Consider the following 56255-nt stretch of genomic DNA (forward strand, 5'->3'; position numbering starts at 1 on the left):
CGTCTGGCGCAGCTCGACGGCATCAAGGCCGACAAGACCGGCGCCTCGCTCGACGCCGTGCAGGAGGCCAGCCGCAAGACCATCCCCGCCGGCCGCTACGGCGCGCCGGAGGAGTTCGGCGCCATGGTCACATTCCTGTGCTCGACCCAGGCCGCCTATGTCACCGGCTCGATGATCCGCGTCGACGGCGGGATGATCCGGGGGCTGTGACCCTCCCAAAGGCAGGACGCCCGGGCCGGTGATGGCCCGGGGGATCCGCCACCGCCCCCTCCAATCCTTCGGCCGGGGGTGTACGGCCACCCGTTCCACCGCACGGAAGGGATTGCAACCGGGCCGCCCCGCGTCGTACCCCGTGCCGACGTCGGATCGCAGAGGGAAACGCCGGTGCTGCAGCTCAGGAATGTCTCGGTGACGCTAGGCGGCGCGCAGGCGCTGCGGCAGATCTCGCTGAGCGCGGGGGAGCGGCGCATCGGCATCGTCGGGCGCAACGGCTCGGGCAAGACCACGCTGGCGCGCGTGATCGCCGGGCTGCAGGCGCCCGACGCGGGCAGCGCCGAGATCGATGGCCGCGACATGGCGCGCGACCGCAAGGCGGCGCTGCGCTCGGTCGGCATCCTGTTCCAGAACCCCGACCACCAGATCATCTTCCCCACCGTCGAGGAGGAGATCGCCTTCGGCCTGCTGCAGCTCGGCCGGAGCCGCGCCGAAGCGGCAGGCGAGGTGCAGACCATCCTGGCGCATTTCGGCAAGACGCATTGGGCGTCGGCCCCGACCCACGGGCTCTCGCAGGGGCAGAAGCAGCTTGTCTGCCTGATGGCGGTGCTGGCGATGCAGCCCGCGCTGATCGTGCTCGACGAGCCCTATTCCGGACTCGACATCCCCACCCGCATGCAGCTGATGCGCTACGTCGACCAGGTCGAGGCGCGCATCCTGCACATCACCCACGACCCCGAGAGTGTGCGCCACTACGACCGGGTGATCTGGATCGACGAGGGCACGCTGCGCGCCGACGGTTCGCCGGGCGAGGTGCTGCCGCAGTTCGAGGCGCAGATGCGCCTCTGGGGAGGGCGCGATGATCTCTCTGACCTCGCCGGTTGAGACCTGGGCGCACCGGCTGCCGGCGGGTCTCAAGCTCGCGGCGCTGTCGCTGGCCACGGTCGGGCTCTTCGCGCTGCACGATCCCTGGCATCTTGCGCTCGCACTCGCGGCGGTGGTGGCGCTGGTCCTCTCCGGGGGGCTGCGTTTCGCCGCCGGGGCCGCTCGCAGCCTGCGCATCCTGCTGCCCTTCCTCGGGCTGATCGCGGTCTGGCACCTGGTCACCGGGCAGCTGGCCGAGGGCCTCGCGGTCGCCCTGCGCCTGCTGGCCGCGCTGAGCCTCGCGAATTTCGTCACCATGACCACGCGGCTGACCGACATGGTCGCCGTCGCCGCATGGCTGCTGGCCCCCTTTCGCCGCTTCGGCCTCTCGACCCGCGCGCTGGAGCTTTCGGTGGCGCTGGTGGTGCGCTTCACCCCGTCGATCGCCCGCAAGGGCGGGCTGCTGACCGAGGCCTGGCGCGCCCGCTCGGCCCGCCGCGCCGGCTGGCAGGTCGTGATGCCCCTTGCGGCGCTGGCCATTGATGATGCAGAACATGTCGCCGAGGCGCTGCGCGCCCGGGGCGGTCTCGAGCCGCCCGACACGACCGGATAGGAGGATCCGCCCTTGGAACGCAATCTCACCCATGTCGCGCTTTTTGCCGCGCTCATCGCCGGGCTCGGGCTGATCCCGAAGTTCACCCTCGCCTTCGGCGTGCCGATCACCGCGCAGACGCTGGGCGTGATGCTCGCCGGCACGGTGCTGGGCGCGAAACGTGGCGCGCTGGCCTGCCTGCTGTTCATCGCGCTGGTGGCGCTCGGCCTGCCGCTGCTGGCCGGCGGCCGCGGCGGTCTCGGCGTCTTCGCCTCGCCCACCGTGGGCTTCCTCGTCGGCTGGCCCGTCGCTGCCTTCGTCACCGGCTTCATCGTCGAGCGCTGGCGCGGCAACCTGGCGCTGGTCTCTTTCATCGCCTCGGTGATCGGCGGCATCCTGGTGCTCTACGTCTTCGGCGTGGTCGGCATGTCGGTCACCCTCGGCAAGTCCCTCCCCGAGGCGACGCTGCTGGTCACCGCCTTCATCCCCGGCGACGTGATCAAGGCGGTTCTGGCGGGGCTCATCACCTCGGCGCTGGCCCGTTCGCGCCCCGCGAGCGTGCTGTCGCGCGGCTGAGCCCGGCATGAGCCTCACGCCGGCGGAGTCGCAGCTCTTCGCGCGCCGCTCCGCCCGCGCCTTCCTGAAGGACCCCGTGCCGCGCGCCGATCTCGAGCGGATCCTGCGCGCGGCGCGCTCGGCGCCGAGCGGCGCCAACCTGCAGCCCGGCCGGTTCCATGCGCTGACGGGCGCGCCGCTGGCCGAGCTGAGCGCGGCGCTGGTCGGCGCGGTCGAGGACGGCCGCCCGCAGGTCGCAGAGTACTCCTACTTCCCGCAGCCCCTGCCTCCAGAGCTGAAGGCCAAACAGCGCGCCGCGGGCTATGCGCTCTACGCCGCGCTGGGGATCGAACGCCGCGACCTCGAGGGCCGCCGCGCCCAGTTCACCCGCAACTACGGCTTCTTTGGCGCCCCGGTCGGCATCGTCGTGACCATCCACCCGGAGATGGGCAAGGGCTGCTTCATGGACCTTGGCATGGCGCTGATGGCGCTGATGGTCGCGGCGCAGGGCATGGGCTACGCCACCTGCGGCATTGGCGCGCTGGCGAACCATGCAGACGTCGCCCATGCGCATCTCGGGCTCGGCCCCGACGAGCTGGTGGTCTGCGGCATGGCGCTGGGACGGGCCGATCCCGAGGACCCGGCGAACAAGGTGGAGACCGCCCGCGATCCGCTCGAGTCTTACGCCAGCCTGCGCGGCTTCAGCTAGAGAGCAGCACCGCCGTCCCGAGCCCACCCGCCGCCGCGATGGTCGCGAGCCCCGTGCCGCCGCGCGTCTGCACCTCGTGGAACAGCCGCACCGCGTTGATCGCACCGGAGGCCCCCACGGGATGCCCGCGCGCCAGCCCGCCGCCGCCGGGGTTGACGATCTCCGGGTCGACCCCCGCGCCCTGCACGCAGGCGATGGCCTGCACGGCGTAGGCCTCCATCACCTCGGCGACGCTGAGATCCGCCGCGCGCAGCCGCTGCCGTTCGAGCACCGCTTGGATCGCCGCGACCGGTGCCAGGCCGGGACGCTCGGGACGCCCGCCCAGCGTCAGCCCGCCACGGTAGCGGACGCCCGGGCGCCCGAGCCGCGCCGCCACCCGCTCCGAGACCAGCACGCAGAGCGCCGCCCCATCCGCCGCCACGGCGGCATTGGCAGCGGTGATCGCGCCCGAGAGCACCGGCGCCCGCGCGACGAGCCGGGGCGAGAGCGCCCGGGAGAAGGCGTCCCGCGACAGCCCCGCCAGCGGCACGATCTCGCCCGAGAGATCCGCCGCGAGCGCCTTGCGGTGGCTCGCGATGGCCCAGTCGTCCTGCGCGGCGCGCGAGAGGTCACCCTCCTGCCCCAGCGCGTCGGCGGCCGCGTCCATCTCGGGGTCGCGCTCGGGCCAGGGCGTGAAGGGCGGGCGGTCGTAGGCCGTGGGCGCGCCGCCATCGGGATCGGTGCGCAGCCGCAGGGGCCGCCGAGAGTAGGTTTCCGCCCCGCCCGCCACCACCACCTCGGCCTGCCCCGAGGCGATCATCGCCGCCGCGACCACCAGCGCGTCGAGCCCGCCGCAGCACTGCCGGTCAAGGGTCAGCCCGGCCACCCGCTCGGGCAGCCCCGCCGCCAGCGCCACCAGCCGCGCCGGGTTGCCGCCCGCACCGAGCGCATTGCCCAGCACCAGCTCGTCCACCTCGTCAGGCGCGAGCCCTGCCTCCGCCAGCGCCGCCTGCAGCACCGGCGCGGCCAGCTCATGGACCTCCAGCCTCGACAGCGCACCGCCGCGCGGCGCCACCGGGGTCCGCAGGGCCGCGATAATCCGCACGCCGCTCACAGCCCGGCCTCCAGCCGCCGGGAGATCTCGCGCAGGTCGGGCTTGCCCGAGACGGTGAGCGGGAAGTCCTCGAGGCCGATCAGCCGCCGCGGCGCCGCCAGCGCGCCGAAGGCCGCGCGGCAGAGCGCCAGCAGCCGCCCGGAGGTCGCCGCGTCATCGGCCCCAGCGATCACCGCCACCAAATGCACACCCCGCCGCGGGTCCGGGCGCGGCACCACCGCGCAATGGCGCACCGAGGCATCGCCGAGCAGCAGCGCCTCGATGTCCTCGGGAAAGACGTTGCGGTCGGCGATGGTCACCATGCGGCTGCGCCGTCCGGCCACGGTCAGATGGCCGCCCGCATCGAGGCGCCCGATCTCGCCGACGCTCAGGAAACCGTCCCGCCAGCCGGTGTCTGTGCTTGTCCCCTCGGCGTAGCCATCGAAGAGATAGGGGCTGCGCACCCAGATCTCGCCGAAGTCGCCCTCGGGCGCGTCGATGCGGATCTCCACACCGGGATAGGCCCGGCCCACCGCGCCCTCGGGCGTCTGCGCATCGCTCCAGGCGATGAAGCTGGTCTCCGCCGCGCCGTAGAACTCCCGCAGCTCGGCCCTTGGGCAGAGCGCCGCGAGAGAGGCCCGCAGCCCCCCGGGCATTCGCCCGCCGCCGCAGAGGATGTGGCGCAGCGTGGGAAGCGCCTGCCCCGCCGCCACCAGCAGCCGAAGCTGCGTCGGCGTCGCGTAGAGGATCGTCGCCCCCGCCGCGCGCAGCGCCGCCGCCTGCCGGGCGGGGCGCAGTTCACCGAGGCACAGCAGGTCCGCCCCCAGCCAGGCCGCCTCGGCGATGGCGTAGAGCGCCAGCGAATGCACGGGCGCGCCGAGCACGCCGTAGACATCCTCCGCCGCGATACCGAGCGCCGCGGCGTTCACCCGGAAGCTGGCGATCCACGAGCCATGCGTGCGGCGGATCGCCTTGGCCGCACCCGTGGTGCCCGAGGAACGGCTCTGCAGGATCCCGCGCGCCGCCTCCGGCAGCCGCTCTATCCCCTCCGGCCCGATGGTGAAGCCCGCGCCCTGCGCCAGCGCCTCCCGCAGGTCGCGCAGCACCGGACCCGGCGCTTCGGGCGCGCGCAGGTGGCACTCGGGATGCCAATGGAAGAGGGTATCGCTCACGGGGAAGACCTCGGGCCGGCGTCGAACCCGGCCCTTTTCGCCCATGCCGCGCCGGGACGCAAAGCGCAACTTCGCGCGGCGTATGTGCCTGTAGTGGCGCGGGCGGATGCGACGGGACCGCCTCCGGCGGGCGTATTTGGAAAAGAGAAGAACAAGGGACGCGCCCTCCCCCGCTTCGTCTAGACCCAAATATCCCGGGGGCGCCGCGCAGCGGCGGGGGCGGAGCCCCCACTTCGCGCGCCGTGCCGCCGCCGCGCCGCAGCGTCTCCCCGAGATCCAAGTTCCCATTATGTTCCCGATCCGCTATGCTCGCCGCGATCAGACCAAGCCGCAGGGCAGCGCAGGATCGGGCAGCAGATGACACAGGTAGAGATCACGGCCGACAGGGCCGCGGGGCAGGCCGACCCGCTCGCGGCGCTGAACGAGAACCAGCGCGCCGCCGCCACCTTCGGCGTGGGGCCGGGCGATGCCGCGCCGGCGGGGCCGCTGCTGGTCATCGCCGGGGCGGGCTCGGGCAAGACCTCCACGCTGGCGCACCGCGTGGCGCACCTTTTGATGAACGGCGCCGATCCGCAGCGCATCCTGCTGATGACCTTCTCGCGCCGCGCCGCCACCGAGCTGACCCGCCGGGTCGAGGCGATCACCAGCCGCGCCATGGGCACCGGCATCGTCGCCGAGGCGCTCACATGGGCCGGCACCTTCCACGCCATCGGTGCGCGGCTGCTGCGCGAGCACGCGCCCGCCATCGGGCTGAACCCCGAGTTCTCGATCCACGACCGCGAGGACAGCGCCGACCTGATGAACCTGTGCCGCAACGGGCTGGGGTTCTCGGCCAGCGAGAAGCGCTTCCCGGCCAAGGGCACCTGCCTGTCGATCTACTCGCGCGCGGTGAACGCGGGCGAGCCGCTGGCCGAGGTGCTGCGCGACCATTTCCCCTGGTGCGCCATGTGGGAGGCGGAGCTGAAACAGCTCTTCGGCGCCTACGTGCGCGCCAAGCAGGAGCAGAACGTGCTCGACTACGACGACCTGCTGCTGGCCTGGGCGCAGGTCATGTCGGATGCCGAGTTCGCCGCCCACATCGGCGGCGCCTGGGACCACGTGCTGATCGACGAGTACCAGGACACCAACCGGCTGCAGGCGCGCATCCTGATGGCGCTGAAGCCGGACGGCCGCGGGCTGACCGTGGTGGGCGACGACGCGCAGTCGATCTACGCCTTCCGGGCCGCCACGGTGCGCAATATCCTCGACTTCCCCGCCGCCTTCACCCCGCCCGCCGATGTCATCACGCTCGACCGCAACTACCGCTCGACCGTGCCGATCCTCGAGGCCGCCAACGCGGTGATCGGCCAGGCCCGCGAGCGCTTTACCAAGAACCTCTGGACCACCCGCGCCTCGGCCGAGAAGCCGCGGCTGGTGACCGTCAACACCGAGGCCGACCAGGCGCGCTACATGGTGGACCGCATCCTGCAGGAGCGCGAAACCGGCACCGCGCTGAAGCAGCAGGCGGTGCTGTTCCGCACCTCCAGCCACTCGGTGCAGCTCGAGGCCGAGCTGACCCGGCGCAACGTGCCCTACGTGAAATTCGGCGGGCTGAAGTTCCTCGACAGCGCGCATGTGAAGGACCTGCTGTCGGTGCTGCGGCTGGCGCGCAACCCGCGCGACCGGGTGGCGGGCTTCCGGGTGCTGCAGCTCATTCCCGGCATCGGGCCGAAATCGGCGGCGAATATCCTCGAGGCGCTCGATCTCTCCCCGGAGCCCATCGCGGCGCTGCAGGACGTGGCGCCCCCGGCGAAGGCCGAGGCCGACTGGCCCGGCTTTGTCGCCGCGATGACCACGCGCGCCCCCTGGCCCGCCGCCATCGGCCTTGCCCGCGCTTGGTACGAGCCGCATCTGACCCGCATCCACGAGGATGCCGACACCCGCCGCGACGACCTGCTGCAGCTCGAGCAGATCGCCATGGGCTACCCCTCGGCCGAGGCTTTCCTGACCGAGCTGACGCTCGATCCGCCCGACGCCACCTCGGACCGCTCGGGGGTGCCGTTGAAGGACGAGGACTATCTCATCCTGTCGACCATCCATTCCGCCAAGGGCCAGGAGTGGAAATCGGTCTACCTGCTGAACGCCGTCGACGGCTGCATCCCCTCGGATCTCGGCACCGGCTCGACGCCGGAGCTCGAGGAGGAGCGGCGCCTGCTCTACGTCGCCATGACCCGCGCCAAGGACCGGCTGACGCTGGGCTTGCCGCTGCGCTTCTACGTGACCCAGCAGAGCCGTGGCGGCGACCGCCATGTCTATGCCACGCGCACCCGCTTCATCCCGCGCGAGTTGCTGGACCATTTCGAGAGCGAGCACTGGTCGCCCACGCCGCAGGGCAGCACCCCCGCCCCGGCGCCGGGGCGGATCGATATCGCCGCGCAGATGCGCGACATGTGGGGCTGAGCGGGCCGGCAGTGCCGGAAGGCGGCGACGGGAACGGCGGCGCGCCCGTGAATCAGCCGCCCCAGAGCGCGCGACGGAAGAGGTTTGCCGCCCGAATGCCCCGCTTGCGCCCTACCGGCCTGCCGCCGGTTTCGCCCGCCGCGGCCGGAAGACTGCACAAACAACAGGCAAAGCAGGCATGCACGCATAGCGGGAACCCCGGTACGGCGCGGCCTGCAAGCTGCCTCAGGGGCAAGCTGCGCCGGGAGAGGATTTTCAGATTAATCTCATAAAAACCGCAGGTTGATCTCCGGACCGCCGAAATCTGGGTTGGTCAGGTGTCTGCAGCGCCCGACACATATATAATCCAGACTTATAATTATACTCTAATTATAATCCTGATTTGTATTGTTCCGCGCCGCGCCGGGCGGCTTTTAGAAGCCACGTCTCGCATCCGCCGATGCCAAGAAAACAGACCCAACAACACGGAGCCCACCATGACATCCAAGAGCCTCTTCCTCTCTGCCGCGCTCACCGCGCTCGCCGCCATTCCCGCCCAGGCCGAAGGCTACAAGGTCGCGCTCGACGGCACCTTCGCCCCCCACGCCATGCCCAGCCTCTCCGGCGGCATCGAGGGCTTCAACGTCGATCTCGCCGCCGCCATCGGCGAGAAGCTCGGCGTCGAGATGGAGGTGATCGCCGCGCAGTTCTCCGGCCTCATCCCGGCGCTGCAGGCGGGCACCTACGACTTCCTCGTCGCCCCCACCACCGTCACCGAGGAGCGCTCCGCCAACCTGCTCTTCTCCGAGGGCTTCATGGACACCAACTTCGCCTTCACCGTCCCGACCGGCACCGAGGCGATGGAGGGGCTCGACGCCTTCAAGGGCAAGACCATCGCGGTCAACAAGGGCTCGGTCTACGAGGCCTTCCTGACCGAAAAGGCCGAGGAATACGGCTGGGAAGTGGTCGCCTACGGCACCAACACCGACGCCGTCGAGGCGGTGGTGACCGGCCGCGCCGATGCCAACCTCGCCGGCGCCACGGCCTCGGCCTGGGCCGCCAAGCAGAACCCGCGCATCGACCTGAGCTACGAATACCCCACCGGCCTCGTCTGGGCCTTCCCCTTCCGCAAGGACGACGTCGAGACCCGCAACAAGATCGACACCGTGCTGGAATGCCTGAAGACCGACGGCACGATGGCCGCCCTGTCCGAGAAGTGGTTCGCCGTGACCCCGACCGAGGGCACCACCATCGTCACCCCGACCCCCGGCTACGGCACCCCCGGTTTCGATGGCTACGACGAGACCGAACACGAGGTTTCCTGCGACTTCTGATCGCTGAACCTGCTCCCTGATACCCATGGGCGGGGCGCGCGACGCCCCGTCCTCCCAGCCGAAAGACACCCCATGCCCGCTCCCTCTCCCGCGTCCACCGCAAAGGTCCATCAAAGACCGATGCTCGAGATCAACCAGCTCGAGAAGAGTTTCGGCGACACCCAGGTGCTGACCTCGATCGACCTCAGCGTGAAGCCGGGCGAGCTGGTCTTCGTCATCGGGCCCTCGGGCTCGGGCAAGTCGACCATGCTGCGCTGCTGCAACCGGCTCGAGGAGCCGACCTCGGGCAGCATCCTGCTCGACGGCGAACATGTCACCGCCTGCCACGGCGCCGCGCTCGACAAGATGCGGCTGAAGATCGGCATGGTGTTCCAAGGCTTCCACCTCTACCCGCACAAGTCGGTGCTGGCCAACGTCATGCTGGCGCAGGTCAAGGCGCTGAAACGCTCCAAGCCCGAGGCCAAGGCCCGCGCCATGGAGATGCTCGAACACGTCGGGCTGGCGCATAAGGCGGATGCCATGCCCTCCGAGCTGTCGGGCGGCCAGCAGCAGCGCGTCGCCATCGCCCGCGCGCTGGCGCTCGATCCCAAGGTCATGCTCTTCGACGAACCGACCTCGGCGCTCGATCCCGAGCTCGTCGGCTCGGTGCTCAAGGTGATGAAACAGCTCCGCGACGAGGGCATGACCATGGTCGTGGTCAGCCACGAGATGGACTTCGCCCGCGAGGCCGCCGACCGCGTCGTCTTCATGGACGGCGGCGTGGTGGTCGAGGCCGGCACCCCCGAAGAGATCTTCGGCAGCCCCAAGTCCGAGCGCCTGCGCGCCTTCCTCTCCCGCCTGCACCCGAGCGACGCATGAGATTCCTCGACACATTCTTCGACGGCGCGGTGATGGCGAAATACCTGCCGGACCTGCTGTCGGCCATCGTCACCACGCTCTGGCTCAGCGCGATCATCGTCGTCGGCGGGCTCGCCCTCGGTCTCGTTCTGGCTTGCCTCCGCACGCTCGGACGCTGGTACCTGACCCTGCCCATCGTCGCCTTCGCCGACATCGGCCGCGCCCTGCCGCCGCTGGTGGTCATCCTGATCTTCTACTTCGGCCTGCCCGGGCTCGGCATCAGCCTTTCGGGGCCGATGGTGCTGATCCTCGTGCTCGGCGGCGTGCTTGCCGCTTTCGCCGAGGAGATCTTCTGGGCCGGTCTCACCTCCGTCTCCAAGGGCCAATGGGAGGCGGGCCGCGCCACCGGCCTCAGCTTCGCGCAGACGCTCTTCGAGATCGCCCTGCCGCAGGCCATCCGCATGGGCATCCCGCCGCTGGTCAACCGCGCGCTGGCGATCACCAAGATGACCGCGCTCGGCTCGGTGATCGGGGTGAAGGAAATCCTTGCCGTCTCCTCCTCGGCGCAGAGCTTCTCGGGCTCCGCCACCCCGCTGACCATGGCGGCGCTCGCCTATCTGGCGATCTTCCTGCCGGTGGTCATCCTCTCGCGCCTGCTCGAGCGGCGCTACGCCTGGGCCGTGTAAGGAGCTGACCCCATGAGCAACTTCATCGACCTCTTCTTCAACGTGGGCATCATGGCGCAGGCCTGGCCGCTGCTGCTCAAGGGGCTGATCGTCACCCTCGAGCTCTGCGCGGTGGTCATCGGTCTCGGCCTGATCGGCGGCCTGTTCCTGGCGCTCGGCGCGCTGTCGCCAAGTAAGTGGCTGAAATGGCCGTCGGTCGGCTTCATCGACCTCTTCCGGGCGCTGCCGCCGCTGGTGCTGCTGGTCTTCGTCTTCTCGGGCCTGCCCTTCGCCGGGCTGGAGCTGAGCCCCTTCATGGCCGTGGTCATCGCCTTCTTCCTCAACAACTCGGCCTATTTCGCCGAGGTCTTCCGGGCCGGCATCCAGTCGGTGCCGAATGGCCAGACCGAGGCCGCCCGCGCCACCGGGCTGAGCAAGGCGCAGACCCTGACGCACGTGGTCCTGCCGCAGGCGGTGCGCAACGTGCTGCCCGACCTGCTGTCGAACACCGTCGAGGTGGTCAAGCTGACCTCGCTCGCCTCGGTCGTCTCCCTCTCCGAGCTGCTCTACTCCGCCAACATGGCCCGCTCGGTGACCTACAACTCCTCGCCGCTGATCCTCGCGGCGCTGATCTACCTCGCGATCCTCTGGCCGCTCGTCCGTCTTATCTCGCGGTACCAGCGCGGGCTCGCGGTGCACTGAACGTCCCTGAAAGGAAACTCCCATGACGAAGATGATTATCGGCGGTGCCCAGATCGGCGGCATCCAGAAGGACGAGACCCGCGAAGAGGTCGTCGCCCGGATGATCGCGCTGATGGACCAGGCGCACGCCAAGGGCGTGAAGTTCCTGGTCTACCCCGAGATGACGCTGACCACCTTCTTCCCGCGCTTCTACGTCGAGGACCGCGCCGAGTTCGACCACTGGTTCGAGACCCAGATGCCGAACCCCGCCGTGCAGCCGCTCTTCGACAAGGCGAAGGACTACGGCATGGGCTTCACCTTCGGCTATTGCGAGCTGACGCCGGAGGGGGACCATTTCAACACCTCGATCATCGTCTCGCCGGAGGGCGAGATCGTGCTGAAGTACCGCAAGACCCACCTGCCCGGCCACGCCGAGTTCGAGCCCGAGCGCACCCACCAGCACCTCGAGAAGCGCTACTTCCTGCCCGGCGACACCGGCTTCAACGTCGTGAAGAACCAGGACGTCATCATGGGCATGGCGATCTGCAACGACCGCCGCTGGCCGGAAAGCTGGCGCATGATGGGCCTGCAGGGCGTGCAACTGGTGACCATCGGCTATAACACCCCGTCGCAGAACAACCTGTCGGCGGAAGAGGGTCTCGAGCGCCGCATGTACCACCACGAGCTGTCGGTCTGCGCCGGCGCCTACCAGAACTCGACCTATGCCGTGGCCGTGGCCAAATGCGGCATGGAGGACGGCAACCACATGTTCGCCGGCTCGATCATCGTCGACCCCGACGGCTTCGTCGTGGCAAAAGCCGAGGGCGAGGGCGACGAGCTGATCGTGCACGAGGCGGATTTCGCCAAGTGCGACTTCGGCAAATCCACCGTGTTCAACTTCGCGGCGCACCGCCGCATCGAGCACTACGGGCTGATCGCCAGCCAGACCGGCGTGAAGGTGCCGGAATAAGACCGGATAGACCCGGACTGAAACAAGCGCGCCGGGGCCCAGCCCCGGCGCCCGTCCCCGCGGGGACAGACGGATAGGCCGCCCGCGGCGGCACGGAAGGAGAGACGAGATGCAGTTCGACACGGTGATCCACGGCGGCATGATCGCGACCGCCGATTACACGGCCAAGGGCAACATCGGCATCAAGGACGGGCGCATCGCCGCCGTGGCCGAAAAGCTCGAGGGCGGCGACCGCCGGATCGACGCGGGCGGGCGCATCATCGTGCCCGGCGGCATCGAGGCCCACGCCCATATCGCGCAGGAAAGCTCCTCGGGCGTGATGACCGCCGACGACTACCTCTCCGGTTCGATCTCGGCGGCCTACGGCGGCAACTCGTCGTTCATCCCCTTCGCGGCGCAGCAGCGCGGCCAGTCGGTCGATGACGTCATCGCCACCTACGACGCCCGCGCCGCCCGCTCGGTGATTGACTATTCGTACCACCTGATCATCTCCGACCCGAAGCCCGAGGTGCTCGAGGACCAGCTGCCCCGCGCCTTCGCCCGCGGCATCACCTCGTTCAAGGTCTTCATGACCTACGACCTGATGAACCTCGGCGACGGCGGCATGCTCGACATCCTCACCGTCGCGCGCGAGCACGGCGCGATCACCATGGTCCATGCCGAGAACAACGACATGGTCAAATGGATGAACCGCAAGCTGGCGGCCAAGGGGCTCACGGCACCGAAATACCACGCCATCTCGCGCCCCGAGCTGGCCGAGGAAGAGGCGATCAACCGCGCCATCCAGCTCGCCAAGCTGGTGGATGCGCCGCTGTTCATCGTGCACGTCTCGACCGAGGGCGGCGCCGAGATCGTCCGCCGCGAGAAGTTTGGCGGCGCCAAGCTCTTCGCCGAGACCTGCCCGCAATACCTCGCGCTCACCCGTGAAGACCTCGACCGCCCCGGCATGGAAGGCGCGAAATACATCTGCTCGCCGCCGCTGCGCGACAGCCGCACGCAGGATGCGCTCTGGCACCACATCGCGCAGGGCACCTTCGAGAGCGTCAGCTCGGACCACGCGCCCTACCGCTTCGACGAGACCGGCAAGTTCCTGAACGGCTCGGACATTCCCTACCCGAAGATCGCCAACGGCATGCCCGGCATCGCCGCGCGCCTGCCCTATCTCTTCTCCGAAGGCGTGGTGAAGGGCCGCATCACCCTCGAACAGTTCGTCGCCCTGTCCTCGACCAATGCCGCCAAGACCTTCGGCTGTGACAGCAAGGGCCGCATCGCCCCGGGCATGGATGCCGACATCGCCATCTGGAACCCCGAGGCGCGTGTCACCGTGACCGCCGCCGACCAGCACGACAACATGGATTACACGCCCTTCGAAGGCATGGAGATCACCGGCAAGCCCGAGATCGTGATGAACCGCGGTGCGGTGATCGTCGAGCACGGCGAGCTGAAGGCCAAGGAAGGCCAGGGCCGCTTCGTCGCCCGCCAGCCCGTCGATCTGCGCGGCAAGCCCGGCTTCACCGCCAAGGAGCTCGATCCGGCCCAGAACTTCGGCGCGGAGCTGCGCTGATGGGTCCGATCCTCATCATCAACCCCAACTCCTCGGGATCGGTCACCCAGGGCATCCGCGAGGCGATCGCGCATCTCGCCCCGGCGCAGGGCCCGGCCTTCGAGGTCACCGACCTGCCCGCCTCGCCGGCGACCATCGCGAGCGCCGAGGACGTGGCCCGCGCCGGGCTCGGCTTCGCCGAAGCGGCGCGGGCCCGGCCCGACGCCGCCGCCTATGTCTCGGCCTGCTTCTCCGATCCGGGCGTCGAGCTGACGCGGACGCTGGTCAAGCAGCCGGTGATCGGCGTGCAGGAGGCGGGCATCCTCACCGCCATGGCCCGCGCCGATCTCTTCGGGATCATCGCGCTGGCCCCCGGCTCGGTCGCCCGGCATCGGGTGAAGATCCGCGCCATGGGCGTCGAAAGCCGCCTCGCCGCCGAGCTTGCCCTGCCCGGGGTCTCCGCCGAGGCCTCGGGGCGCGACCCGGAGGTCTACGGCATGTGCGTCACGCTTGGCCGCGAGCTGGCCGGGAAAGGCGCCGGCGCGGTGGTGCTGGGCTGTGCCGGCATGGCGCCGATCCGGGCCAGGCTCGAGCGCGACATCGGCATCGCGGTGATCGACCCGGTGCAGGCCGCTGCCGCCATGGCACTGGGCTTGGTTGGAGCCCCCGAATGACCACCGAGCCGGGCCTTCCGGACGTCTCGCTGCGGCTGCTCGAGATCTTCGCCGCGATGATGCGCTGCGCCACCACGGTCGAGGCCGCCGAGCAGCTGCGCATCTCGCAGCCCGCGGTCTCGGCCGGGCTGCGGCAGCTCGAGACCCAGCTCGGCCTCACCCTCTTCGAACGCACCGGTCGGCGGCTGCAGCCCACCGCCGAGGCAAAGGCGCTCTACGAGGAGATCCGGCCCGTCTTCAGCCTGATGCGCGGCTTCTCGCAGCGCGCGCGTGACATGAAGCTCGGCATGGCCGGGCGGCTCAAGGTCATCGCCACCCCGCCGCTCGGCTACTCGGTCGCCCCGGTCGCGCTGCGCCGCTTCCTCGACAGCCGCCCCGATGTCTCGGTCGCCTTCGACGTGCGGCGGCTCGAGCAGGTCAGGGACGCGGTGCAGAGCGGCCAGGCCGACATCGGCCTCGCCATCGACCACGACCGGCAGGCGGCGGTGAACGTCGACGTCCTGCAGCGCGCCCACATGGTGGCGCTGGTGCCCAAGGACAGCCCGCTCGCCGCCAAGCCCCATCTCACCGCGCTCGACCTGCAGGCCGAGCCGCTGGTCGGGCTCGAGATGGCCTCGAACCTCGGACAGCTGGTGCGCAAGGCCTACGAGCAGGTCGGCGCCACCTACGCCCCGCGCATCGAGGTGCGCTACTGCGCCACCGCAACCGCGCTGGCGGCGCAGCATCTGGGTGTCACCGTGGTCGATCCCTATTCAGCCTCCACCCATGCCACCGAGGGGCTTGTCTGCAAGCCGTTCCTGCCCGCCTGCGAGGTGAAGGCAGTGATGTACACCCGCCGGGGCGTGCCCTACTCGGGGCTGCTGCACAGCTTCATGTCCGACCTGCGCGCCGCCTTTGCCGACAGCGACCTGCTGATCGCCGAGCCGCAGCGCGGCTGACCTTCCATCCCCGCAGATGCAAAACACCCGGGCAGTGTCCCGCCCGGGTGGTCCGATGTCCCGCAATCGTGCCGGCCCTAGCTCGCCGAACGCTGCGCCGCCTCCACGCCTTCGTGACCCGAAGAGCGCAGGGCGCTGTCGAGCAGGTGGCGGGTGTAGGGGTGCTCGGCCTGCAGCCTGCGCATCGCCTCGACCTCCAGCGTCTCGACGATCTCGCCGGTCTGCATGACGGCGACCCGGTCGCACATGTGGCCGATGACGCCGAGATCGTGGCTGACCATCAGGTAGGTCAGGCCGAACTCGGCGCGCAGGTCCGACAGCAGGTTGAGGATCTCGGCCTGCACCGACACGTCGAGCGCCGAGGTCGGCTCGTCAAGCAGCAGCACCTTCGGCTCGGGCGCCAGCGCCCGGGCGATGGCGACGCGCTGCCGCTGACCGCCCGAGAGCTGGTGCGGGTAGCGGAAGCGGAAACCGCCGCCCAGACCCACCTGCTCGAGCAGCCGGTCGATGCGCGCATCGACCCCGTCCTTGATGCCGTGCAGCGCCAGCGTCTCGCTCAGCACCCGGTCGATGGTCTGGCGCGGGTGCAGCGAGGCATAGGGATCCTGAAACACCATCTGCACCCTGCGGTAGAACGCCTTCGAGCGCTTGGCGCCCGAGAGCGCCTCGCCGCCGACGTGCATGGCGCCGTGCCAGTCGGTGACCAGCCCCACCAGCGCGCGCAGCACGGTCGACTTGCCCGAGCCGGACTCGCCGACGAGCCCGTAGCTCTCGCCCTGCGCCACGCTCAGGTCGATTCCGTGCACCACGCGGTTCCGCTCGTGGCCCTCGCCGAAGAAGACCTCGAGCCCCTCGATCTGAATTTCCGGCTGGCTCATAGCATCGCACTCACGGAGGGGGCCTCGCGCCAGGCCGGATCGCGCTGCAGCGCCTCCAGCCGCGGCCGCGGGCGTTCGAGATCGGGGACCGAGTTCAGCAGTCCCAGCGTGTAGGGGTGTTTTGCCTCGTGCAGCTTGCCCGCCTCGCAGACCTCGACGATCCGCCCGGCGTACATCACCGCCACCCGGTCGCAGAAGCCCGCGACGAGGTTGAGGTCGTGGCTGATGAAGATCAGCCCCATGCCGCGCTCGCGCACCAGCTTGTCCATGATCTCCAGCACCTGAAGCTGCACCGACACGTCGAGCGCCGAGGTGGGCTCGTCGGCGATGAGGATCTCGGGGTTCGGGATCAGCATCATGGCGATCATGATGCGCTGGCCCATGCCGCCCGAGACCTCGTGCGGGTAGAGCTTCATCACCCGCTCAGGCTCGCGGATCGCCACGGCGCCGAGCATCTCCAGCGCGCGCTTGTACGCCTCGGGCTTGTTCACCTTCTCATGGGTGCGCAGCGCCTCGATGATCTGGTCGCCGACGGTCATCACCGGGTTCAGCGAGTATTTCGGATCCTGCATGATCATGGAGATATGCTTGCCCCGGATCGCCCGCATGCGCTTCGGCGAGGCGTCCGTCAGGCTCTCGCCCTGCATCTCCAGCCGGTCTGCCGTCACCTCGCCCGGCTTGCGGATGAGGCCGAGGATCGCCCGGCCGGTCATCGACTTGCCGGAGCCGGACTCGCCGACGATCCCCAGCCGCTCCTTGCCGAGCGAGAGCGAGATCCCCCGCACCGCCTCGAAGGTCCCGGAGCGCGTGGGAAAGCGCACCGAGAGGTTCTCGATATCCAGAAGATTGCTCATTTGCCGGCCTCCTTCGGATCGAGCACGTCGCGCAGACCGTCACCGATCAGGTTGAAGGCGAGCGAGATGGCGAAGATGGCGAGACCGGGGATGGTGGCCACCCACCAGTAGTCGAGGATGTACTTGCGGCCCTCCGAGATCATCGCGCCCCATTCCGGGCTCGGCGGCTGCGCCCCGAGGCCGAGGAAGCCGAGGCCCGCGGCGGTGAGGATGATCCCCGCCATGTCGAGCGTCACCCGGATGACCAGCGACGAGATGCACAGCGGCCAGACATGGCGCGTGATGATGCGCAGCGGCCCGGCGCCCTGCAGGCGGATGGCGTGGATGAAGTCCGAGTTGCGGATGGTCAGCGTCTCGGCCCGGGCGATCCGCGCGTAGGGCGGCCAGGCGGTCAGCGAGATCGCCAGCACCGCGTTCTCGATCCCGGCCCCAAGCGCCGCCACGAAGGCCAGCGCGAGGATCAGCCGCGGGAAGGCGAGGAAGATGTCGGTAACGCGCATCAGCACGGTGTCGACCCAGCCGCCGAAATAACCCGCGGTGGTGCCGATGATCAGCCCCAGCAGCGGCGCCACCAGCGCCACCAGCAGCACGATGTAGATCGAGATCCGCGCGCCGTAGAGCAGCCGCGAATAGATGTCGCGGCCAAGGCTGTCGGTGCCGAAGAAATGCCCCTCCCAGCCCGGCGGCTTGAGGCGCGCGCCGAGGTCCTGCACGAAGGGATCATTGGTCGCCAGCAGCGGCGCGAAGATCGCCGCCAGCACCAGCAGGGTCAGCACGATCAGGCCGAGCGAGGTCAGCTTGTTAGAGGTCAGTTTCAGCCAGCCCTGGTACCAGGCGGCGGCGCGCGCCTGCCCGCGGGACTGCGGTGTGTCGCTCAGCAGCCAGGCCTTCAGGCCCGGCTTGGCGTCGGTATGTGTGTGCGAGGTCATTTGGCCCTCGGATCGAAGAAGCGGTAGAGAAGGTCCGAGAAGATGTTGATGCACACGAAGATCGTCCCGATCACGACGGTGCCTCCAAGGACCGAGGCCATGTCATTGGCCAGCAGCGAGGTGGTGATGTAGCTGCCGATGCCGGGCCAGGCGAAGATGATCTCGGTCAGCACCGAGCCTTCGAGCAGGTTGGCATAGGCCAGCGCGATCACCGTGATGAGCTGGATGGCGATGTTGCGGAAGGCGTGGCGCCAGACCACGTGCCATTCGCTCAGCCCCTTCACCCGCGCGGTGATGACATATTCCGAGTTCAGCTGCTCGAGCATGAAACTGCGGGTCATCCGGCTGATGTAGGCAAGGCTGAAATAGCCCAGCAGGCAGGCCGGCAGGATGATGTGCGACAGCGCGTCCTTGAACACGTCCCAGTCGCCCGCGATGATCGAGTCGACCAGCAAGAGGCCCGTGCGCGTCGGCACCAGCCCCTCGTAGAAGACGCCGAGCCGCCCGGGCCCGGCCACCCATCCGAGGATGCCGTAGAAGATCAGCAGGCCCATCAGGCCGAGCCAGAAGATCGGCATCGAGTAGCCGACGAGGCCGATCAGACGCGAGATCTGGTCGATCCAGCTGCCGCGGTAGACCGCGGCCACAACGCCGAGCGGAACGCCGAGGACGACGCCGAGAAGCGTGCCCAGCGTGGCGAGTTCCAGCGTGGCGGGAAATACGCGCGCAATGTCCTCGGCCACCGGCTTGCCGGTGCGGATCGAGGTGCCGAAGTCGCCCTGGAGCACGTCACCGACGTAGATGCCGAACTGCACGATCAGCGGCTTGTCGAGACCCAGCTCCTGGAAGACCTGGTCGTATTGCGCCTGAGAGGCGCGCTCGCCGATGACCGCGAGCACGGGGTCGATCGGCATCACGCGGCCGATCATGAAGGTGACGAAGAGCAGGCCCAGCAGGGTGATCGCCACGGTGAAGGCAAGGCTGACGGTCTTCTTCAGCCAGTTCGGCGGAAAGGAGGACGCAGCGCGCCCTCCCCCGGTGTTGGTTGCAGATTGGCTCACGGGCTTACTTCGTCACGACCCAGTAGGACACTGCGGTGGTTGCGCCACCGGCCACGAAGTGCTCGACGCCGTCCTGCATTGCGTTCTGCTCGATCTGCTGGAACATGATGCCGAAGGGGCTGACCTTCATGTGCTCGCGCTGCAGCTCGCGGTACATCTCAGCACGCTTCTCGCTGTCCTGCTCGACCACAGCCGCGAGGGTCTCGTTGCTCATGTCGGGCAGCGCCCAGGCGTTGCGCCAGGCCAGCAGGCCGGTTGCGCCGGCTTCATCCGAGTTGTCGGGGTTGTAGGCGAAGGTGCCGGCGTTGGTGTTGGGGTCGGGATAGTCCGGGCCCCAGGCGCCGAGATAGATGTCGTGCTCGCGGGCACGGTAGGTATCGAGCGTCTGCGCGCCGGTGCCGACGATCATCTCGACGTTGATGCCGATCTGGCCCCAGGTGTTCTGCAGCGACTGGCCGATGTCGATCCGCTCCTGCGCGTCGCGGACGTTGATGGTGATGTCGAAGCCCTCGGGGTAGCCGGCTTCCTCGAGCAGCGCCTTGGCCTTCTCGATGTCGAAGCTGTAGGGCAGATCGTCGATCGCGCCCATGAAGGTCTTCGGCAGGAACGCCTGGTGGTTGATGTACTGACCCTTCAGGAAGCTGTCCTGCATGCCGGTGTAGTCGGTGGCGAACTTCATCGCCTCGAGCACCTTCGGGTTCGACAGCATCTCGTTCTTCTGGTTTGCCGACCAGTACATCAGGCGGCCGCGCAGCTCGTCGACGACCTTGACGCTGTCGACCTCTTCGAGACCGGCCACGTCCTCGGGCGAGAGGTTGCGGGCGATGTCCACGTCACCGCGCTCCAGCTGCAGGCGCTGGGTCGCGCTTTCCTGGATGTGCTGCACGATCACGCGCTTCATCGCGGGCGCATCGCCGGCGTACTCGGGGTTCAGGTCCAGCGTGTAGCTCTCGTCGGGCTTCCAGGACGCCAGCTTGTAGGGGCCCGAGCCGGCGGTGTTGTCACGCAGCCAGGCGTTGCCCATGTCGCCGTCGACCTCGTTGGCCATCACGGTTTCCATGTCGACGATGCCGCCGATGGTCGCCGCAAGGCAGTTCAGCACGAAGGATACAGCGTAGGCCTTGTCGAGCTTCAGCACGAGGGTCTTCTCGTCGGGCGCGACGATGGTCTCCTCGACGTTTTCCGGCGTGAAGCCGAACTGCGTCAGGATGAACGACGGGGTCTTGTTGAGCAGCACCGCGCGGCGCAGCGAGAACTCGGCGTCCTTCGCGGTCACCGGGTTGCCCGAGGCGAAGACGTGGCCGTCCGCCATGGTGAAGGTGATCTGGGTGCCGTCCTCGGAGACTTCCCAGCTTTCCGCCAGCGCGGGCTGGAAGCCCGCGTCGAGGTCCATCGGGTCGAAATCGACAAGGCTCTCGTAGACGTTGCGGCTGATGTCGGCGCCGGAGAACTCGAAGCTCTCGGCCGGGTCCATGGTCTTGATGTCGTCGATGCGCTGCGCGATCACCAGCATGTTCGGCGGGGTCTCCGCCTGCGCGGTCAGCGCGGTGCTGGACAGCAGCGCGGCGGTCAGCAGTGCTGCACCGATAAGCATGGTCCGCGACGGGGTGTGTCGGGTCATGGTCGTCTCCCTGAAGTTTCTTGGTCTCATTGCCGCGCGCTCCGCGCCGCTGCCGCCAATCTCCCCATCCCTCGGGCGGATCAAACAAGCGTCGCGACGTCACGGGGCGCGATTGCGGGAGGTTCCGACAGTTTTTCGGCCCTGTCGATCATTTTTTGATCAAATGGGAAAATCCTGCGGTGGTGTCGTCGCGTCATATTTCCACCTGGCAGAGAGTCCCGCGCCGGGCCTTCACGTGCGGCGTCGCCCTCTCGCGGGAATTTGCCATGGCGCGACTCGTCGCGCGGCTCCGGTCCGCCGCCGCTCCGCCGGTCTTGACCTGCCCGACGAGAGATCTTGCTGACGCGGCGTGACCCGGTCTATCTGGGGCCGATGGCGCGGGGCAGCTTCGCACCGCCCGCGCGCATCGGTGCCTGCGGCAGGCGCTCCTGAACCGGGCCCGCCGCCCCCCTCGAAAGGACCTTACATGACCATCACCCGCATCGAACCCGGCGCCCGCATGAGCCAGGCCGTCGTGCACAACGGCATCGTCTACCTCGCCGGCCAGGTCGGCGAAGGCGCGGACATCACCGCGCAGTGCAAGGACGCGCTGGCCTCGGTCGACCGGCTGCTGGCGGAGGCCGGTTCGGACAAGTCGCACCTGCTGAGCACCACCATCTGGCTCGCCGACATGGCCGATTTTGCCGCGATGAACGCCGTCTGGGACAGCTGGGTCGACCCCGCCAACCCGCCGGCCCGCGCCACCGGCGAAGCCAAGCTCGCGACCCCCGACTACCTCGTCGAATTCATCATCACCGCCACCGTCGCCTGAGGCGGCCCGGCGTGAGACGACACTCCGCGCCCTTTCGGGCGCGGGGTTTCTTCCGGGGCGCGGATCCCGCACCCGGAAATTTTAACTAAATCGCAATGACTTTCGCAAAGGCTGCCCCTGTCCAGGCGCTGCGCGACCCATGTGCCCGGACGGTGTGTTTCCCAGGTCCGGCCCGTTGCGACAATGCCCTCTTCCACGCCCGTTGTTTTGACCGTGATCGCTCTCGGTCCTTTTCTATTTCCGCGCTCCGGCGGCATCAATGCGATGCTCAAGCCGCCAAGGTGAACTCGCAGGCCGGGATCATCGACAGACCAAGCTACTTGTCCGAACGGCAAGCTCGCCCAATATTAAAGAAGCGCGAAGTTCACCCCCGAAGCAACCTGTGCCTCGCCACCAGGACCTCGGTCGCGCTACCCTTCATCCCCTATGCCTATGGCAGCTGACACCCGACATTGCTGCCTTTCTGTGTCGGGCTGACTTTGCCCTGAGGTTCGCTGCGCACTGGTGCCACGACGGACCGTGGCGCCCCGAAGGGCGGCGCACGTCTCGCCTGCCCCGCCGCGATTGCGGCTTGCGCCGCGCCGCCCCCGCGCCTACCAAGCGCGGGTTACTTAGCGTCGTCGGTCCCGGACCATCGGCAACGCCCCCGTCTTCAGAGATCACGATCATGCAGAGCTCCCCCGTCCCCGCCGGTGGCCCGGACCCCGTTTCCGAGCCCGATCACGCCGCGCGCAACCGCCTCGTCATCCTTTTGCTGCTGGTCTCGGCCTTCACCGTGATCCTCAACGAGACGATCATGGGGGTCGCCCTGCCGCGGCTGATGAAGGACCTGAACGTCACCGCCAATGCCGCGCAATGGCTGACCACGGCCTTCCTGCTGACCATGGCGGTGGTGATCCCGATCACCGGCTTCCTGCTGCAGCGGCTGCACACGCGCACGGTCTTCACCATGGCGATGGGGCTGTTCAGCCTCGGCACGCTGATCTGCGCGCTCTCGCCGGGGCTCGGCATGCTGATCTTCGGCCGGGTGGTGCAGGCCTGCGGCACGGCGATCATGATGCCGCTGCTGATGACCACGGTGATGTCGCTGGTGCCGCCCGAGAGCCGCGGCAAGACCATGGGCAATATCTCCATCGTCATCTCGGTCGCCCCGGCGATCGGGCCGACGATCTCGGGGATCATCCTCAACCTGCTGGACTGGCGCTGGATGTTCTGGCTGGTGCTGCCCATCGGGCTCGGCGCGCTGGCGCTCGGCTACGCCCGGCTGCAGAACGTCACCGAGCCGCGCAAGGCGCCGCTGGACCTGGTCTCCGTGCCGCTCTCGGCGCTGGCCTTCGGCGGGCTGGTCTACGGGCTCTCGACGCTGGGCGAAGGCCATGGCAGCGGCGGCACCGTGCCGGTCTGGCTGCCGCTGGGGGTCGGCTTCGTGGCGCTGGCGCTCTTCGTGGCGCGGCAAATCCGCCTCGCGCCGCAGGGCCGGGCACTGCTCGACCTGCGCACCTTCCGGGTCAAGGTCTTCTCGGTCGCCGTGGTGATGATGGGCTTTTGCATGATGTCGCTCTTCGGGATGATCATCCTGCTGCCGATCTACATGCAGAACGTCCTGGGCATGGAGCCTCTCGAGGCCGGGTTGCTGCTGCTGCCGGGCGGGCTTGCGATGGGGCTCATGGCGCCCTGGGTCGGGCGCACCTTCGACCGCGTCGGCGCGCGCAGGCTGGTGATCCCCGGCGCGGTGCTGGTCTGCCTCGGCCTCGGCTCGATGGCGCTGCTAGGCACCGGGAGCGCGATCTGGATGGTGCTCGCCTGCCACATGCTGCTCAGCATCGGGCTGGCGCTGCTCTTCACCCCGCTCTTCACCTCCTCGCTCGGCTCGCTGCCCAAGGAGCTCTACTCTTACGGCTCGGCGGTGATCGGCACGGTGCAGCAGGTGGCGGGCGCGGCGGGCATTGCGCTCTTCGTGTCGATCATGTCGATCCGCATCGGCGCCGAAACGGCCGCCGGGGCGGCGCTTGTCGACGCCACCGCCGCGGGCGTGCGCGCGGGCTTTTTCACCGGCGGGCTGATCTCGCTGCTGATGATCGGCGCGAGCTTCTTCGTGCGCCGCCCGCCGGCGGTGACGCCGAAAATGCCGGGCGCGTAAGCCCCGGCCTGCAGCGCCGCGCCACGCCAGGCAGTGCCCCCGCGTCATCGGCACAGGCCCGCCTGCGGCACCAGAGCGGCTTTCGGGCCGGGGCCGGTCGTGGCATTCAGCCGCCATGAGGACCCCGCGCGCCCTTTCCGCCCTCGCCTGCACATTGGCCCTTCTGCTGGCCCTGACAGGCGTCACCTCGGCCGGCATGATGGCGCCGGACCGGGCGGCGGCCGCGCGCGCCGCGATGGAGATCACGCATGGCATGTCGCCGGACGAGCTCTGCGGCAGCCACGCGGGTCACGCGCACAATTGCCCTTTCTGCCACGGCCTGCCCGGGGCCCCTGCCCTGTCCTGTGAAGGGCAGAGCGCACCGCTGACCCTGCAGGACGGCTGGCGCCAGAGCGCCGACCGGCACCGCGCCGCGCAGGCCCGCGACGCAGGTCATTCCCCGAGAGCCCCGCCCGCGTGACGCCGACGGCGGCCCCGCGCCGCCCCGACCACGCATCCTGCAGGCCGCAGCGCCTGCGCCTCTCATGACCCGCCCCCGGCGGGCCTTTCGGACTGACTCAATGACACAGAAATCCCGCGCGGCCTCGACCGCGCTCTACCGCGCCGTCTGGCGCTGGCATTTCATCTCCGGGCTGCTGGTGCTGCCCTTCATCCTGATCCTCGCCGTCACCGGCGGCATCTACCTCTTCAAGGACGAGATCAACGACGCCGCCTATTCCCGGCTGCGCTTCGTCGAACCGGCGGGCGCGCAACTCGCGCCCTCGCAGATCGCCGGCGCCGCGCTCGATGCGCATCCCGGCACGCTCAAGGCCTACAGCCCACCCGCCGCCGAAGGCCGCAGCGCCGAAGTCGACATCCTCGGCGCGGACGGGCTGAAGAACACCATCTACGTGGATCCCTACAGCGGCGCGGTGCTCGGCAGCCTCTGGGACGCGGGCGCCGCCGGCAGCCCGGCGATGTACGTGGTGCGAAAGCTGCACTCGCTGGAATACGTCGGCTGGATCGGCAACCGGCTGATCGAGCTGGCGGCGGGCTGGATGGTGCTGCTGGTCGGCACCGGCCTCTACCTGTGGTGGCCGCGCGGGCGCAAGCTCGGCACGGTCTCGGTGAAGGCCACCCGCGGCCGCCCCTGGTGGCGCGACATGCATGCGGTGACCGGCTTCTACACCGCCGGCTTCATCGTCTTCCTGGCGATGACCGGCCTGCCCTGGTCCGGCGTCTGGGGCAGCAAGTTCTACGACACCGCCAATGCCCTCGGCCTCGGCATGCCCGAGGGCTACTGGTCCGGCCTGCCCGCCTCCACCGTGCCGCTCGCGGATGCGGTGGACCGCGCGCCCTGGATCATCGAGAAGCAGCCGGTGCCGCTCTCGGGCGCGGCCACGGGCGTGCCGCAGACGCTCGACCAGGTGGTCGGCACGGTGGAAGCGCGCGGTCTCGTGCCGGGCTACGCGGTGTCGATGCCAAAGGGGCCCGAAGGGGTCTTCACCGCCTCGGTCTACCCCGATGACATCACCTATGAGCGGGTCATCCACCTCGACCAGTACAGCGGCGAGGTGCTCTACGATGCCGGGCTGGCCGATCTCGGGACGCTGGGCCGCTGGGCCGAATGGGGCATCTCGGTGCACATGGGGCAGGAATGGGGTCTGATGAACCAGATCGTGCTGCTGCTCTCCTGCATCGCCATGGTCGGGCTCTGCGTCACCGGCGCGATGATGTGGTGGAAGCGCCGCCCCGCCGGCGGGATCGGCGTGCCGCAGCTTCCGAGCGACGGGCGGATCCCGCGCGGCCTGCTGGTCATGGCGGTGGCGGCGGGGATCTTCTTCCCGCTGGTCGGCCTGTCGATGCTGTTGCTGGCGGCGCTGGAGCTGGCGCTGCACCTGCGCGCCCGCAGGCTGCACCCCGCCTGAGGCCCCCTGCCCTGCCGGATCGAGATCCGGCGGGGCAAAAGAATACCGGCCGCGCCATGGCGCGACCGGCTCCCGGGGGTGCGGTGCCCCCGTCCCCGCGTGGTCCCGGTTCCGCAACCGGGCCCCCGCATCTCGCGTCAGGCGATCGGCAGATTGCCGAATTCGCCGGAATAGACCCCCGCCGACATGAAGGCGTATTCGTTCTCGATATCCGCCACACCGGCCGGCACGGCGGCGAAATGCGCCGCGCCGTCGTTGAACAGCACGTAGACCTCGCTGGAGACCCCGCGCGTGGTCAGGATCAGGTCGACATCGCCATCGCCTTCGAAATCGCCCTGCGCCGTGACCTGCCCGACGAGGCTCGGGTCGAGTTTGTCGACAACGATGTCGATCATCCCGTCCTCGACCGGGAATTCGAACACCCGCAGCCCGGGGTCGAGTCCCTCGGAGCTGTCGTCGATGCTGGCATTGACCATCTCCAGCGCCCCGTCCCCGTCGAAATCGGCGATCTGAAGCGCCCCGATGCCGTTCAACTCGCCATCGGGGAACCACGGCCCGTAGCCGGCGCTCGCCCCGGTACCGTCATTGACGTAGATGCTGATGCCTCCGCCGTCGCTGATCGCCACGTAGAGCACGTCGAGATCGCCGTCCCCGTCAAGGTCGGCGGGAATCTCGGTGCTGTTGCCGTCGTCGCTGCCGCCATAGCTACCGACCCAGTCGAAGCCGCCGGCACCGTCGTTGATCATCACCAGCGTCGAACTGGTCTCCCAGGCCACGCTGAGCAGCAGGTCGAGAAGCCCGTCGTCGTTCATGTCGGCGAGCCGGGTGTAATTGCCGCCCGGGCTGAGCTCGCCGAACGCCAGGTACTCCGTCGGGACCGGCACAACTGTCAGGCTGAAACTGTCGTCGCCGTTGTTGTCGAAGATCAGGAAGTCTCCGCCGATCAGGGAGGCCCCGACAAAATCCACGTCCCCGTCGCCATCGATGTCACCGGCCTCGCCGACTTCCACGATATCCCGGGCGCGGTCGAGAGCTTGATAAGGGTAGCCGTCGCCTTCTGTGACGTAGGGGACCGCGTCCGTCGTGGCGACGGTGAAACCGCCGCTGCCGTCGTTCTCATAGACCGTCGTTTCGACGACGAATTCGAAGTGATCTGTGGTCGTTGAGGGGTCGGGGAGCGGGAAAGGGTCGACCAGCTCGACCCGCAGAAAGTCGAAATCGCCGTCGCCGTCCATGTCCACCGCGCGCAGCGAGCCGCCGGTCTCCACACCGGTGTCGAGTTCGGTGAAGGCGCCGTCTCCGTCATTGAGCGCCACATAGACCTCGCCGTCCCGCGCGTACCAAAGATCAAGCGTCCCGGTTCCCGGCGGCGTGGGCCCGCTGGCGCCGCCCTCGACCGCGGTGAACTCCAGGTAGTCGGCGCGCAGCGGCTCGCCGCCGTCGCCCTGCCCGCGCAGCTCGATCACGTCGCCGGCCTGCAGCTCGAGCGCCTCGATCACCTCGGTGGCGCGGCTGGCGGTGCTGGCGATCGCCGCGCCGCCGGTCGCATCCCAGGCCCAGTCCGCCACAACGGTGCCGTTGACCAGCACCTGCATCCAGGACGCGCCGTCGGTCTCGTCGAAATAGCCCAGCGTCAGATCGAAGGTGCCCGCCTGCTGCACGGTGTAGACCGCCCGCGCGGTGCCGCCGCCGGTGTGCTGCAGGTTCTGCCCGCCCGAGGCGGCGCCGTTGTTGCCGACGGTGAAGCCCGAGAGGATCTGCAGATCCTCGGCCTCGATCACGAAGCTCTCGCCGAGCGCCGGCGGCGGGCTGGCGAGGATCTCGACCGCATCGGTGCGCAGTGGCTCGCCGCCGTCCGACATGCCGCGCAGCTCGATCACGTCGCCCGGCGCCAGCACCAGCCCCGAGATCAGGGTCTCGGCGGCAGAGGCCTTGGTGACGATGGCATCGCCACCGGTGGCGTCCCAGTCGAAGGCCGCAACCACCGCGCCATTCACCAGCACCTCCATGTAGGAGACGCCGTCGGTTTCGTCGAAATAGCTCACATTGATGTCGTAGAGCCCCACCGGCCCGTCAAAGACGCCGCCCGCTCGCGAGGTGGCCGCCGTGGCCTGCAGGTAACTCCCGCCCGAGGCATGAGGATTGGAAACGACCGAGAAGCCACTGGCAATGCTCAGATCTTCCGCCTCGGTGAGACCGAGGGAGAGCGTGGCAGTGAAGGGGGTTTCGGGAAAGTCGAAAAGGGACGGCGCTGACTGTGACGCGGGCATACACCTGCCTCCGGAATAGAGAAAATAGAAATGCGTAATTCAAATACGGATCCAGAGTGCGCTGACCAAGGGTAAGCGTCAACTCCGGCCTAGGAGTCGGCGAAACTTTGCGCAGCTTCCGGGGCCTTGCTCAGAGGGGTCCGACGAGGCCCCGGCGCGGCTTTTCAGGCGATGACCTGCACCTCGTCGATGCCCGCATCGACACCCCGGCAGGCGCTCAGCAGACGCGCCCCGAGATGGCTGGCCACGTAGCTCGCGTGAAAGCGCGTCGGCGCGCCCAGCACCAGCCGCCCCCCTGCCCTCTCGCGCCGGTCAAGCGCCGCGAACCAGGCGGCATAGAGCGCCGGATCCTCTTCGTGCAGGATCGCCTTCGCCAGCCCCCAGTCGGAGTCATCCGCCAGGTCCGGCGCGGGAATTTTTCCCTTGATCGGGAGGGGCACGACTTTCTCGTCCGGCTCGCTGCCCGAGAGCCGTTGTTCGAAGTCCGGCCCCACGTCGCCCCAGCGCCCGCGGCTGTCCTCGAGGATGCGCTCGATGGCGAGGGAGTATTCGCTGACCCGGCCGCGCGCGCCCTGGCGCTTGACCCGCAGCCAGCCCATGGCGCGCAGCTTCGCCATCTCGCGTTTCACCGTGCGCTCGTCGACCATCCAGAGCCGGGCGATCTCGCGCTGGCCCACCGCCAGCTCATCGCGCGCCCAGTTGTAGCGCGCGGTGACCAGGGTCATCAGTCGCAGCACCAGCACCTGGCGGCCCTTCTCCTGCGCCAGCGCGAAGGCCCCCATCACCGTGAGCAAATCGTATTTCAGGGCCGAGGCATTGCGCCCGACCGCCTTCGTGGCAAGCATGGTGCTGCCCCTCGCGTCTCTCCGCCTGTCTGCGGTGCCTCGGTGTCTGCGGGCTCTGGCGGCCCGTTGCATCTTTGCAGGGGAGAGCGAGGTGCCATTTGGTGGAAACCCAACGCTCTTTCCCGAGCTTGAGCTATTTGCGTCCGGTTTCTCGATTCTGTCAAGCGGTGGCCGTCAGCGGGTCTGTCCCCCAACCCATTTCCGAATGGAAAAATGGGTATTCTGGTATTGGGGGACACGCTGAATGTCCCCTATTGAGGCAAAAATGTCCCCCAATATGTAGCGGGAGCCCGAAAACTGTCCCCCATTATTCGGTCCCATCCGGCAAGCGCCTGGTCTGATTCTTCGAATCGAATCGGACCTTTGCGACTCGGTCTTGGGCCAGCCTGCGTGGGCGATGGGCGCGGAAGACACGCAAATCGGCGGATCCCGCGTTTCGAGACTATTAGCTTTTGCCATGAATGCAAATTCAGCGTAAATTCCAGCCCATCGGAAATTAGCGTCCCGCAGTTTCGCAAAGCCTGTCCCCGCGGGGACAGGACGACAGGACAGCGTCCCGGCCGGGACTGCACGCAGACCGTCCCCGCGGGGACAGAAACCATAGAGTGTCCCCGCGGGGACAGATCCAAAAGCGCCCGCAGCGGCGCGACGGACACAAGCGTCCCCGCGGGGACAGGAGGCAGGATGTTTACACATGAAGACCTGGCGCGGCTGCAGGCGCAGTCGCTGAAGATGCAGGGATGGATCCGGCAGCAGACCTTCTCGCCAGAGATGGAGAAGACCCTGCGCCGCTTCTCGAGCTGGGAGGTGGCCGAGCTGATCCTGCAGGTGAACCAGTCGACCCTGCGGGGACGCATGGCCGCCGACCCGCATCTGCCGCAGGGGCTGGTCGAGGAGGACGGCCGCCAGCGCTGGTACTCGCTGGAAGAGATCAACGAGATCCGCCGCAAGCTGAAGGTCAACCGCAAGAGCCTGATGCCCTACCGGCCGGCGAACAAGCGCGCCTTCCGCGTCGCCATCTCCAACTTCAAGGGCGGCGCCGGCAAGTCCACCGTGGCGCTGCACTTCGCCCATGCCGCGGCGCTCGACGGCTACCGGGTGCTCTGCGTCGACTTCGACCCGCAGGCGACGCTCAGCCACTCGATGGGCCTGTCGGACATCACCGAGGAATACACCGTCTGGGGCATCATGGCCCGTGACCTGATCCGCGAGACCGAGCGGATGAACGCCGCCACCCGCGGCGCCGAGAGCGGCTCCGCCCTGCCCCAGCGCAAGCTGCCCGAGGCGATCACCTCCATGGGGCTGCGCGATCTGCGCGCCGCCGACTTCATCAAGCCGACCTCCTGGCCGACGATCGACGTGATCCCCAGCTGCGCCAACGCGGCCTTCGTCGAGTTCGCCTCGGCCCAGTACCGACACCTGAACCCCGAGTGGTCTTTCTTCGCCGCAGTGAGCCGCTACCTCGACAGCCTGCCGCCCGACGCCTACGACCTGGTGATCTTCGACTGCCCGCCGGCGATCGGCTACCAGAGCATGAACGCGGTCTTCGCCGCCGACATGCTCTACATCCCCTCGGGGCCGGGTTACTGGGAGTACGATTCCACCACCTCCTTCATCGGGCAGCTCTCCGAGGCGCTCGGCGATTTGTCGGGCTTCGAGGGGGTTGTCCCCGCGGGGACACTCACCCTGCCGAAGGCCTTCCTCGACATCCGCTTCCTGCTGACCCGTTATGAAAGCGGTAACGAATTGCACCGCGCGATGCGGCAAGCCTTCCAAAAGGTCTGGGATGAGAGAATGACCGAGCACCCGATCGAGATGACCCGCGCGGTCGAACAGTCCGGGCGCTTCTTGAGCTCGATCTACGAGATCGACTACCGCGAGATGACGCGGGAAACCTGGCGCCGGGCGCGCGCCTCCTTCGACCGCGCCTACGAGGAGTTCCGCAGCCACGTGCAGGTGGCCTGGGACAAGCTGGAGGATGAGGCATGAGCAAGCGACGCGGTTTCGACATCGACTTCCCCGCGGGGACGGAAACGCCCGAGCAGGAGGAGTTCCCGCGCGGCCCCGTGGGCTATTACACCGGCGGCGGACGGGCCAAGCCGGGCGCGTCCCGGCGGGGACCGATGGCGGCGGCCATCTCGGAGAACGCCGATGCGCTGCGCGACCGGGCCGAGGCCGAGCGCGCCATCCGCGAAGAGAACGACCGGCTGGCGCATGATTACGTACGGCTGAAGCGGGCAGGGTTGATCACCGACCTGGTGCCGATCGACGCGGTGTTGACCACCAAGCTGACCCGCGACCGCGCCGCCGGGCCGGACCCGGAGATCGAAGAACTGAAGGCCTCGATCCGCGAGGTCGGCCTGTCGAACCCGATCCGCGTCGAGCCGGTGGACGATCACTTCGAGCTGGTGCAGGGCTTCCGGCGCCTTTCGGCCTACCGCGAGCTCTACGCCGAGACCGGCGACGAGGCCTATGCCCGCATCCCCGCGGGGCTGGTCGCCTCGGGCGAGGCGCTGGTCGGTCTCTACCGCAAGATGGTCGACGAGAACCTGGTGCGCCGCGGCATCTCCTTTGCCGAGATGGCGCAGCTCGCGCTGGCCTTCGCCCGCGATCCCAATACCGAGACCACCGACACCGACGAGGCGATCGCGCTGCTCTACGCCTCGGCTGGTCGGCAGAAGCGCAGCTACATCCGCCATTTCGCCACGCTGCTCGAGGAGCTGGGCGACGATCTGAACCATGCCGAGGCGATCCCGCGCAAGCTCGGGCTCGACCTGGTCAAGCGCATGGGCGACGAGGAGGGCTTCACCGAGGGGCTGCGCGAGATGCTCTCGGGGCAGGGCGAGGTGTCGTCCGACTACGAGGTGGCGCGGCTTGCCGACGCGCTGAAGACCGCCCCCAAGGCCGGTCCGAAACCCAAGGGCACCAGTGCAAATGCCGCCGCCAAGACCACGCTGCGCTGCACTGTCCCCGCGGGGACAGTCCGCTGCGCGGCGCGCGACGGCAAGGTCGAGCTGGCCATGGAGCGCGACTTCTCGAGCATCGACCGCCATCGTCTCGAGGCTGCTGTCGCCGCCTTCATGGCGGCGCTCGACGAGTAGGCCCCGCAAAGCCACCAAGGCAAATCGCCAGCAGGGATCAGCCCCTGTCCCCGCGGGGACAGGGGCTTTTTAGTGCCCGCCATGTCCCGGGACGCGCTGCCTGTTTGTCCTGTCCCCGCGGGGACAGGGGCTGATTGCGGCGCGGTGTCTTTGGTCTGTCCCCGCGGGGACAGACCGCGCGGCGGCAGCGCGCACGGTCGCTTCGGGGGAGGTGGCCCCGCGGGGACAGACGGCGCAGTGCTGCAGCGCCTAGACCGAACGCCCGGTGTCCCCGCGGGGACATAGGGGACCCGGAGCCGCCCGGACGCCTGTCCCCGCGGGGACAGAATGCCGGGGCGGTGGCGGCAGGGCGTGAAAGGCGGGTGTCCCCGGGGGACAGCACCCGAGCCGAGCTGTCCGTTTGCCTGTCCCCGCGGGGACAAGACCCGAGCGACTGTCCACCCGAGACCCGTCCGTCCCCGCGGGGACGGGGGCTGCCGCGGTGCCGCGGAGCCTTCATATCCGGGGGTGTCCCCGCGGGGACAGCGCCCCCGGCGCTCTTCGCCTGGATCGAAATATCCCGGAAGGAGCCTACCGCAGGCCGGCGGGGGCAGAGCCGCCGATGGCTCCTGTCGAAGCGCACACGGCAGTTCGACCCGCGCGGAATGACGCCTGCCTCGAAGACGCGCGCGATTTGCTTGTCCCCGCGGGGACAGCCAAGACATCCTCAGGAGATGAAAGTATTATGTTAATAAACTGGCAGGAGAGGCCCTCGATCTTGTCGGCAAGCCGCCGCTCGCAAAAGGAGAGCGCTCTGCAAATCTTTCCCGCCAGAGCGAAATCCGCGCTATTCTCGAAGGATTCCTTTTCTTTGCAGGCCTTTGATGTCCAGAGTAGCCAGATACCCCGCCGGATTGCCCTCGCTCTTTCTTGTCGAGATGTGGGAACGCTTCAGCTTCTACGGCATGCGCGCGATCCTCGTGCTCTACCTCGTCGACGCGGTGGAGACCGGGGGGATGGGGCTCGAGACCGCAGAGGCGGTGGCGATCTACGGCATCTACTCGGCGGCGGTCTACATCCTCGCATTGCCCGGCGGCTGGGTGGCCGACCGCTTCTGGGGCGCGCGCAAGGCGATCATCGCCGGCGGCGCGGTGATCATCCTCGGGCACATCCTGCTGGCGATCTCGGGCGCGACGGCCTGGATCTTCCTTGCAGGGCTCTGTTGCATCGCGCTGGGGACGGGGCTGCTGAAGCCGAATATCTCGACCATGGTCGGCGAGCTCTACCCCAAGGACGACGTCGGCGGGCGCGACGCGGGCTTCTCCTTCTTCTACATGGGGATCAACGTCGGGGCGATCCTCGGCGGATTCGTCGCCGGCTATCTGGGCGAGGTCTGGGGCTGGCACTGGGGCTTCGGCGCGGCGGCGGTGGCCATGGCGCTGGGGCTGATTAATTTCCTTTGCGCCGGGCAGCGCTCGCTGCGCGGCAAGGGCGAGCGACCGCCGCCGAAGGTGGTGGACCCGGCGACGAAGTGGCGCGACAGCATGGTGAGCCTCGGGATCACCGGCGCGGTGGTGGTGCTTCTCGCGCTGCTGATCGGCACCGGGGTGATCGAGGTGACCAGCGCCGCGGGCGTGGCACAGGCGACCGGCGTGCTGATCGTCACCGTGGCGATCGGGTTCTTCCTCAACATCTACATCGCCGGGGACCTGTCGCGGGACGAGAAGAAGCGGATGATCGTGCTTGCCGTGCTCTTCGTCGCCGCGGCGGTCTTCTGGTCGCGCTTCGAGCAGGCGGGCTCCTCGCTGTCGATCTTCGCCGCCGAGCTGACCCGGCGCGACCTTCTGGGCTTCGAGGTGCCGGCCTCGTGGTTCCAGAACCTCAACCCGGCGTTCATCATCCTGCTGACGCCGCTCTTCGCCTGGTTCTGGACCCGGGCCCAGGACCGGGGCTGGGAGATCTCTGTCTTCGTCAAGTTCGGGCTGGCGCTGGTGCTGGTCGGCTTCGGCTTCTGGATCCTCGTGCCCGCGGCGCAGATCGCGATGACCGGGGCGAAGGTCTCGGCGCTGTTCCTGATCGGCACCTTCTTCATCCACACCTGCGCTGAGTTGCTGCTCAGCCCGGTGGGGCTGTCGACCTTCTCGCGGCTGGCGCCGGAGCGCTTCGTCAGCCAGATGATGGGCTTCTGGTTCCTCGCGGCCTCGCTGGGCAACCTGCTGGCCGGGCTGCTCGCGGCGGGCATGGACACCGAAACGCCCTCGGCGCTGCCGGGGCTGTTCAACCAGCTCTTCTTCGGCAGCGCGATCGCGGGGCTGGTGCTGATCGGCCTGTCGTGGCCGCTGACCCGCTGGGCGCTGTTGGGCAAGGCGGCGATCGAGGAAGAACAGCGGACGGGCCACTAGGGCGGCGAGCAGATATTTTGTTCGCGGAATGCGATGTTCGCTTAACGTACTATCAGTATTTGACAAATCATGGCGCGCGCTCGGTGATAAAATGTTCGAAGGGGAGACATTTGCAGCTTGTGGTTGCCTCTCCACGTGACGCGGGGCGAAATTCGCGGTAGCTTAAGCTGCAACGCAGCACGCCATGTGCAGCGGGCCGGGGCATAGTGCCTCGGGACGTTGCCTAGCCTCGCGGCCAATTTGAACGACCTGTTTAATTTTATGGAATTTCTTGAGCGCCTCGGCGCCAGCATCGGGATGGATGCGTTGGCAGATGTCCCCGAAGCCTCGGCGCCGCAAAAGGTCTGACCCGGAGTTTTCGCCGGCGGGCAGGGGCGCAGACGGCCGCATGCAGGCCCGACAGATTTTGAGTGGAGTTATTTTATGGAGGACAAAAGCGTGACGAATTCGGATTCGGAGTCCAGCGGCAACGGTGCCGCGCGGCGTCATTGGAAACAGAATCCGGAAGCGGTGCGTGCCAATATTCTCGAGGTCGCCCGCCGGGCCTTTGTCACACACGGTCTGACCGGGGCGAAAATCGATGACATCGCGGCGGGCACCGAGACCTCGAAGCGGATGATCTACTACTACTTCGGCGACAAGGAGGGGCTCTACAGGGCGGTGATGGAGGATGCCTATGCGCGGGTCCGCGCCGCCGAGGACGAGCTCGAGCTGGCCAGCCTGCACCCGGTCGAGGCGTTGCGCCGGCTGGCGGAGTTCACCTTCGACCACCACGCCGAGCACGCGGACTTCGTGCGTCTGGTGATGGTCGAGAACCTGCACAATGCGCGGCACATGGAAAAGGCCGGCGACCTGTCGGGGCAGAACATCTCGGCGATCCGGCTGCTCGATGCGATCTACCAGCGCGGCTGCGCCGAGGGGCTGTTCCGCCGCGGGCTGAGCGCGCTCGAGCTGCACTGGCATATCTCGGCGCTGGCGATCTTCAACGTGGCCAACCGGGCGACCTTCTCCAGCCTGTTCGGCGACAGCCTGTTCGAGCCCAAGGGGCAGCAGCAGCTGCGCCGCCACGTCGGCGACATGCTGCTGCGCTTCGTCATGCGTCCGGGCCTGTCGGTGGAGGAAGCCTCGGTGCGGCCGATCGCCGAGACCCGCGCCATCCATCCCGACATCTACCGCTTCCGCGAGACCTGGGACGCCACCTGGGCGACCTTGCCGACCGAGGGCGACGCGGCGACCCGGCGGCTGCATTTCGAATCCGTCTCGCGCTCGCTGCGCCTGCCCAGCCCCGAGGGAGTGGAAACCGACGAGGAGCATTGGATCGACACCGATTGCGGCCCCGTGCGGGTGCGGCTGTTCCGCCCGCCCGGCACCGAGCCGCTGCCGGCGCTGATCTACCTGCACGGCGGTGCCTGGCGGCAGGGCAGCCCCGAGACCCATTGGAACATCACCTCGCGGCTCGCCGCCTGGTCGGGCCACCTGGTGATCTCGGTGGACTACGCGCTGGCGCCGGAGCATCCCTATCCCGAGGCGCTGCAGCAGATGCCGGCGGTGATCGCCTGGGCGCGGGAGCAGGCCGCGACGCTGGGGCTCGACCCGGCGCGGCTGTCGATCGGCGGCGACGGGGCTGGCGGCAATCTCGCTGCGGCGGCGACGCTGATCTGCCGCGATGCCGGGGTGCCGCTGGCGGCGCAGCTGCTGATCTACCCGGTCTGCGATTTCGACACGTCGCGGCCCTCCTGCTCGGAGTATTCCGAGGGGCCGCTCTGGACGCTGGCGCAGCTTCTGTCGGCGCATGCGCAATATTGCCCGGACATGACGTTGCGCGAGCGCGACCCGCTGGTGGCGCCGTTGCTGGCGGCGGATCACTCCGGGTTGCCGCGGGCCTATCTGGCGCTGGCCGAGCACGACCCGCTGCGCGACAGCGGCCTGGCCTATGCCGGGGCGCTGGAGGCGGCGGGTGTTCCTGCGGAGGTCGATCCCGGCAAGGGGCTGGTGCGCGACTACCTGCATGCCATCGGCTTCGGCAGCGCCGCCGAGGACCGGCTGCGCGACATGAGCGCCTGGCTGAAGCGGACGGTGGGGTAGGGGGCACTGCCCCTGAGGGCTCTTGTCGCGCGCGGTCGGTCTGGGCGCGACAGCCGTGGTCGCTGCGGACCCCGGTGGAGAGGCATTACGGCACCACCGGGGCGGCGCAGGGCCCCCTGTCAGAAGGCGCTGGTCAGCCCCGCGCCGATCCGCAGGTCACGGTAGCTGTAGGCGTCGAAGGTGCTGTCGCGCCGGGCCGTCTCGATCTGCAGGTAGGGGGTGAAGCGCCCGAAGACGAAGGTATCTGTCTTGTCGACGCGCAGCTCGAGACCGTATTCGGTCTCGTAGCGGGCCTTGCCGAGCCCCGGCGTGGCGCCGAACTGGTCGTAGGCCGCGGCATAGACAGACGGTTCCAGCAGGAAGCCGCCGCCCACCTCGACCCGGCCGGCGAGCCGCAGTTCGGCGTAGTCGTAGGTCAGGTCGTCGCGCTCGGCTTGCTGGTGCTGCAGTGACAGGCTGCCGCCGATCTGCGCGCGGCCGCGCAGCGGGCGGATCACCGAGAGCCGGGCGCTGGCGCGCTGCACATCGACGCCGGGATAGCGCCCGAGGCTGACATCGTGCCATTCCGCCTCGAGCGTGGTGGTCAGGCCGAGCGCGTTGCGCCAGCTGACCCCGGCGCCGAGGCCGAGCCGCTCCTCGACCATCTCGCCGCCGAAATAATCGGTGCCGGCGATGGCCTCGGCCCAGGCGGTGGTCTGCGGCCAGGTGAGCTGCAGCCCGGCGCTGAGATCGGCGCCGAGCTCGTCCCAGTCGGTGCCGGAGGTCTGGTAGAGATCACCCTCGGCCTGCAGGTAGCCGGTCAGCGTGGCGCCGCCCTGGCGGGCGCGCAGCGGGAACTGCTTGCGGATCGCCCCGGCGAGTTCGAGGCCGGTCAGGGGCGCGTCGTCGTCGCGGTTCATCTTCAGCACCAGCGGCCCGGTGCCGAGGTCGGCCGCGATCTCGTCGCTGTCATAGGCGCGCCCGGCGCCCTCGGGGGCGCGCAGCGAGAATGAGAAGCGGGTGCGCAGACCCTGGCGTTCGTCGATGGCGCGCAGGAAGCGCAGCACGTTGGCCCGCACGCTCGGCGGCAGGTCGGGGCTCGACAGCACGATGCGGAACTGTTCGCGCGACTGCGCGTATTCCCCGGCCTCGAAGAGCGCGCGCGCCAGTTCGAGTCGCACGCGCAGCAGCCCGGGATCGGTGGCGAGCAGCCCGCGCAGCAGCCGCACGGCGGTTTGCGGCCGGCCCTGGGCGAGGGCGGCGAGCGCTTGCCGGAAGCTGGCGTCCATCTGGGCCGGGGCAGGGGGGGCGGCAGCCGGTGCGGCGGCCTGCTGCGCCTGCGCCCCGGGCGCCCCGGCCACCGGGAGCATCGCGGCGAGCGCGAGCGCGGTGGCCAGGGCCGTCCACTTGGGTCGCATGGTCAGCGGCTGTCGTCGACCGCGCCGAAGGCGCCGATATAGGTGCTGTCGGCGGTGGTGCCCGAGAAGGTGCCGCCGACCTCCTGCGCATTGTCGCCGTAGAACTGCCCGTCGAGCGAGCCGCTCAGATCGTCGGTGACGATATCGGCGGCAAAGCCGGTGCCGCTGACCGATCCCGCGGTGTAGAAATCGAGGTCGGGGCGGTCGCCGGTGATCTCGCCGGTCGCCGGATCGGCGGTGATCGTGTCGCTGCTGTAGATCTCGACGGTATCGAAGTCGGTGTCCACCGCGATGTAGGAGGTGGTGACGGAAAGCTGCCCGTCGGTGACCACCTGCCCGAGGCTGTCGCCGTAGTAGCTGGCGGTGCCGGTGGTGGGCATCTGGCTCTCGGAGGTGCGCACGCCGAGCGAGCCCGCGCCGGCGACGCGGCTGCTGCCGGTGAGGCCGGTCTGCCAGGCGCCGAAGGTCTGGTAGCTGTAGCCCTGCTGCTCGGGATCGGCGACCACGAGCATGACGTCGCCATCGGCGCTGGTGGCGACAAAGCCGCCCTCCACCGTGGTGAGGTCAAAGCTGTCGCCAGCGGCGGTGGACAGGGTGAAGCTGCCCGTGCTGGTGGTCAGCGTGGCGGCGATCAGATCGCCGTCCTCGTAGGTGAGATCCGCGGTGATGTCGCCCTCGGTCTCGGGGGTGCCGAAGGCAAGGACATTGCCCTCTGCATCGGTGGTGTAGCCCGAGGAGACCGCCATGCCGTTGGCACGGTAGGTGCCATCGGTCGGCGGGGCAAAGGAGCTGAGCGGGGTGGGGGTGGCAGAGGAGCCGCTGCGGGCGCTTCTGCTACCGTCGCCGCAGGCTGCAACAAGCGCAAGCGCGGCGGCACTGATCAAAACGTACTTCATAATTCCTCACGATCAAAAAAGCGCGACTGGTAAGATTTCTTTTGTACTGGGTGCGGCTCTGAGATGGCCGGTGCCTGGGTCTAAAGCGGGGTATTGTACGGGTCCGCGGGACGCGGGAGAGGGAAAAATCGGGTGTTCAAAATCGAAGGCGACTCATGGACTCGCCTCGTAAGGGAACCACAGCAGTTAATAATTTGCAAAGATTTCCGGTTCAGGCGCTGTCGGCGAGCGCCGCCATCCGGTGGCGCAGCAGCGAGGATTGCCGGTAGCTCTTGTCGAAGGTCACCTCGGTGCCGAGCCATGGCGGGCGGGTGAAGTCGGCGGCTTCCGAGGCCAGTTCGATCTCGGCGATCACGATGCCGGAGAGCACGCCGCGGTATTCGTCGACGGTCCAGCGCTGCTCCGCGTGCATCACGTGGTGGCGGGTCTTGCAGATCGTCGGGCCGCCGAAATGCGCCGCCAGCATTGCCTGGCCGTCCTCGTAGGGAATGGGGTATTCGAACTCGTCGCGGGACATGCCCGTCCGCGGGCCCTTGAGGCTGAGGGTGACCTTGCTGTCATCGTAGAAGCGCAGGCGCACCTTCCGCCCGTCGCCAAGAGCGATGATGCCGTCGCAGAGCTCGGTCCGGTGCTGGACGGCCGCGCGCCAGTCTTCCGAAGCGAGAAGGAACTTGCGTTCTATTTCGCGTGCCATGGCACCTCGCCATTGCTGACCCGGGAAGTCTTACCCCGGCATCGGGGAATCGCAAGGGGGCGCAGGGCCCCGCCCGGACTTGCGGGCGAGGGCAGGGCCGGCTGCCGGATTTCTTGGCGGTCGTCCCGCAAAGGCATCGGTGTCGTCCCGCGGGCGCAGGCCGAGGCGGCCATGGGTCAGGCCGGTCAGCCCGGGATTCGCAGCACCTGCCCGGGGTAGATCTTGTCGGGATCGCTGAGCATCGGCTTGTTGGCCTCGAAGATCTCGGTGTAGCGCGCGCCGTCGCCCAGCGTGGCCTCGGCGATCTTCCACAGGTTCTCGCCCTCCTTCACCTCGTGGAAAACCGGGGCAGGGCCCTCGGCCTCGTCCTCGACCTCCGACACGCCCTCGATATTGCCGACCGCGAGGATCATCTTCTCGCGGGTCTCCTGGTCCTTCGGCTGGCCCTTGATCTTCACCTTGGAGCTTTCGGGGTCGACCTCGATCTCGACGCCGCTCTTGTCGAGCCCGAGCGTGTCCAGTTCCGCCTCGAGATCGGCCTTGGCCGGGGTCGGCTCGGTGCCGAGCTTCTTGCCCTTGCCCTTGAGGAAGCTGAAAAGTCCCATGCGGAAATCTCCTGTGAAATGCGTTGTGTTGAATGCCGGCAGTGTCGCTCAGCCGACGCGTGCCAGCCACAGGAAAGATTCCGGGTGGCGGGACTTGGCCTGCCGGGGGAGGGGACCTATCCCTTCGGCGAGCGCGGCACCCATCCGCCACCCTTTCCCATCCCGGCGCGGGTCTGGGCGGTCGCAGGCCTTGCGGGCTAATCTGAGACCACGCCACGGAGATCACCCGATCCCGCAGAGGCAGGTCGCAAGGAGAAATGAAAATGGTCAATGGACTCCTGAAGATGGCTGGTTACCGCGTCGAGTACGTCTGTGACTGGGGCACTTACGACCGCCGCTACGGTGACATGGAGTATTATCTCAACACGCCGATCACCCGCGAGATGAAGGTCGCGCCGCCCTGGGCGGAGAAGCGTATCGTCCGCGGCCGCTGAGCCCCCAGACGCACCGGCGGTCCGGGCCTTCGGGCCCGCCGCCTGATCGGCCCCGCGGCAGCGGCGCTAACCGGACAGTTCCCCGACCCGATCTGCGCCGCCCGGCGCTGCGGGCTGGACCTCGGCAGGGCGCATCCGTCATATGTCCCGAGGCGCTCCGGAGCGGGCGCGGACGGACAGGCACAGGACGCGACCGAGGACATGACAGCACCCACAGACCAGACCGGCACCGCCGCGCCGCGGACGCTCTATCTCGAGGACGTTGCGGTGGGCGACCGCTTCGTCAGCGGCACCCACGCGATGGACGCGGCGCAGATCAAGGATTTTGCACGGCAGTTCGACCCGCAGCCCTTCCATCTCGACGAGGCGGCGGCGGAGGACAGCCTGTTCGGCGGGCTTGCTGCCAGCGGCTGGCACACGGCGGCGATCACCATGAAGCTCTTCGTCTCCTCGCTGCCGATGGCCGACGGGCTGGTCGGCGCCGGGGTCGAGGTGACCTGGCCGAAGCCGACGCGGGCCGACGACATCCTGCACGTGGAAAGCACGATCACCGAGATCAAACCGTCGCGCTCGCGCCCCGGCCGGGCGATGGTCACCGTCGAGACGTTGACGCTGAACCAAGAGGGCGAGCCGCGGCAGCGCCTGGTGTCGCGCGTCGTGATGTTCTCGCGCACGCAGGGCTGAGGAGGGCAGGGGGGCTTTGCCGGTCCCTGCCGAGGGCGCCGGGCCCGGCGCGGTCCTCACCGCCGGCCCGAGACAGGAAAAGACCCGCCGGAAGTTTTCCGGCGGGTCTTTTTCATCGTCTCAGCCCTGCTGATCCATCAAGCTTAGCATGGCGTGGCTCAGCGACCGCACCGCGGTGGGGATGCAGGCTTCGTCGAGATCGAAGTCGCTGCGGTGGAGCATGGTCTTGTGATGCTCGAGCTGCGAGCCGATGCGCAGGTGCGCGGCGGGCTTGCGGCTCGAGAACTCGGCGAAGTCCTCGCTGCCCATGGAGCCCTGCGGTAGTTCGATCACCTTCTCAGCGCCGATGATCTGGCGGGTGGCGTCGAGCACCGGGTCGAGGATCTCGCGGTTGTTGACCACCGGCGGCACGCCGGTGTGGAAGACGGGGCTGACCTCGACGCCGAACTGCGCGGCGATGCCGGCGCATTGGGCCTCGATCGCCGCGCGGACCTGCGCGCGCACCGCCGAATCCTGGCTGCGGGTGGTGCCTTCGAGCCGCACTGTGTCGGGGATCTGGTTGCGCGCGGTGCCGCCTTCGATCTTGCCGATCGACAGTACGGCGGCGGAGAGCGGCGCGACCTGGCGGCTGACGATGGTCTGCAAGCCGCTGACCAGCGCGGCGCTCGCGACGATGGGATCCTTGGCCAGATGCGGGTGCGCGCCGTGGCCGGACTTGCCGGTGATCTCGATGTCGAAGGGGTCGGTCGAGGCGAACGCCGTGGCCGGGTGCCAGCCGATGGTGCCGCCGGGGATCAGCGGCCAGTTGTGATAGCCCAGCACGATGTCGGGGTCGCAATGCTCGAACAGCCCGTCCTCGAGCATCGCCCGCGCGCCGCCAAGCCCTTCCTCGGCGGGCTGGAAGATGAACATCGCCTTGCCCGGCAGGCTGCCGAGCCGCGCCAGCACGCGCACCACGCCAAGCAGGATGGCGGTATGTGCGTCATGGCCGCAGGCGTGCATCTTGCCGGGGGTCTTCGAGACATACTCTGGGGTGCCGGTCTCGTGGATCGGCAGCGCGTCGAAGTCACCGCGCAGGGCGATCACGGGGCCGGAGCCGTCGCCGATGGTGGCGCAGAGGCCGGTCTTGCCGAAGCCACCCGTCCAGGAGATGCCGATCTTGTCGAGCTCGTCCTTGATCATCGCCGAGGTCTTGACCTCTTCGAAGGCGAGTTCGGGGTTTTCGTGCATCCAGCGGCGGATGCGGATCAGGTCCTCGGTGATCTCAGCGGTGATCGCGTCGATCTCGGAGACGAGGTTGGTGGCTTGCGACATGGTATTCCTCGGACAAAGGGGAACCACCCCTCCCGCGCGGGCCGGAGGGAGGGTCCGTTTTCAGGATTGAAGAGGGAAGGGCTTAGTTCTGGCCGATCTCGGCGATCTGCTTGTAGACCTCCTCGCCCCAGACCTCGGTGCCGAGCTCGTCGCGCACCGATTGGGTCGCCTCGATGAAGGGCGCCTTTTCGGGGTAGGTCACGGTGACGCCGGCAGCTTCCATCTCGGCGAGAATCTTTTCCTGCTCCTGCGGGAGCATCTCTTCGATCACCTTGGTGGATTCCTCGTTGGCGCGGACCATCAGCGCCTTGTCCTCGTCGGACAGGTCCTGCCAGAAGCTTTCCGAGATGGTCACATAGGCGGGCTTCACGATGTAATCGATCATCGCGACGCCCTCCTGCACCTCGTGGAATTTCTGCGCGTAGATCGTCTCGATCGGGTTTTCCTGGCCGTCGACGATTCCGGTCTGCAGCGCGGTGTAGACCTCGGCGAAGGCCATCGGGGTCGGGTTCGCGCCGAGCGCCGAGAGCGACTTGACGTAGTAGTCACGCTCGGGTGCCCGCAGCTTCAGGCCGCTCAGGTCGTCGATGGTGTTGATCACCTTGTTGGCGCTGATCTGACGCGGGCTGCGCGGCATGAAGCCGAGGATGCGGACCATGCGCTCGTCGACGAGGCGCTGGTTCCACTCCTGGCCGAAGTCGGTATCGAGCACCTCGGCATAGTCGCCCATGTCGCTCATCAGGTAGGGCAGGGCGAGATACTCGATCTCCTTCAGGCCCGGATCGCCCGAGGCGAGGATCTGCGTCGAGCCGAGCGCCATCTGCGAATAGACTTCCTTGGGCTTGCCGAGCTGGTCGCCGGGGAAGATCGTCACGGTGTGTTCCGAGTTCGCCTCGACCACTTCCTTGAACTTCTCGGCACCTGCGTAGGGGGCTTCGCCGGGCTGGGCCCAGGTCGCGTAGCGAATCTCGTCGGCCTGTGCGGCGAGCGTGGTGCTCGCCAGCAGGGCGGCGGCAATGGTGAACTTATTCATGTCTTTTACTTCCCTGTTTTCTGCATGGCCGGAACTTTCGGGTCGCTCGCGCGGAAATGGGCGATGAAGTCGCTGCAGAAGGCCACGAGGTGCTCTGCAATCTTCTTGCCCTTGTCCGCGGACGAGCGGGCGGGATCGCCGGCCACGATCCCGTCGGGGCAGCGGTCGTCAACGTTGACCGGCATGCCGATTTCGATGTCCTGGAATTTCACCCCGGCGAGCCCCGCCACCGGCAGATCCGCGAGCGTGCCCGGCGTTTCCGGCAGCTTTGCGCGGTCTGCGTGGGTCAGCTGCGGGAAGTAGTGCATGTAGACCGAGGTCACCGGGTCGCCGCCATGGGAGAAGGCCTTCTTGCCGAAGTCGCCGTGCAGCTCGGTCCAGAGCGCATCGGGGATCGAGCGCCACAGGTTGATGCAGGGCACCAGCAGCCCGTGCTTCTTGCGCGCGTTGCGGATCACCTGGTCGACCAGCGGGTAGTTGCCGCTGTGGCCGTTGAGAATGACGATCCGGGTGAAACCGTGGTCGAGGAAATTGTCGAGAATGTCGGTCAGCGTGGCGCGGAAGGCGTCGGCCGAGAGCGCGATGCCGCCAGGCACGGTGCGGAAGTACTCGGCATAGCCGAAGGGCAGGGTCGGGGCGGCGATGGCGCCCGAGGCCAGCGCCACCCCGGCCGCGACCTCGCGGGTCAGCATGAAGTCCCCCATCGGAACCATCGGCCCCTGGATTTCCTGCGATCCCAGCGGGATCAGGATGACCGGCTTTTCCTCGGCCCTGGACCAGGCGTCGAATTGCTCGAAGGTCATGTTTTCCAGAAGATTTTGGTGGTCAGCAGTCATAGTGGTCTCCGTTCGGCTCAATCGCCGAAGACGAGGTTGGGAAGGAAGAGGCTGATCTGCGGGAAGCAGACCAGGAGGATGATCGCCAGCACCAGCGGTACGTAGAAGGGCAGCATGGCGCGCACCATCTGCAGGTGGCTGATCTTGGCGATGTCCTGGGCGATGAACAGCAGCACGCCGACCGGCGGGGTGGCGCCGCCGATGATCAGCACGAAGACCATCAGCACGCCGAAATGCACCGGGTCGATGCCGAACTGTAGGATCACCGGCACGAGGATCGGGGTCAGCACGATCTCGGCCGAGGAGGCGACCATCAGCAGGCCGACGCCGAGCAGCATGAGCACGATCAGGAAGAGCGCGATCAGCGGGTCTTCGGAGATCGAGGAGATCGAGTTGGCGATCGCCAGAGGCACGCCCTCGCGGACCATGATCCAGGAGAAGGCCGAGGCGACGGCGATGATCGACAGGATGCGTGCGGTGCCGAGCGCGGTGGTGGTCACCGCGACGAGCATGTCGCGCAGGCTGACGTTCTTGTAGATGAAGCCTAGGCAGAGCGCGTAGAGCACGGCGACGGCGGCGGCCTCGGTCGGCGAGAAGATCCCCAGCAGGATGCCAGACACGATGATCACCGGGAACATCAGAGCGGCGAAGCCCTGGGCAAAGGCGGTGCGGACCTCGGGGAAGGAGGCGCGCTCATAGCGCGGCAGCTTGGCGTAGCGCGCGTAGAAATATGTGAAGGCCATCTGCGTGCTGATGATCACCAGCCCCGGCAGGATGCCGGCGAGCAGCAGCCGTCCGACCGAGACGTTGGCCAGCGTGCCGTAGATCACCAGCGAGACCGAGGGCGGCACCATCGGGCCGACCATCGAGGAGGCCACGGTGACCGCCGCCGAGAAGGGGGCCGGGTAGCCCTCGCGCTTCATCGCCGGGATCAGCACCGAGCCGAGCGCGGTGGTGTCGGCGGTGGGCGAGCCGGACATGCCCGAGAAGATCAGTGAGGCGAAGATGTTCACCTGCGCCAGCCCGCCGTGGATGTGGCCGACGCAGACCTTCGCGAGGTTGATGATCCGGTCGGTCAGCTTGCAGGCGTTCATCAGCTCGCCGGCGAGAAAGAAGAACGGGATCGCCAGGATCAGGAAAGAGTCGACCGAGGAGGTCATGCGCTGGGTCAGCAGCGCGAGGTTGATGTCGGAGAAGTAGAAATAGGTCAGCGAGGCGGTGCCGATCGCGAAGACCAGGGGCAGTCCGGTGAACAGCAGCACCAGCAGCAGCAGGATAATCAGGGTCGTCAGCATGGTCTGGCCTTACATCGCGTCGTTTTCGACATGCGCCGGGTCGATCCGGCTCAGCCCGGGGCGGCGGTAGAAGATCCGGGCGAGGATCGCGATCACCATCAGCGCGCAGCCGACCGTGGCGGCGAGGCGGATGTGGCCGATCTTCAGCGGCAGGGCGGACATGTCCTGCATCATCTCGATCTTCACCAGCGTGATGGAGTGCCAGCCGAGCACCGCGAGAAAGAACAGCGAGACCACCGCGTTGAACACCCGCATGGCGGCGCGCAGCCGCGGCGGCGCGGCCTTGAGGAAGACTTCGACGTTAAGGTGGCGGCCATCGTAGCAGACCGCGGAGGCGCCGATGAAGGTGATCCAGACGATCAGCAAGCGCACGAATTCCTCGCTCCAGATCAGCGGGGCATTGAAGGCGTAGCGCATGATGATCTGCAGCAAGGTCGTGGCGACCACGACGATGAGCATGATCGTGACGATCCATCGGACCGGTCGAAAGAGGTCGAGAGGTTCTTGGCGAGTCATATGGGTGTCCTGTTGGTTGATGCAGACCAGCAGCCTTGCGTCTTCAAGTCCAATATATGAATAGTATGTATTGTTCTGTTTTGGGGAATAATTGGATGAAAGGCGTTGAGATCCGCCACTTGCGCTACTTCATGCGTGTCGCACAGGAACTGCACTTTGGCCGCGCTGCCGAGATATTGGGCGTCAGCCAGGCACCGCTGTCGCAGCAGATCCGCCAGCTCGAAGAGCGCATCGGCGTGCGGCTCTTCGACCGGACCACCCGTACGGTGACCCTCACCCCGGCGGGGCGTGCGCTTTTCGAAAAGTCGGGCGAGGCGCTGCTGAGCTTCCAGGACGCCATCGACGAGGCGCGGACGGTGGGCGGGCTGAAGGCCGGGCGGCTGCGGATCGGCGCCATGTCCTCGGCGATCTACTCGGTGCTGCCGAGCGCGCTGCACGCGCTTTCGGACCAGGCCCCGGCGGTGCAGTTCGACATGAGTTTCCACACCACCGAGGAACAGTTGCCGCTGCTAGCGGAGCGCAAGATCGACGTGGCCTTCATCCGCCCGCCGCGCAGCATGAGCGGGCTGCAGACGTTCGAGGTGCACCGCGAGGGATTTGCCGCCGTGCTGCCCAGCAGCTCGCCGTTGGCGGCGCGCAAGGCGCTGCGGGTCGAGGATCTGAGGGACGAGAATTTCATCGGCTTCAGCGACATCCGCGGCATCTCCTACCAGGAAATCGTGTTCCAGCATTGCCGCGCCGCCGGCTTCTCGCCGAACATCGTGCAACGGGTCAGCCATACCAAGGCGGTGGTGGTGCTGGTGGCCGCGGGGCTTGGCGTGGGCGTGGTGCCGCGCTGGGTCGAGCACGAGCCGATGGAGGGTCTGGTGGTGCGCCCGCTCGACGAGTTGCCCGAGGCGATCTCGCTGGTCGCGGCCTGGCGGGCGGACGGGTTCAACCCTTTCGTCGAGCTCTTCGTGCAGTGCCTGAAGGACGTCGTGCGGTCGAAGGCGGCGAAATAGCCGGGTGCGGGTCGCGCGCCCGGCCGGTCAGCGCGCCGGGTCTTGCCCGTCCCAGGAGGTCCAGCCGTCACGGGCGTCCGGCGCGAAGAGCTCGAGGAACGGCCCCCAGCTGCAGCGCTCGATGATCTGGTACTGCTGCTCGGGCTTCTGCGCTGCCTCCGGGGTGGCCTCGTCGCCGGGCTGGATGAAGTTCACCGTGCTGCGTGCGGGGGCGAGCGTCCGGACGTTCTTGCCGCGGATACCGAACAGCAGGATCTCGGTCATGTCGACGAAGCTGTCGGTCTCGGTTTCGGGACCGGTGCTGAGCGACTTCTGCCAGATGATGTTGCTGGTGTACTTGAAGCCCCAGGACTTCAGCACCTTCATGCCCTCCGGCAGCAGGCTGTTGGGCACCCAGAGGTAGCAGTGCGACCGGTCGTCCATGTGGTCGGCCACCGGCAGCGCGCAGATCTCCTCGAGCGAGAGGTTTGCCCCGTCTCCCTTGCCGCGGGCGCCGAAGGGGTCCGCCAGCACGCATCCGAAAGTCTGGCCGTCGAGAAAGGCGTTCAGCCGGGTCGCTGTGCTCGCTGAGTTGTCCATCATCTGTATCCTTGCTTCGCGTCCCGGATATCCGAGGAATGGGCGCAAAAGTCGACCCTTCTTCCGCAGGATCCTCGCGTCCGGCGCCGCGGGTTGCGGCGGGGCACCTTTTGGCTGCGACCATCGGGGATCTGCGCGGCAAGGGGCGGCGCCAGGCCTGCAGCTTCGGCGTGCCGCGGTTTCCGGGATGAGTGTCGGGGCACCATAGGAACGCGCCCCTGGCGCAGTGGAGGTTTGTGTTGACAGACCCGGCCCGATGTTGCTGCAATCCAGGAGTGTTTTAGCGATATTTCAATTCACCCAAAAAATGCGAGCTGTCGTTCTCGGTCATTGAGACTTTGCGACGTTCCAATTGTTTCTTTCGGCAGGCGCGTGATATAAATGCGCAGCTTTTCCCATTCAACCCAGGGGTCGGTCTATGAGATTTAGCATATGTTCGAGAACCTATATTCAAAAAGTCATGCGAGCGGCGAAAATCAGGAGACAGCATACGTTTGTGGAGAAAAACTGGTCGGACTGTTCGATAGAAGCGCAGCCATGTGCTCGGCCCTTGCGACGCAATTGAACGAGGAAGGGGATTTCGACTGCCGGGGGTTCATTCTGGGGAATGTCGATATTCTCGAAATGGCGCTGAGTTACAGGCCAAGTGTCCTAATTGTCGATCCGTTGGAATTTGGCTCGCCAGATATATCAAGATGGTCCAGCGTTGTGGATCAAATTAGAAGCGTCAGTCCGGAGACAAAGCTCCTCGGATATACACTCAGGGTGGATGGTGACACGCTGCGTGTCGCGATCGAGGCGCAGTTGCACGGCTGCGTTGGACGGAATGCGAACCTGCAGCAGCTGAAGGTCGCGATCGCGGCGATCCTGTCTGGTGGCGTGTACTTCGATCCCGGGTTCGTGCCGCTGCTGTCGCGGATCCTCGGCAAGCGCAGCGCCGGTGCCGATGGGCTGAGCGAGCGGGAGCGGCAGGTCGTGGCACGGGTTGCGAAGGGCCAGAACGCCAAGGAGATCGGCAGCGCGCTGTCGATCAGCGCCAAGACGGTCGAGACCTACAAGGCGCGGGCGCAGACCAAGCTCGGGCTGCGCAGCCGCGCCGAGCTCGTGGACTACGCGCTGTCGCAGGGTCTGTGGACCTGAGCCCCGCCGGGTGCCGTCTTCGGTGCCTGCGCGGCGCCCGCCCCGCGGCGAAACATGCCGCCGACGCCGGCACTGCATCCTGAGAACTCGCAATTTCGCAGCCGCGCCGTCGCCCTCCGGCGCGGGCGTGCTCGTCTGGCGTTCTCGGATGGCGCGGCCGACCGTCCGGCGGAGATGACGGGAGTTTGCCTACAGCTGTAGGGATTTTTCCGACTATATCGCGCCTTCGCCCTTCTGCAGGCTGCAAGAAATCGGCTTCCAACGCAGTCCATGAGGTAGAGATGGCCAGGATCAGTGTGTTCGGGATTGGCTACGTCGGTGTTGTCGCGGCGGCCTGTCTTGCCAAGGCGGGGCACCGGGTCACGGCGGTCGATGTCGACCAGGGCAAGATCGACGCGGTCAATGCCGGGACGTCCCCGATCGTGGAGAAGGGCCTTGGCGCGCTGGTGGCCGAAACCGTGGGCGCGGGCCTACTGTCGGCGACCGCGTCGGTCGCCGAAGCGATTTCCGGCAGCGATGCGTCTTTCGTCTGCGTCGGCACGCCCTCGGGCCCGGACGGGGCGGTCGGGCTGACCCATGTCGCGGAGGTCTGCAAGGCGATCGGCGGCGCCCTGGCGGCGAAGGATAGCTTCCACTCGGTTGTCCTGCGCTCGACCATCGTGCCCGGAACCTGCGAGGGCACATGTATTCCGCTGCTCGAGCAAAACTCCGGCAAGACGGCGGGCGAGGCATTCGGCGTCGGCTACTACCCCGAGTTTCTGCGCGAAGGCACGGCCATTGAGGATTATCACGATCCCGGTCTGGTTGTATTCGGGTCTCTGGACCCGGTCACCGAAACGCTGCTTCGCGAGATCAATTCCGACATGGATTGCGCCGTCCACGCGGTGGATTTGCGCACCGCGGAGATGGTGAAATACACCTCCAATTCATGGCGGGCGGTGAAGGTTTCCTTTGCAAACGAGATTGGAAATATTTCCAAGTCCTGCGGTCTTGACGGCCAGACGGTGATGGAAATTCTCTGCTCGGACCACAAGGTCGCGATTTCTCCCTACTTCATGCGGCCGGGATTTGCCTTTGGCGGGTCTTGCTTGCCCAAGGATATCCGGGCCCTGCGCCATCTCGCGGCGCGAAAGGGCGTGACCACGCCGTTGCTTGGCGCGGTGGAGGCCGCGAACGCCGAGCAGATCGACCGCGCCGAGACGCTGGTCGCCGAGGCCAGGGCGCGCCGGGTCGGCCTGATCGGGGTCAGTTTCAAGGCAGGTACCGATGATTTGCGCGAAAGTCCGCTTGCTGAACTCGCCTCTAGATTGATCCGTTCGGGCATCTCGGTCGAGATCTACGACCCCTTCGTCTTCGAGGCTTTCGCCGCCGGGCATGCCACTGCCGGGCGCGGCAATGCCGCGGTGCCCGATCTCGAGACCCGCCTCGTCGGCAATCTCGACACGTTGCTCGAGCGGTCCGACGCCATCGTGGTCGGGAACCTCTACACGGATGCGCTGCCGTCGCTTGCGAGGGCCGCGGCGCGGACGCCGATGATCGATCTGACACGGCTCGACCGCAGCCTCGTCTCGGGCGGCGGCTATGCCGGCATCTGCTGGTAGGGCGCGATGCTGGGACACCTTGCCTACCTGTCGGTCATCGTGATCCTCGGCAGTGCCGTGACCAGCGACATGCTGGGCCGGGCCGGGGCCCCGGCGCTTGTCGTGGGCGTGCTCGGCATGTGGCGCTACTCCTGGGCCGCGCTGAATTTCCTGCGCGCGATCTGGTTCCGCCGCATCGTGCATCCCCGCCGCAAGGCACGGGCGCAGGCGCGCTTTGCGCGGCAGCGGCAGCCGGTGCATGCCTTCTTCCTCGTCACCTCCTACGGCATCGATCCCGAGGTCACGATCCAGGTCTACCGCTCGATCTTCCGGGCCGCCGCGCGGGCGCGCGACGGGGCGACGGTCGTCGCCTCCGTGGTCGAGGGGGCCGATGCGCGGCTGATCCGGCAGCTCTTCGACCAGGTGATCGGCCCCGAGGACGAAAGCGGAGCGGATGGCGTGCGGCTGATCGTCGACCGTATCCGCGGCACCGGCAAGCGCGATGCGCTGGCGCGGTCGCTGCGGATCATCTCGCGGCAATGCCCCTCGTCGCATGACATCGTGATCTTCGTGGACGGCGATTCCTGCGTGCCCGAGACGCTGGTCGCCGAGGCGGCGCCGGTGTTCACCGATCGCGGGGTCGGGGCGCTGACCACCGACGAGGCGGTCGACATTGCGCAGCCTGGCCTGTTCCGCGACTGGTTCCGCCTGCGCTTCGACCAGCGACAGGTGATGATGTGCTCGATGGGCCTGTCGAAACGGGTTCTGACCCTGACCGGGCGCATGTCGGTGTTCCGCGCCGACCTGGCCACCGATCCGGGCTTCATCGAGATGGTGCAATCCGACTTCATCGACCATTGGCGGCTGGGGCGGGTCAACTTCCTCACCGGCGACGACAAGTCGACCTGGTTCTGGCTGCTGCGCCAGGGCTACGAGATGGTCTACCTGCCGGACCTGCGTTCGACCTCCGCCGAGAGCCAGCCGCGGCCGGGGTTCATCGCATCGGCGACGGTGCTGATGGTGCGCTGGTTCGGCAACATGCTGCGGACCAACGGCCGGGCGCTGAAGCTGCCGCCGTCGCGGATCGGCGCGTTCACCTGGTGGTCGATCCTCGATCAGCGGGTGTCGATCTGGACCACGCTGTCGGGGCCGATCCTCGCGCTGACCGCCGCGCTTGTCTTCGAGATGGCGGTGCTTCCGGCCTATCTCGCCTGGGTCATGCTGACCCGCTACATCTTTTGCTGGGCGATCGCGGGCTTCCGCGGCCGTCTCGGATTTCCCATCAGCTATGCTTTTCTTCTCTACTTCAACCAGCTCTTCGGCGCGCTGGTGAAGAGCTACGTCTTCTTCCGCCTCGATCGGCAGAAATGGACCCGCCAGTCCTCGGCCCGCGCCGGCGGGACGGGCGGGCTCGCGGCGGCGGGATCGCTGCACGTCCATGCGCTGACCATGGGCTGGCTCCTGGTGGGGCTGTTCTGGTTCGCAGGGCTGTTCTGAGAGCGGACCCGCGGGCCGACGGGCCTGGCGCGGAGCGATGCGCCGACCCGAGCCGAACGAGCTGCGCCGCGAGCGGCGCGGAAAGCGAACCACGGAAGGCCCAACCCAACGACGAACAAGGACCGACCCATGGCCACGAGCGAACAGACACACTCCCTTCCGACCGGGTTCGCCCATGACGGCGAGCACCCGCTGGTGCAGATGCCGTTCACGGTGCTGATCGGCACGCGGCAGCTGAAGGGCGAGAGCCTGTCGCTGACCCGGGCCCATGCCAGCGGCCTGATGCCGCGCACCCCCGAGGAGCGCGCCACGCCGGTGAGCCTGCGGTTCGATCTCGAGGGCTTCTCGGTCAGCCTCTACCTGGAGGCCCGGATCTCCACGGCGGACCCTTCGGAGGACGGGCGGGTGGTGCTGCATTTCACCGACCCGACCGGCGCGCATCTGCCGCCGCTGCGGTACCTGCTCAACAGCTATATCGCGGGCGACGTGGTCTCGGTCGGCGGGCTTCTGGGCTATACCGGCCCGGTCTCGGTCAAGGCGCAGCCCGCCGCCGCGGCGCGCCCGGTGCTTCACCGGCTCGGCGGGATCGCGCGCCGTGGGCTGGTGCTGGGGCTGACCGCAGCGCTGGTCGTGGTCGCGGCGGGCATCGTGCATGAGCGGCTGGTCTATGCCTACGAGCCGCGGCCGGTGATCCTGACCGAGGGCGGCCAGACCATGCGCGCCACGGCGGCGGGACAGCTGTCCTACGTCGACCCCGGGGCGCGGGCGGGCGACGTGGTCTATGCGATCCTCGCCAATTCCGGCGACCTTCTGAGCGTGAAGATGCCCTGCGACTGCCGCATCGCGCCGCTCGACGCCTTTGCCAGCGGTGCGACGGTGCTGCCGGGCACGCCGCTGCTGGAACTCTTGCAATCGCAGGGCACGCTCTCCGCGGTCACCGAGATCACCTTCGAGGGCAGTGCCCGCGCGCTTGCCGGCGATGCGGCGCAGCTTGTGCTCGACGAGGGCAGGGTGGTGCCGGTCACGCTGGAGCTGTTGCCCGCGGCGGCGACCGGGGCGGCGCTGCAGCCGGTCCGGCTCACCCTGCCGCAGGCGCTCGATCTGCAGAGCGGCAGCTCCGCCCGCCTGCGCTTCGAGCGCCAACTGCTGCCCGCGCCGGTTGCGGCCGGGCTGGCGGCGCTCGGGCATGGCCTGTCGCGGCTTCGCGGGACACCGGCGGAGGAGAGCGGCGATGCGACCTGAGCCACCGACGCCAGCCACTCGCCCGCTTCGCGCCGGGCGCACGACAGGAAGGGAGTAAGACATGTCAGGAATCGTTCCCGTCATACTCTGCGGAGGCATCGGCGCGCGGCTCTGGCCCATGTCCCGCAGCCAGAGCCCCAAGCAGTTCCACCCCGTCGCCAGCGCGGACTCGCTGACCTTCTTCCAGAGCACGGTGCAGCGGCACCGGACCGGCGGCTACGCCGACCCGATGGTGGTGACCGCGGCGGCGCATGTGCAGACCGTCCAGCGCCAGCTTACCGGGCTGCAATGCGAGGGACAGCTCATCGTCGAGCCCTTCGCGCGCAACACCGGCCCGGCGGTCCTGGCGGCGGCGCTGGCGATCGCCGCGGAGGATCCCGACAGGCTGATGCTCGTGCTGCCCTCCGACCATGTGATCTCGGGCGATTTCGACCGCATCGTCTCGGGCGCGCGCAGGGCGGCGGAGGACGGGCGGATCGTGCTCTTCGGCATCACACCGGCCTACCCGGAAACCGGCTACGGCTACATCGTCGATGGCGGCACCTTCCGGCATGACGCGGCGCTCCGGCGCGTCGCCTCGTTTATCGAGAAGCCGCCGCGCGAGCAGGCCGAGGCGCTCATCGCCTCGGGCAGCGCCTATTGGGCGTCGGGCATCTCGCTGTTCGCGGCGCGCACGATCATCGACGAGTTCCGCAGGATCGACCCCAAGACCTTCGCGGCGGTCAGCCTCGCCTTCGAAACCGGCGAGCGCCGGGCCGGCGAGGTGCATCTCGCCGGGGAGGCCTTCCGCCATGCCCGCGCCGAGCCGACCGAGCGCATCGTCTTCGAGCACTCGCCGCATGTGGTCCTGGCGCCGGCCGACATCCGATGGAGCGACGTCGGCTCCTGGACCTCGGTGCACGGGGTGGGGCAGCCGGACGACAAGGGCAACGTATTTCATGGCGACGTGATCGCCACCGACACCGAGAACGCGCTGGTGCGCGCCGGGGACCGGCTGGTGGCCCTGGTCGGCGTGCCCGAGGTGATCGTGATCGACACGCCCGACGCGCTGCTGGTCACCCGCCGGGGCCGCTGCCAGGACGTGCAGAAGGTCGTCGAGATGCTGCGCCGGAGCCAGCGACTCGAGGCCAGCCGCCACAGGCGGCGCGAGCACGCCTGGGGCCGCAGCATGATCCTGATGCGCTCGGGCGGGCTGGACATGGTGATGCTGTCGATCAACTCGGGCACCACGATCACGCTCGACCCCGAGGCGGGACGGCGACTGATCGTCACGCGCGGCACGATCGAGATGTTCGACGGTCCCTGGCGGCGCTGCGTGGGCCCGGGCGAGCAGGTCGCGCTGGACAGCCTGCAGCCCTGCCGCCTGGTCAATGTCGGCGCGCAGGAGGCGGAGGCCCTGCTGATGACCCTGCGCCCGACGCTGGTGCCGGCGCAGCAACACGGCAGGTCGCAGCATGTTTCCTGAGTGCTCCTCCGCGCTCGCGCGCCTGCTGGCCTTGTGCCTGCTGCTGGCAGCGGCCGCGCGTGCCGAGGTGCCTGGGGGCGTGGAGTCGCAGCTCGAGGCGCGCTACGTGGCGTTGCAGGGCGAACTGCGGGATCTGCAGCGCCCGCGCGACCTGCTGGACCGCGTCGATCTGGACCCTGCCCCGCCGACACCTGCGCCAAGGGCCACGGTCGAGCTGTTCGACCTGCGGCTGGCGCTGGCGCAGATGGCGCTGGTGGTCGGCACCAACGACCAGCTGACCGTGCTGCGGGCACAGCCGGGGGGGCGGCTCCTGGCGGTTTCGCTGCGCGACGGCAGCATCGACGCGGCGGAGCTGCTTGCGGAGGCCCGGCGGCTCGATCCGGCGGCGGTGGCAGGAGGGGCGATGGCCTACCCGGTGCTGGTGCAGCAGGGCGCGACGCTGCGCATCGACGGCGGCGCCATGCTCGCGCTCGACCGCGCCGAGGGCGCTTTCGTGGTGAACCTCGGGCGGCTCGAGCTGGCGGCGGGCGGCATCGTCGCAAGTGGCGGGGCCAACACCGCCGCGCCGGACTTCGCGCCCTTCGTGGTGACCGCGGGAACCGGGGTGCTGCAGGCCGAGGCGGCGCTGTTCTCGGGGCTGGGTTTCGGGCGGACGCCGAGTTTTTCGGGCCTCGCGGTGATCGTCAGCGGCCTCTACCGCCCGAGCGAGCCCTCGGTGCTGCGCGCCTCGCTCCTGCGCGACCTCAACGCCGTTCGCTTCGTCGGGACGCAGGGCAGCACCCTCGCGGACAATCTCTTCACCGGTGCCCGCAGCACCGCGCTCGAGCTGCGCGGCACCTCGGGCGCCCGGCTCCTGGGCAATCGCTTCGTCGATGGCGCCGGTGACGCGATCCGGCTCAGCGACGGCGCGCGCGGCACATGGATCGACGGCACCGAGATCTTCCGGCCCGCGCTCAATGGCATCCGCCTGCGCGGCGCAGGCCACGGCACGGAGGTGCGCGACACGCTGGTCTGGCAGGCGGGCAAGAGCGCGCTGTCCGTCAGCCGCTCGGACTGCACCACGGTCCAGGGGCTCCGCGCCGTCGGCTCGGGGCAGAAGGGGCTGGCGCTGCGGCAGGCGCGCGCCTCGCGCATCGCGGGCAGCGCGATCTCCGGATCCGGCAGTGCGGGGCTCTACGTCTCGCAGCAGCCAGAGGGCACGGTGCTGGAGCTCGAAGGCAACCGGTTTGCCGCCAACCGGGTCGGGATCGACACCGCCGCCCCGGCACGGCTGCGGCTGAGCGCGAATGATTTTTCGGACCAGTTCCCGCGCTTTCTGGACGGAGACGTGCAGGACGGCAGCGCCGCGCTGATCGCCGATCTGTCGGGGCGGCAGCCGCTGGTTCTGTCGGCGGGCGGCACAGACGCCCGTTTCCTGCCGCCGCCCGATTGCTCGGCGCCGGACGAGGGGTGAGCGGCCATGGTGTTTTCGTCCGAGACCTTCCTGTTCCTCTTTCTGCCGCTCTTTCTCGCGGCCTATTTCGCCGTGCCCTGGCGCTGCAAGTCTTGGGTGATCCTCGCCGGCTCCTACCTCTTCTACGCCTGGTGGCGGGTGGATTTCCTCGGGCTGCTCTTTGCCACCACGGTCTTTGCCTATCTCGTCGGGCAGCGGATCGCGCGGCATCGCGGCACCGCGCGCGGGCGGCTCTGGCTCGCGATAGGGGTGAGCGGCTGCCTCGGCGTGCTGGGGGTGTTCAAGTATCTCAACTTCTTCGTCGACAGCCTCGCCGCGCTGCTTGGCACCGACGCCGCGGACCTGGGGGTGCATTGGCGCCTGATCCTGCCGATCGGCATTTCCTTCTATATCTTCCAGGCGCTCAGCTACCTGATCGACGTGTGGCGGGGCGATGCGCGGGCGGAGGCGAAATTCGTCGATTTCGCCGCCTTC

51 protein-coding genes (1 of these 51 running past the window's edge) are annotated in these 56255 nt (G+C 68.2%); 32 read left to right on the forward strand and 19 right to left on the reverse strand.

Features of this window, described 5'->3' with window-relative positions:
- The 5 genes from LC039_RS23565 to LC039_RS23585 form a co-directional block, all read left to right on the forward strand.
- Positions 1-210, forward strand: a 210-nt coding sequence (locus tag LC039_RS23565) for an SDR family oxidoreductase (RefSeq protein ID WP_226628785.1), incomplete at its 5' end; no start/stop codon positions are given.
- Positions 211-384: 174 nt separating this feature from the next.
- Positions 385-1098, forward strand: coding sequence for an energy-coupling factor ABC transporter ATP-binding protein (locus LC039_RS23570; RefSeq protein ID WP_226628787.1), 714 nt, complete (start codon positions 385-387; stop codon positions 1096-1098).
- Positions 1073-1690 (forward strand): CbiQ family ECF transporter T component, encoded by a 618-nt coding sequence (locus tag LC039_RS23575; protein WP_226628790.1) that lies wholly within the window; start codon positions 1073-1075, stop codon positions 1688-1690. The genes LC039_RS23570 and LC039_RS23575 overlap by 26 nt, the downstream gene beginning before the upstream one ends.
- 12 nt (positions 1691-1702) lie before the next feature.
- On the forward strand, positions 1703-2245 hold the full coding sequence (locus LC039_RS23580; RefSeq protein ID WP_226628792.1) for a biotin transporter BioY: 543 nt from the start codon (positions 1703-1705) through the stop codon (positions 2243-2245).
- 7 nt (positions 2246-2252) lie between these two features.
- Positions 2253-2933 carry a nitroreductase gene (locus LC039_RS23585; RefSeq protein ID WP_226628794.1) on the forward strand — a complete coding sequence of 227 codons (681 nt, stop codon included), beginning with the start codon at positions 2253-2255 and terminating at the stop codon, positions 2931-2933.
- On the opposite strand, the gene LC039_RS23590 is transcribed toward LC039_RS23585, so the two are convergent.
- Both LC039_RS23590 and LC039_RS23595 read right to left on the reverse strand, forming a co-directional pair.
- A complete protein-coding gene (locus LC039_RS23590) occupies positions 2926-4026 on the reverse strand; it encodes a thiolase family protein (RefSeq protein ID WP_226628796.1) in 1101 nt (366 codons plus the stop codon). The two genes, LC039_RS23585 and LC039_RS23590, sit on opposite strands and share 8 nt — an antisense overlap.
- Positions 4023-5177, reverse strand: coding sequence for an AMP-binding protein (locus LC039_RS23595; RefSeq protein ID WP_226628797.1), 1155 nt, complete (start codon positions 5175-5177; stop codon positions 4023-4025). The genes LC039_RS23590 and LC039_RS23595 overlap by 4 nt, the downstream gene beginning before the upstream one ends.
- Before the next feature lie 357 nt (positions 5178-5534).
- On the opposite strand from LC039_RS23595, the gene LC039_RS23600 reads away from it, so the two are divergent.
- From LC039_RS23600 to LC039_RS23640, 9 genes are all read left to right on the forward strand, one after another.
- Positions 5535-7616 (forward strand): ATP-dependent helicase, encoded by a 2082-nt coding sequence (locus tag LC039_RS23600; RefSeq protein WP_226628799.1) that lies wholly within the window; start codon positions 5535-5537, stop codon positions 7614-7616.
- 476 nt (positions 7617-8092) lie between these two features.
- Complete coding sequence (locus LC039_RS23605; protein WP_226628801.1) at positions 8093-8929, forward strand: transporter substrate-binding domain-containing protein; 837 nt, start codon at positions 8093-8095, stop codon at positions 8927-8929.
- A 120-nt stretch (positions 8930-9049) separates the two neighbouring features.
- The gene (locus LC039_RS23610; protein WP_226628803.1) at positions 9050-9787 is read left to right on the forward strand and encodes an amino acid ABC transporter ATP-binding protein; all 738 of its coding nucleotides are present in this window, start codon (positions 9050-9052) and stop codon (positions 9785-9787) included.
- Positions 9784-10452 (forward strand): amino acid ABC transporter permease, encoded by a 669-nt coding sequence (locus tag LC039_RS23615; protein ID WP_226628805.1) that lies wholly within the window; start codon positions 9784-9786, stop codon positions 10450-10452. The genes LC039_RS23610 and LC039_RS23615 overlap by 4 nt, the downstream gene beginning before the upstream one ends.
- A 12-nt stretch (positions 10453-10464) precedes the next feature.
- Positions 10465-11133, forward strand: a complete 669-nt coding sequence (locus LC039_RS23620) for an amino acid ABC transporter permease (protein WP_226628807.1) — start codon at positions 10465-10467, stop codon at positions 11131-11133.
- Between the two features lie 22 nt (positions 11134-11155).
- The gene (locus tag LC039_RS23625; protein WP_226628809.1) at positions 11156-12082 is read left to right on the forward strand and encodes an N-carbamoyl-D-amino-acid hydrolase; all 927 of its coding nucleotides are present in this window, start codon (positions 11156-11158) and stop codon (positions 12080-12082) included.
- Positions 12083-12191: 109 nt separating this feature from the next.
- The gene (gene hydA, locus LC039_RS23630) at positions 12192-13646 is read left to right on the forward strand and encodes a dihydropyrimidinase (protein WP_226628811.1); all 1455 of its coding nucleotides are present in this window, start codon (positions 12192-12194) and stop codon (positions 13644-13646) included.
- Positions 13646-14299, forward strand: coding sequence for an aspartate/glutamate racemase family protein (locus tag LC039_RS23635; protein ID WP_226628812.1), 654 nt, complete (start codon positions 13646-13648; stop codon positions 14297-14299). The genes hydA and LC039_RS23635 overlap by 1 nt, the downstream gene beginning before the upstream one ends.
- Positions 14296-15237: a LysR family transcriptional regulator gene (locus LC039_RS23640; RefSeq protein ID WP_226628813.1), complete on the forward strand. Its 942-nt coding sequence runs from the start codon at positions 14296-14298 to the stop codon at positions 15235-15237. The genes LC039_RS23635 and LC039_RS23640 overlap by 4 nt, the downstream gene beginning before the upstream one ends.
- Positions 15238-15314: 77 nt before the next feature.
- Here the strand turns inward: LC039_RS23640 and LC039_RS23645 are convergent, their stop codons facing one another.
- The 5 genes from LC039_RS23645 to LC039_RS23665 form a co-directional block, all read right to left on the reverse strand.
- Positions 15315-16115, reverse strand: a complete 801-nt coding sequence (locus LC039_RS23645) for an ABC transporter ATP-binding protein (protein ID WP_226628814.1) — start codon at positions 16113-16115, stop codon at positions 15315-15317.
- A complete protein-coding gene (locus LC039_RS23650) occupies positions 16112-16969 on the reverse strand; it encodes an ABC transporter ATP-binding protein (RefSeq protein ID WP_226628815.1) in 858 nt (285 codons plus the stop codon). Before LC039_RS23650 ends, LC039_RS23645 begins: the two co-directional genes overlap by 4 nt.
- On the reverse strand, positions 16966-17898 hold the full coding sequence (locus LC039_RS23655; protein WP_226628816.1) for an ABC transporter permease: 933 nt from the start codon (positions 17896-17898) through the stop codon (positions 16966-16968). Before LC039_RS23655 ends, LC039_RS23650 begins: the two co-directional genes overlap by 4 nt.
- On the reverse strand, positions 17895-18896 hold the full coding sequence (locus tag LC039_RS23660; protein ID WP_264179665.1) for an ABC transporter permease: 1002 nt from the start codon (positions 18894-18896) through the stop codon (positions 17895-17897). The genes LC039_RS23655 and LC039_RS23660 overlap by 4 nt, the downstream gene beginning before the upstream one ends.
- A 67-nt stretch (positions 18897-18963) precedes the next feature.
- Complete coding sequence (locus LC039_RS23665; protein ID WP_226628820.1) at positions 18964-20580, reverse strand: ABC transporter substrate-binding protein; 1617 nt, start codon at positions 20578-20580, stop codon at positions 18964-18966.
- A gap of 466 nt (positions 20581-21046) precedes the next feature.
- Between LC039_RS23665 and LC039_RS23670 the strand changes: the two genes are divergently transcribed.
- From LC039_RS23670 to LC039_RS23685, 4 genes are all read left to right on the forward strand, one after another.
- Entirely contained in the window at positions 21047-21391 is a 345-nt protein-coding gene (locus tag LC039_RS23670; protein WP_226628821.1) for a RidA family protein, read from the forward strand.
- 667 nt (positions 21392-22058) lie between these two features.
- Positions 22059-23531, forward strand: coding sequence for an MDR family MFS transporter (locus LC039_RS23675; protein ID WP_226628822.1), 1473 nt, complete (start codon positions 22059-22061; stop codon positions 23529-23531).
- Positions 23532-23646: 115 nt separating this feature from the next.
- The gene (locus LC039_RS23680) at positions 23647-23991 is read left to right on the forward strand and encodes a hypothetical protein (protein WP_226628823.1); all 345 of its coding nucleotides are present in this window, start codon (positions 23647-23649) and stop codon (positions 23989-23991) included.
- Positions 23992-24091: 100 nt separating this feature from the next.
- Entirely contained in the window at positions 24092-25438 is a 1347-nt protein-coding gene (locus LC039_RS23685) for a PepSY-associated TM helix domain-containing protein (RefSeq protein ID WP_226628825.1), read from the forward strand.
- 137 nt (positions 25439-25575) lie between these two features.
- Here LC039_RS23685 and LC039_RS23690 read toward each other — a convergent pair whose 3' ends face one another.
- Together LC039_RS23690 and LC039_RS23695 are read right to left on the reverse strand one after the other, a co-directional pair.
- Positions 25576-27708, reverse strand: a complete 2133-nt coding sequence (locus LC039_RS23690) for an FG-GAP-like repeat-containing protein (RefSeq protein ID WP_226628826.1) — start codon at positions 27706-27708, stop codon at positions 25576-25578.
- Positions 27709-27872: 164 nt separating this feature from the next.
- Positions 27873-28553 carry a hypothetical protein gene (locus tag LC039_RS23695; protein WP_226628828.1) on the reverse strand — a complete coding sequence of 227 codons (681 nt, stop codon included), beginning with the start codon at positions 28551-28553 and terminating at the stop codon, positions 27873-27875.
- A gap of 684 nt (positions 28554-29237) precedes the next feature.
- On the opposite strand from LC039_RS23695, the gene LC039_RS23700 reads away from it, so the two are divergent.
- The 4 genes from LC039_RS23700 to LC039_RS23715 all read left to right on the forward strand — a co-directional run bounded on the left by LC039_RS23700 (position 29238) and on the right by LC039_RS23715 (position 36120).
- Positions 29238-30542, forward strand: coding sequence for an AAA family ATPase (locus LC039_RS23700; RefSeq protein WP_226628832.1), 1305 nt, complete (start codon positions 29238-29240; stop codon positions 30540-30542).
- On the forward strand, positions 30539-31654 hold the full coding sequence (locus LC039_RS23705) for a ParB N-terminal domain-containing protein (protein ID WP_226628834.1): 1116 nt from the start codon (positions 30539-30541) through the stop codon (positions 31652-31654). The genes LC039_RS23700 and LC039_RS23705 overlap by 4 nt, the downstream gene beginning before the upstream one ends.
- 863 nt (positions 31655-32517) lie before the next feature.
- Positions 32518-34035, forward strand: coding sequence for a peptide MFS transporter (locus LC039_RS23710; RefSeq protein ID WP_226628835.1), 1518 nt, complete (start codon positions 32518-32520; stop codon positions 34033-34035).
- A 438-nt stretch (positions 34036-34473) separates the two neighbouring features.
- Entirely contained in the window at positions 34474-36120 is a 1647-nt protein-coding gene (locus LC039_RS23715) for an alpha/beta hydrolase fold domain-containing protein (protein WP_226628837.1), read from the forward strand.
- A gap of 119 nt (positions 36121-36239) precedes the next feature.
- On the opposite strand, the gene LC039_RS23720 is transcribed toward LC039_RS23715, so the two are convergent.
- The 4 genes from LC039_RS23720 to lysM all read right to left on the reverse strand — a co-directional run bounded on the left by LC039_RS23720 (position 36240) and on the right by lysM (position 39712).
- Positions 36240-37517 (reverse strand): porin family protein, encoded by a 1278-nt coding sequence (locus LC039_RS23720; protein WP_226628839.1) that lies wholly within the window; start codon positions 37515-37517, stop codon positions 36240-36242.
- Positions 37518-37519: 2 nt separating this feature from the next.
- Entirely contained in the window at positions 37520-38413 is an 894-nt protein-coding gene (locus LC039_RS23725; protein WP_226628841.1) for a transferrin-binding protein-like solute binding protein, read from the reverse strand.
- Positions 38414-38624: 211 nt separating this feature from the next.
- Complete coding sequence (locus tag LC039_RS23730; RefSeq protein WP_226628845.1) at positions 38625-39107, reverse strand: CYTH domain-containing protein; 483 nt, start codon at positions 39105-39107, stop codon at positions 38625-38627.
- 185 nt (positions 39108-39292) lie between these two features.
- A complete protein-coding gene (gene lysM / locus LC039_RS23735; RefSeq protein WP_226628846.1) occupies positions 39293-39712 on the reverse strand; it encodes a peptidoglycan-binding protein LysM in 420 nt (139 codons plus the stop codon).
- Positions 39713-39975: 263 nt separating this feature from the next.
- Here lysM and LC039_RS23740 point away from each other — a divergent pair, with 263 nt between their 5' ends.
- Complete coding sequence (locus tag LC039_RS23740; RefSeq protein WP_226628848.1) at positions 39976-40146, forward strand: hypothetical protein; 171 nt, start codon at positions 39976-39978, stop codon at positions 40144-40146.
- A gap of 201 nt (positions 40147-40347) precedes the next feature.
- Positions 40348-40830, forward strand: a complete 483-nt coding sequence (locus LC039_RS23745) for a MaoC family dehydratase (RefSeq protein WP_226628850.1) — start codon at positions 40348-40350, stop codon at positions 40828-40830.
- 120 nt (positions 40831-40950) lie between these two features.
- Here LC039_RS23745 and LC039_RS23750 read toward each other — a convergent pair whose 3' ends face one another.
- The 5 genes from LC039_RS23750 to LC039_RS23770 all read right to left on the reverse strand — a co-directional run bounded on the left by LC039_RS23750 (position 40951) and on the right by LC039_RS23770 (position 45824).
- A complete protein-coding gene (locus LC039_RS23750; RefSeq protein WP_226628852.1) occupies positions 40951-42144 on the reverse strand; it encodes a M20 metallopeptidase family protein in 1194 nt (397 codons plus the stop codon).
- Positions 42145-42226: 82 nt separating this feature from the next.
- On the reverse strand, positions 42227-43177 hold the full coding sequence (locus LC039_RS23755; RefSeq protein WP_226628853.1) for a TRAP transporter substrate-binding protein: 951 nt from the start codon (positions 43175-43177) through the stop codon (positions 42227-42229).
- A 5-nt stretch (positions 43178-43182) separates the two neighbouring features.
- On the reverse strand, positions 43183-43980 hold the full coding sequence (locus LC039_RS23760) for a creatininase family protein (protein WP_264179661.1): 798 nt from the start codon (positions 43978-43980) through the stop codon (positions 43183-43185).
- Between the two features lie 50 nt (positions 43981-44030).
- Positions 44031-45308, reverse strand: coding sequence for a TRAP transporter large permease (locus LC039_RS23765; protein ID WP_226628869.1), 1278 nt, complete (start codon positions 45306-45308; stop codon positions 44031-44033).
- 9 nt (positions 45309-45317) lie between these two features.
- Positions 45318-45824, reverse strand: coding sequence for a TRAP transporter small permease (locus LC039_RS23770; protein ID WP_226628870.1), 507 nt, complete (start codon positions 45822-45824; stop codon positions 45318-45320).
- Positions 45825-45919: 95 nt separating this feature from the next.
- Between LC039_RS23770 and LC039_RS23775 the strand changes: the two genes are divergently transcribed.
- Positions 45920-46825: a LysR family transcriptional regulator gene (locus tag LC039_RS23775; RefSeq protein ID WP_226628872.1), complete on the forward strand. Its 906-nt coding sequence runs from the start codon at positions 45920-45922 to the stop codon at positions 46823-46825.
- Positions 46826-46852: 27 nt separating this feature from the next.
- Here the strand turns inward: LC039_RS23775 and LC039_RS23780 are convergent, their stop codons facing one another.
- On the reverse strand, positions 46853-47404 hold the full coding sequence (locus LC039_RS23780) for an MT-A70 family methyltransferase (protein ID WP_226628874.1): 552 nt from the start codon (positions 47402-47404) through the stop codon (positions 46853-46855).
- 765 nt (positions 47405-48169) lie between these two features.
- Between LC039_RS23780 and LC039_RS23785 the strand changes: the two genes are divergently transcribed.
- The 7 genes from LC039_RS23785 to LC039_RS23815 form a co-directional block, all read left to right on the forward strand.
- Positions 48170-48544 (forward strand): helix-turn-helix domain-containing protein, encoded by a 375-nt coding sequence (locus LC039_RS23785; RefSeq protein ID WP_226628876.1) that lies wholly within the window; start codon positions 48170-48172, stop codon positions 48542-48544.
- Positions 48545-48825: 281 nt separating this feature from the next.
- Positions 48826-50145 (forward strand): nucleotide sugar dehydrogenase, encoded by a 1320-nt coding sequence (locus LC039_RS23790; RefSeq protein ID WP_226628878.1) that lies wholly within the window; start codon positions 48826-48828, stop codon positions 50143-50145.
- A 6-nt stretch (positions 50146-50151) separates the two neighbouring features.
- On the forward strand, positions 50152-51621 hold the full coding sequence (locus LC039_RS23795; protein WP_226628879.1) for a glycosyltransferase: 1470 nt from the start codon (positions 50152-50154) through the stop codon (positions 51619-51621).
- Positions 51622-51750: 129 nt separating this feature from the next.
- On the forward strand, positions 51751-52863 hold the full coding sequence (locus tag LC039_RS23800; RefSeq protein WP_226628880.1) for a hypothetical protein: 1113 nt from the start codon (positions 51751-51753) through the stop codon (positions 52861-52863).
- A gap of 61 nt (positions 52864-52924) precedes the next feature.
- A complete protein-coding gene (locus LC039_RS23805) occupies positions 52925-54328 on the forward strand; it encodes a mannose-1-phosphate guanylyltransferase (RefSeq protein WP_226628882.1) in 1404 nt (467 codons plus the stop codon).
- Entirely contained in the window at positions 54318-55781 is a 1464-nt protein-coding gene (locus LC039_RS23810) for a right-handed parallel beta-helix repeat-containing protein (protein ID WP_226628884.1), read from the forward strand. The genes LC039_RS23805 and LC039_RS23810 overlap by 11 nt, the downstream gene beginning before the upstream one ends.
- Before the next feature lie 6 nt (positions 55782-55787).
- Positions 55788-56255 carry the start of an MBOAT family O-acyltransferase gene (locus tag LC039_RS23815; RefSeq protein ID WP_226628885.1) on the forward strand. 990 nt of this gene lie beyond the right edge of the window, so the window shows 468 of its 1458 coding nt (coding positions 1-468); its start codon is at positions 55788-55790; its stop codon lies off the right edge, out of view.

Source organism: Alloyangia pacifica, assembly GCF_020524285.1.
GTDB lineage: Bacteria > Pseudomonadota > Alphaproteobacteria > Rhodobacterales > Rhodobacteraceae > Salipiger > Salipiger pacificus_B.

What these genes read in the sequence shown, in the direction of transcription:
- hydA (WP_226628811.1), top strand. Translation starts at nt 12,192, where the DNA reads ATGCAGTTCGACACGGTGATCCACGGCGGCATGATCGCGACCGCCGAT.
- LC039_RS23795 (WP_226628879.1), top strand. Translation starts at nt 50,152, where the DNA reads ATGCTGGGACACCTTGCCTACCTGTCGGTCATCGTGATCCTCGGCAGT.
- LC039_RS23700 (WP_226628832.1), top strand. Translation starts at nt 29,238, where the DNA reads ATGTTTACACATGAAGACCTGGCGCGGCTGCAGGCGCAGTCGCTGAAG.
- LC039_RS23770 (WP_226628870.1), bottom strand. Translation starts at nt 45,824, where the DNA reads ATGACTCGCCAAGAACCTCTCGACCTCTTTCGACCGGTCCGATGGATC.
- LC039_RS23600 (WP_226628799.1), top strand. Translation starts at nt 5,535, where the DNA reads ATGACACAGGTAGAGATCACGGCCGACAGGGCCGCGGGGCAGGCCGAC.
- LC039_RS23775 (WP_226628872.1), top strand. Translation starts at nt 45,920, where the DNA reads ATGAAAGGCGTTGAGATCCGCCACTTGCGCTACTTCATGCGTGTCGCA.
- LC039_RS23730 (WP_226628845.1), bottom strand. Translation starts at nt 39,107, where the DNA reads ATGGCACGCGAAATAGAACGCAAGTTCCTTCTCGCTTCGGAAGACTGG.
- LC039_RS23805 (WP_226628882.1), top strand. Translation starts at nt 52,925, where the DNA reads ATGTCAGGAATCGTTCCCGTCATACTCTGCGGAGGCATCGGCGCGCGG.
- LC039_RS23615 (WP_226628805.1), top strand. Translation starts at nt 9,784, where the DNA reads ATGAGATTCCTCGACACATTCTTCGACGGCGCGGTGATGGCGAAATAC.
- LC039_RS23645 (WP_226628814.1), bottom strand. Translation starts at nt 16,115, where the DNA reads ATGAGCCAGCCGGAAATTCAGATCGAGGGGCTCGAGGTCTTCTTCGGC.
- LC039_RS23760 (WP_264179661.1), bottom strand. Translation starts at nt 43,980, where the DNA reads ATGACCTTCGAGCAATTCGACGCCTGGTCCAGGGCCGAGGAAAAGCCG.
- LC039_RS23725 (WP_226628841.1), bottom strand. Translation starts at nt 38,413, where the DNA reads ATGAAGTACGTTTTGATCAGTGCCGCCGCGCTTGCGCTTGTTGCAGCC.
- LC039_RS23635 (WP_226628812.1), top strand. Translation starts at nt 13,646, where the DNA reads ATGGGTCCGATCCTCATCATCAACCCCAACTCCTCGGGATCGGTCACC.
- LC039_RS23810 (WP_226628884.1), top strand. Translation starts at nt 54,318, where the DNA reads ATGTTTCCTGAGTGCTCCTCCGCGCTCGCGCGCCTGCTGGCCTTGTGC.
- LC039_RS23710 (WP_226628835.1), top strand. Translation starts at nt 32,518, where the DNA reads ATGTCCAGAGTAGCCAGATACCCCGCCGGATTGCCCTCGCTCTTTCTT.
- LC039_RS23670 (WP_226628821.1), top strand. Translation starts at nt 21,047, where the DNA reads ATGACCATCACCCGCATCGAACCCGGCGCCCGCATGAGCCAGGCCGTC.
- LC039_RS23620 (WP_226628807.1), top strand. Translation starts at nt 10,465, where the DNA reads ATGAGCAACTTCATCGACCTCTTCTTCAACGTGGGCATCATGGCGCAG.
- LC039_RS23720 (WP_226628839.1), bottom strand. Translation starts at nt 37,517, where the DNA reads ATGCGACCCAAGTGGACGGCCCTGGCCACCGCGCTCGCGCTCGCCGCG.
- LC039_RS23655 (WP_226628816.1), bottom strand. Translation starts at nt 17,898, where the DNA reads ATGACCTCGCACACACATACCGACGCCAAGCCGGGCCTGAAGGCCTGG.
- lysM (WP_226628846.1), bottom strand. Translation starts at nt 39,712, where the DNA reads ATGGGACTTTTCAGCTTCCTCAAGGGCAAGGGCAAGAAGCTCGGCACC.
- LC039_RS23740 (WP_226628848.1), top strand. Translation starts at nt 39,976, where the DNA reads ATGGTCAATGGACTCCTGAAGATGGCTGGTTACCGCGTCGAGTACGTC.
- LC039_RS23685 (WP_226628825.1), top strand. Translation starts at nt 24,092, where the DNA reads ATGACACAGAAATCCCGCGCGGCCTCGACCGCGCTCTACCGCGCCGTC.
- LC039_RS23675 (WP_226628822.1), top strand. Translation starts at nt 22,059, where the DNA reads ATGCAGAGCTCCCCCGTCCCCGCCGGTGGCCCGGACCCCGTTTCCGAG.
- LC039_RS23610 (WP_226628803.1), top strand. Translation starts at nt 9,050, where the DNA reads ATGCTCGAGATCAACCAGCTCGAGAAGAGTTTCGGCGACACCCAGGTG.
- LC039_RS23695 (WP_226628828.1), bottom strand. Translation starts at nt 28,553, where the DNA reads ATGCTTGCCACGAAGGCGGTCGGGCGCAATGCCTCGGCCCTGAAATAC.
- LC039_RS23790 (WP_226628878.1), top strand. Translation starts at nt 48,826, where the DNA reads ATGGCCAGGATCAGTGTGTTCGGGATTGGCTACGTCGGTGTTGTCGCG.
- LC039_RS23680 (WP_226628823.1), top strand. Translation starts at nt 23,647, where the DNA reads ATGAGGACCCCGCGCGCCCTTTCCGCCCTCGCCTGCACATTGGCCCTT.
- LC039_RS23755 (WP_226628853.1), bottom strand. Translation starts at nt 43,177, where the DNA reads ATGAATAAGTTCACCATTGCCGCCGCCCTGCTGGCGAGCACCACGCTC.
- LC039_RS23650 (WP_226628815.1), bottom strand. Translation starts at nt 16,969, where the DNA reads ATGAGCAATCTTCTGGATATCGAGAACCTCTCGGTGCGCTTTCCCACG.
- LC039_RS23690 (WP_226628826.1), bottom strand. Translation starts at nt 27,708, where the DNA reads ATGCCCGCGTCACAGTCAGCGCCGTCCCTTTTCGACTTTCCCGAAACC.
- LC039_RS23665 (WP_226628820.1), bottom strand. Translation starts at nt 20,580, where the DNA reads ATGACCCGACACACCCCGTCGCGGACCATGCTTATCGGTGCAGCACTG.
- LC039_RS23585 (WP_226628794.1), top strand. Translation starts at nt 2,253, where the DNA reads ATGAGCCTCACGCCGGCGGAGTCGCAGCTCTTCGCGCGCCGCTCCGCC.
- LC039_RS23640 (WP_226628813.1), top strand. Translation starts at nt 14,296, where the DNA reads ATGACCACCGAGCCGGGCCTTCCGGACGTCTCGCTGCGGCTGCTCGAG.
- LC039_RS23745 (WP_226628850.1), top strand. Translation starts at nt 40,348, where the DNA reads ATGACAGCACCCACAGACCAGACCGGCACCGCCGCGCCGCGGACGCTC.
- LC039_RS23625 (WP_226628809.1), top strand. Translation starts at nt 11,156, where the DNA reads ATGACGAAGATGATTATCGGCGGTGCCCAGATCGGCGGCATCCAGAAG.
- LC039_RS23780 (WP_226628874.1), bottom strand. Translation starts at nt 47,404, where the DNA reads ATGGACAACTCAGCGAGCACAGCGACCCGGCTGAACGCCTTTCTCGAC.
- LC039_RS23765 (WP_226628869.1), bottom strand. Translation starts at nt 45,308, where the DNA reads ATGCTGACGACCCTGATTATCCTGCTGCTGCTGGTGCTGCTGTTCACC.
- LC039_RS23705 (WP_226628834.1), top strand. Translation starts at nt 30,539, where the DNA reads ATGAGCAAGCGACGCGGTTTCGACATCGACTTCCCCGCGGGGACGGAA.
- LC039_RS23605 (WP_226628801.1), top strand. Translation starts at nt 8,093, where the DNA reads ATGACATCCAAGAGCCTCTTCCTCTCTGCCGCGCTCACCGCGCTCGCC.
- LC039_RS23800 (WP_226628880.1), top strand. Translation starts at nt 51,751, where the DNA reads ATGGCCACGAGCGAACAGACACACTCCCTTCCGACCGGGTTCGCCCAT.
- LC039_RS23575 (WP_226628790.1), top strand. Translation starts at nt 1,073, where the DNA reads ATGATCTCTCTGACCTCGCCGGTTGAGACCTGGGCGCACCGGCTGCCG.
- LC039_RS23750 (WP_226628852.1), bottom strand. Translation starts at nt 42,144, where the DNA reads ATGTCGCAAGCCACCAACCTCGTCTCCGAGATCGACGCGATCACCGCT.